Below are 57671 nucleotides of genomic sequence, written 5' to 3'. Positions count from 1 at the left end.
CAGCGAAAAAGCCGAGGGTAGCAAACCGCAAGCGGCACCCGCGGCCCCACCCAAGGAAACCGAATAAATGCTCGCCTATATTCTGCGGCGCTTGCTGCTGATCATTCCCACGCTGTTCGGCATTCTGCTGCTCAACTTCATCATCATCCAGGCCGCGCCGGGCGGCCCGGTTGAGCAGATGATCGCCAAGCTCGAAGGCTTTGAAGGCGCGACCAGCCGCATTTCCGGGGGCGGTGCCGAAGTGTCGGTGGCCGGTTCGAATTATCGCGGCGCCCAGGGCCTGGACCCGGAACTGGTGAAAGAAATCGAGAAGATGTATGGCTTCGACAAATCGGCACCGGAGCGCTTCTGGCTGATGCTGAAAAGCTATGCGCAGCTCGATTTTGGCAGCAGCTTTTTCCGCGACGCCAAGGTGGTGGACCTGATTGTGGAAAAGATGCCGGTGTCGATCTCGCTCGGCTTATGGAGCACCTTGATCATGTACCTGGTGTCCATTCCGCTAGGCATCACCAAGGCCATGCGTAACGGCAGCACGTTTGATGTATGGACCAGCTCGGCGATCATCGTTGGCTATGCAATTCCGGCGTTTCTGTTCGCCATTCTGCTGATCGTGCTGTTTGCCGGTGGCAGCTATTACGACTGGTTTCCCCTGCGCGGGCTGACGTCCAATCACTTCGACCAGATGAGCATGGGCGGCAAGATTCTGGACTATTTCTGGCACCTGGTGCTGCCGGTGACGGCGCTGGTGATCGGCAACTTCGCCACCCTCACCTTCCTGACCAAAAACAGCTTTCTCGATGAGATCAACAAACAGTATGTGGTCACCGCACGGGCCAAGGGGCTGACCAACAACGCCATCCTCTACGGCCATGTGTTTCGCAACGCCATGCTGCTGATCATTGCCGGATTCCCGTCGGCGTTTATCAGTATTTTCTTTACCGGCTCGCTGATGATTGAAGTGATTTTCTCCCTCGACGGCCTGGGCCTGATGAGTTTTGAAGCCGCCATCAGCCGCGACTACCCCGTGGTGTTCGGCACGCTGTTTATCTTCACCTTGGTCGGCCTGGTGGTGAAGTTGATCGGTGATATCACCTACACCCTGGTCGATCCGCGGATCGACTTCGCCAATCGGGAGGGCTGAGCATGGGCACTGCATTGAAAATGTCACCGCTCAACCGCCGCCGCTTCGAGCGCCTGAAGGCGCACAAACGGGGTTGGTGGTCGCTGTGGTTATTCCTGATTCTGTTTGTGCTGAGCCTGGGCGCCGAGCTGATCGCCAATGACAAACCGCTGGTGGTGCACTTCGACGGCGGCTGGTATTTCCCGGTGTTCAAGCGTTACCCGGAAACCACCTTTGGTGGCGAGTTTCCGCTGGAGGCGAACTACAAAAGCCCCTACATCCGCGAGCTGATCGCGCAAAAGGATGGCTGGACCGTGTGGCCGCCGATTCCGTTCAGCTACGCCACGATCAACTACGACCTCAAGGTGCCGGCCCCCGCCCCGCCCTCCGCCGATAACTGGCTGGGCACCGACGACCAGGGCCGCGATGTGCTGGCCCGGGTGATTTATGGCTTCCGCATTTCGGTGCTGTTTGCCCTGACGCTAACGGTGTTCAGCTCGATCATCGGTGTGGTCACCGGCGCACTGCAGGGGTTCTATGGCGGCTGGGTCGACTTGCTGGGGCAGCGCTTTCTCGAGGTGTGGTCGGGCTTGCCGGTGCTGTACCTGCTGATCATCCTCGCCAGCTTTGTGCAGCCCAACTTCTGGTGGCTGCTGGGCATCATGCTGCTGTTTTCCTGGATGAGCCTGGTGGACGTGGTACGCGCCGAGTTTCTGCGCGGGCGCAACCTGGAATACGTGCGTGCCGCTCGCGCGCTGGGCATGGAGAACAGCGGCATCATGTTCCGCCATATTCTGCCCAACGCCATGATCTCGACCATGACGTTTCTGCCGTTCATTCTGACCGGCGCCATCGGCACCCTAACCGCCCTGGACTTCCTCGGCTTCGGCCTGCCCGCCGGCTCGCCGTCGCTGGGTGAATTGGTGGCTCAGGGCAAGGCCAACACCCAGGCGCCGTGGCTGGGTATCAGCGCGTTTGCCGTGCTGGGCCTGATGCTGACCCTGTTGGTGTTTATCGGCGAGGCTGCTCGCGATGCCTTCGACCCGAGGAAATAACATGGCCAAGCCTTCCAACAAAACGGCTGACAACACCGCGCCGGAAAACCTGATTGAAGTGCGCGATCTGGCCGTCGAGTTTGTGACTGGCACCAGCAGCCAATGCGTGGTGCATGACCTCAACTTTGATATCCGCCGGGGCGAAACCCTGGCGCTGGTGGGCGAAAGTGGTTCGGGCAAGTCCGTTACCGCTCACTCGATTCTGCGCCTGCTGCCCTACCCGCTCGCGCGCCACCCGGCCGGCACTATTCGCTACGCCGGGCACGACTTGCTGACGGTCACCGAGAAAAAGCTGCGGCATATCCGTGGCAACCGCATCGCGATGATTTTTCAGGAGCCGATGACCTCGCTGAATCCTCTGCACAACATTGAAAAGCAGATCAATGAAGTCCTCGCCCTGCACAAAGGCCTGACCGGCAAAGCGGCCACCAAGCGCACGCTGGAGCTGTTGGAGCTGGTGGGCATACCCGAGCCGCACAAACGCCTTAAAGCGCTGCCCCACGAGCTCTCTGGCGGCCAACGGCAGCGAGTGATGATTGCCATGGCCCTGGCCAACGAGCCGGAGCTGCTGATTGCCGACGAACCGACCACGGCGTTGGACGTGACGGTGCAGCTGAAAATCCTCGAATTGCTCAAGGATTTGCAGGCCCGCCTGGGCATGGCGCTGCTGCTGATTACTCACGATCTGAACCTGGTTAAACGAATTGCGCACCGCGTATGTGTCATGCAGCGCGGAGTGATCGTCGAACAGGCGTCATGCGATGAGCTGTTCTCCAATCCGCAGCATCCTTATACCCAGGAACTGCTCGGTGCCGAGCCCAGCGGCAAGCCGGTCGCCAACGCAGCCGGCAAGCCAGTGCTCGAAGTCGATGACCTGCGGGTGTGGTTTCCGATCAAGAAAGGCGTGCTGCGCCGTACGGTCGACTATGTGAAAGCGGTGGACGGCATCAACTTCAGCCTGCATCAGGGCCAGACCCTGGGCATTGTGGGCGAGAGTGGTTCCGGCAAGTCGACCCTCGGGTTGGCCATCTTGCGGCTTATTGCCAGCCAAGGTGCCATCTGTTTTCAAGGCCAGGATTTGCACGGCCTGACCCAGCATCAAGTGCGGCCATTACGGCGCCAGATGCAGGTGGTGTTTCAGGACCCGTTCGGCAGTTTGAGCCCGCGGATGTCGGTGTGTCAGATCATCGGCGAAGGGCTGCGCATCCATAAGATGGGCAGTGACGAAGAACAGGAGCAGGCAATAATCGATGCACTCCTGGAGGTAGGTCTGGATCCGGAAACCCGGCACCGCTACCCCCACGAGTTTTCCGGCGGGCAACGGCAGCGAATCGCCATCGCCCGGGCACTTGTGCTCAAACCGGCATTGATTCTGCTGGATGAACCCACCTCGGCGCTGGACCGTACCGTGCAGCGCCAGGTGGTGGAATTACTGCGATCGCTGCAGCGCAAGTACAACCTGACTTACCTGTTCATCAGCCATGACCTGGCGGTGGTCAAGGCGCTGAGTCACCACTTGATGGTGGTCAAGCATGGTCAGGTTGTGGAACAGGGGCCAGCCGAAGCCATCTTCGCCGCCCCGCAACACGTATATACGCAGCAGTTGCTGGAAGCCGCTTTCCTGGCTCCAGCCACTGCCGATTAATCCTTGAAAGCAGGAAGAGGAATAACACCATGGGTTTTCTCGCCGGTAAGCGCGTACTGATCGTCGGTGTCGCTAGCAAACTGTCCATCGCATCCGGCATCGCTGCCGCCATGCACCGCGAGGGTGCTGAACTCGCCTTCACCTACCAGAACGAAAAGCTCAAAGGCCGCGTCGAAGAATTCGCCGCTGGCTGGGGCTCGAGCCCTGAACTGTGCTTCCCGTGCGACGTAGCCAGCGACGAAGAAATCGCCAACGTGTTCGTTGAACTGGGCAAGAAGTGGGACGGCCTGGACGTGATCGTCCACTCAGTAGGCTTCGCCCCGGGCGACCAACTGAACGGCGACTTCACCGAAGTCACCACCCGTGACGGCTTCCGCATCGCCCACGACATCAGCGCCTACAGCTTCGTGGCTCTGGCCAAGGCCGGCCGCGAGATGATGAAAGGCCGCAACGGCAGCCTGCTCACCCTCTCCTACCTCGGTGCCGAGCGCACCATGCCGAACTACAACGTGATGGGCATGGCTAAGGCCAGCCTGGAAGCCGGTGTACGTTACCTGGCCGGCAGCCTGGGCCCTGAAGGCACTCGCGTTAACTGCATCTCGGCAGGTCCTATCCGCACCCTCGCGGCTTCGGGCATCAAGAGCTTCCGCAAGATGCTGGCCGCCAACGAAGCGCAAACGCCGCTACGTCGTAATGTGACGATTGATGAAGTCGGCAACGTGGGCGCCTTCCTGTGCTCCGATTTGGCTTCGGGTATCAGTGGCGAAATCACCTATGTAGATGGGGGTTTCAATACCACAGCGATGGGCAGCATCGAAGATTAAGCGTTCTTGATGTAACCGGAAGGCCGCTCAATGAGCGGCCTTTTTTGTGGGCCCGACTTATCGGGTTTGGCCATTGGCACGCGCGGCCTACGTGCTTTCGTTGAGATTCGCGAGCAAGCTCGCTCCTACGGGCGGCGGTGTGCTCTTGCTCTTACGTTTGCGGCCGTAACTCAGTCGAGGGTTTCGGGGCTAAGGTCAGGACCAACGACCATCGGGAGTAACAGCCGTAGGCTGGCCCGCAGGGCGAGCGCCAGCGAGTCAGGCGAAAGTCGGCTTTAAAGCGCAGCGTACTTGAGTACGTGAGCATTTAAAGTCGGCTTTCAACGCCGCATGGCCGACGACCCGGAAGCCGACAAGTCGATTAACGCCCACAAAAAACCCCGCACTGGGCGGGGTTTTTTGTGGGCGTTAATCGACTATCAGTAACGTTCGATTTTCGCTTTGGATTCCAGCTCGGCGCGGAACGCCGCGAAGTCTTGCTGGCCACTGCGCGAAGCGAGGAAACGACGGTACATCGCCTTGTCTTCTTCGCTCAGCCCTTCTTTCGGCTCGCTGACGCCCTTGAGCTGAATAACCACGTAGTCGCCGTTGGCCAGGGTCACACCGGTGAAGGTGGCCTTGTCAGCAGCTTCTGGCTTGCTCATGCGGAACAGCGCCTGCAGCACGGACGGCTCAATGCCTTCCTGGCTACGGGTAGCCGCTTCAACCACTTTCCAGCCTGGCTCGCCTTTGGCCTGAGCAACCGGCGTTTTGCCGTCGCGCAGATCCGCCAGCAACGCCTTGCCCTTGGCTTCAACGGCTTCAGCGGCACGCAGTTGAATCAGGTGATCGCGGATAGCGGCGGTCACTTTTTCCAGCGGCTGCTGCTCAGGCTTCTTGTGCTCTTTGACGCGCACGATCAGCACGGTGTCCGGATCCAGCTCGATGGCACCGCTGTTCGAGCCTTCTTCCAGCACTTCAGGGCTGAATGCAGCTTGCAGCACTTGGCGGTTAGCGGTCAGACCTTCGCCGCCTTCACGACCGAATGGTGCAGTGGTCTGCACTTGCAAGCCTTGCTCTTGCGCCGGCTGGCTGAGATCGGATGCTTCGAACGCGGAGTCTTCCAGCGCCTTGCTGGCCTCAACGAACTTCTGCTCAACCTGGGCAGTTTTCAGATCGCGAGTGAGTTTTTCTTTCAGGCTGGCGAAGGTCGGAACCTCCGGTGCCTGCACACCCAGCAACTTGATGACATGCCAGCCGAAGCTGCTGCGAACCGGAGCCGATACAGCACCTTTGTCCAAGGCGTACAACGCCTCTTCGAAGGCTGGGTCGTAGACACCCTTGCCCGCATAGCCGAGGTCGCCGCCGTTAGCCTTGGAGCCCGGATCTTCCGAAACTTCCTTGGCCAGCTTGGCAAAGTCTTCGCCTTTATCCAGACGGGCCTTGATCTCATCGATCTTGGCTTTGGCCTGGGCGTCGGTCTGCTTGTCGTTCACTTCGATGAGGATATGCGCGGCTTCACGCTGCTCGGCGAGGTTGGCGATTTCTTTCTGATACGCCGCCTGCAGGTCTTCGTCCTTGACGTCGACCTTGCTGAAGAACGCATCTTTCTTCAGTTCGATGTAGTCGAGCACAACCTGCTCAGGGCTCATGAACTGGCTGGCGTTCTCGTCGTAGTACGCCTTGATTTCATCGTCAGACAGCTTCACCGCTTGCGGATCGGCCTTGAGAGTCAGGGTGGCGAAATCGCGGGTCTGTTTTTCCAGACGGGCAAAGTTCTGCACTTCTTCATCGGTCACGAAGCCGCTGCCGGATACGCCTGCGCGCAGTTGGCCGATAAGCATTTCCTGCTCGAGCATCTGACGGAATTGCAGACGGGTATGGCCCATCTGACGAATAACCTGGTCGAAACGATCGGAGTTGAATTTGCCGTCAACCTGGAACTCGGGGGTGTTCAGAATCAACTGATCCAGAGCCGGCTGGGAGAAAGCGAAGTGGGCATCTTTGGTGCTTTGCAGCAGCAGCTTGCGTTCGATCAAACCTTTCAACGCCGCTTCACGCAGCAGTTTGTCGTCCAGCAAGGAAGCGTCGAAATCTTTACCGAGGCGTTGCATCAACTGGCGGCGCTGGGCTTCCATTGCCTGGCTCAGTTCGTTCTGGCTGACTTCTTCACCGTTGACCTTGGCAGCCTGTTGCTTGGTGCTCTGCGAGGTGAAAATAGCCTCGATGCCTGTGAATGCCATCAAGGCAACAATGACACCGATAATGGTCTTGGCAATCCAGCCTTGTGAATTGTCCCTGATGTTCTGCAGCATGCGTCCCCCAGAAACGACCGTACTGAAATAAGCGGCCGTGGAGCGTGGGTAGAATCCGGATAGAAGAAAGGCGCATCCGAGGATGCGCCTTCTCGTAGCTGGCGGGGCGATTAAGGCTCCGGTGGAGCCTCTCTGAGCGTTGGGTCTGTAAGCTAACCGACCCTGCTCTACCGCCTCGCGACTCGATCAGTGTTGAAGCTGATCGAGGTGGGCAAAACCAAAAGACGCTTAGTTAACGGCGTCTTTCAGAGCTTTACCGGCTTTGAAGCCTGGGATCTTAGCAGCAGCGATGCTGATCGGCTTACCAGTCTGTGGGTTACGGCCAGTACGAGCAGCACGTTCTTTAACAGCGAAAGTACCGAAGCCTACCAGTACAACCGAATCACCAGCCTTGAGAGCGCCAGTTACGGATTCGATTACTGCGTCCAGCGCACGGCCAGCTACAGCTTTCGGGATATCAGCAGATGCGGCGATAGCATCAATCAGTTCCGACTTGTTCACTCTAAGTCCCCTTATTCCTGTTTGAGTTTATTTCTTAATTTTTGGGTGAAAGCAAAAACGGTGCTGGAAGGCCATTTGGCACAAGAAGAGCCGCTTTATAACAAGGGCTCTAAAAATGTGTCAAGGAAGCCCCCCGGCTAATGCGTGCTAATTCGCTCCTTGGAATCAGTCTCGCGTTTGTCATCCTTTGCAACCATCTCCGGAGCCGCATCGGGCAAGGGCTCCGGGGCGTATTGCAGCGCAATTTGCAGGACCTCGTCAATCCATTTAACCGGTTTAATCTGCAGGTCGGCTTTAATATTCTCCGGAATCTCTTTCAGATCACGAACGTTCTCTTCGGGAATAATCACGATCTTGATTCCACCGCGATGCGCTGCCAGAAGTTTTTCCTTCAGGCCGCCGATGGCAAGAACCTGCCCCCGCAAAGTGATTTCACCGGTCATTGCCACATCGGCGCGAACCGGGATCTGAGTGAGGGCTGAAACCAGGGCCGTACACATGCCAACGCCAGCGCTGGGGCCATCTTTAGGGGTCGCCCCTTCCGGCATGTGGATATGGATGTCGCGCTTCTCGTGGAAGTCCAGAGCGACACCCAGGCTCTTGGCCCGACTGCGCACAACAGTCAGTGCCGCAGTGATGGATTCGACCATCACATCGCCCAACGAACCGGTCTTGATAAGTTGCCCTTTACCCGGAACAACAGCCGCTTCGATGGTCAGCAATTCACCGCCCACTTGCGTCCAGGCCAAACCGGTAACCTGACCAATTTGGTCCTGTTGCTCGGCCAGACCGTAGCGATATTTGCTCACACCGAGGAAATGCTCGAGCGAATCAGCCGCTACCTGCACCTTCATGCGCTTCTCGCGGAAGTGTTCTTTCACCGCCTTGCGGCACACTTTGGCGATTTGTCGCTCGAGGCTGCGCACGCCCGCTTCACGGGTGTAGTAACGGATCATGTCGCGAATGGCCGCGTCTTCGAACTCCAACTCGCCCTTCTTCAGACCATTGGCCTGCAGCTGTTTCGATGCGAGGTACTTGACCGCAATGTTGACCTTCTCGTCTTCGGTGTAACCGGGCAGACGGATGACTTCCATACGGTCCAGCAGCGGTGCCGGAATGTTCATGGAGTTCGCGGTGCAGAGGAACATCACGTCTGAAAGGTCGTAATCGACCTCCAGATAGTGGTCGTTGAAGTTGTGGTTCTGCTCAGGATCGAGCACCTCCAGCAACGCCGACGCGGGATCACCGCGCATGTCCTGGCCCATCTTGTCGATTTCATCAAGCAAGAAGAGCGGGTTGCGTACGCCAACCTTGGTCATTTTCTGAATCAGACGACCCGGCATCGAACCGATATAGGTACGACGGTGACCGCGGATTTCCGCTTCATCGCGCACACCACCCAACGCCATCCGCACGAACTTGCGGTTGGTAGCATGGGCGATTGATTCAGCTAACGAGGTTTTACCGACACCAGGCGGGCCTACCAGGCAGAGTACCGGGCCTTTGACTTTTTTAACGCGCTTTTGCACGGCGAGGTACTCAAGGATGCGCTCCTTGACCTCGTCCAGACCGTAGTGATCGGCATCGAGAATATCTTCAGCTTTGGCCAGGTCCAGACGCACCTTGCTCTCGGCTTTCCATGGCACGTTAACCAGCCAATCGATGTAGGAACGCACCACGGTGGCTTCGGCCGACATCGGCGACATCTGCTTGAGCTTGTTCAGCTCAGCCTGCGCTTTTGTGTGGGCTTCTTTGGTGAGGCCGGCGTTCTCGACGCGCTTTTTCAGCTCGTCCAGTTCGTTATGCCCCTCATCGCCATCGCCGAGTTCTTTCTGAATGGCCTTCATCTGCTCATTCAGGTAGTACTCGCGTTGACTGCGCTCCATCTGCTTTTTCACACGGCCGCGAATACGCTTCTCGACCTGGAGCAAATCAATCTCGGCATCCAGCAGCGCCAATACGTGCTCAACACGCTGGGCCAGCTCGGTGATTTCGAGGATTTCCTGCTTCTGCTCGATTTTCAGCGCCATGTGCGCGGCCATGGTGTCCACGAGGCGGCTTGGCTCATCAATGCTGTTGAGCGAAGACAGCACTTCAGCCGGGACTTTTTTGCCCAACTGCACGTACTGTTCGAACTGGCTAAGCAGACTGCGAGTGAAGACTTCGGACTCGCGTTCGGCGGCGTCTACTTCTTCGATCAAGGCCACCTGCGCGCGGCAGTGGCCGTCGACTTCGGTGAAACTCTCGATGGAGCCACGTTGCTCGCCTTCGACCAGCACCTTGACGGTGCCATCGGGGAGTTTCAGCAATTGCAAAACAGTGGCGACGGTGCCGACGCGATAGAGAGCGTCTTCGGCAGGATCATCATCTGCAGGATTCTTCTGAGCAACCAGCAGAATCTGCTTGTCGCCCGTCATCGCAGCTTCTAAAGCCTCGATGGATTTTTCGCGCCCCACGAACAGCGGGATCACCATATGTGGGTAAACCACGACATCACGCAGTGGCAAGAGAGGCAATTCGACTGTTGTCTTCATGATTTTCAGCTCTACGGCGGCCATTCGGCCGTAAACAGGTGGGAAATACCCTTGGACCTAAGATGGGGGCAGCCAAAACAAAAAACAAGCGTTGACGCAGGAAAAGCAAAGGGGCCCGCAGGCCCCTTGCTTTCAACATGTGACAACCGTGTTTTACGCGTCTGGCGCGGCCTTCGCAGGCGGCTCGCTGTTTTCGTAAATCAGCAACGGCTTGGAGGTGCCGGCAATCACGCTTTCATCGATCACCACTTTGCTCACGTCAGATTGCGACGGGATTTCGTACATGGTGTCGAGCAAAACGCCTTCCAGAATGGAACGCAGGCCACGAGCGCCTGTTTTGCGCTCCAGGGCACGGTGAGCGACAGACTTGAGGGCATCCGGACGGAATTCCAGGTCCACGCCTTCCATTTCGAACAGCTTGGCGTATTGCTTGGTCAGCGCGTTTTTGGCTCAGTCAGAATCTGCATCAGCGCAGCTTCGTCCAGCTCGTCCAAGGTTGCGATAACCGGCAAGCGGCCCACAAACTCCGGAATCAAACCGAACTTGACCAAGTCATCAGGCTCAACCTGACGCAACGACTCGCCCACTTTTTTGCCCAGGTCGATACTGCGCACTTCGGCGTTGAAGCCGATGCCGCCTTTGGCCGAACGACCTTGAATCACTTTCTCGAGACCCGAGAACGCACCACCGCAAATAAACAGGATGTTGCGCGTATCGACCTGCAGGAATTCCTGCTGCGGGTGCTTGCGACCGCCTTGGGGCGGAACCGAAGCGACCGTACCTTCGATCAATTTCAGCAAGGCTTGTTGCACGCCCTCACCGGAAACATCGCGAGTAATCGACGGGTTATCGGATTTGCGCGAAATCTTGTCGATTTCGTCGATGTAGACAATACCCATCTGGGCCTTCTCTACGTCGTAATCGCATTTTTGCAGCAACTTCTGAATGATGTTTTCCACGTCCTCACCGACATAGCCGGCTTCGGTCAGTGTGGTGGCGTCAGCGATGGTGAACGGAACGTTCAGCAGGCGTGCCAAAGTCTCGGCGAGCAGGGTTTTACCCGAGCCCGTCGGACCAATCAGCAGAATGTTGCTTTTACCCAGCTCGACATCGTCTTTCTTGTCGCGCTGGTTGAGGCGTTTGTAGTGGTTGTAAACCGCTACCGCCAGAACCTTCTTCGCTCGCTCCTGACCGATCACGTACTGATCGAGGATCGTGCTGATTTCCTTGGGAGCTGGAAGTTTATGAGCGCTGCTTTCCGCCTGAGCTTCCTGCACCTCCTCGCGGATGATGTCATTGCACAGGTCAACGCACTCGTCGCAGATAAAGACCGAGGGGCCGGCAATCAATTTGCGCACTTCATGCTGGCTTTTGCCGCAGAAGGAGCAATAAAGCAGTTTGCCGTTGTCCTCGCCGTTGCGGGTGTCAGTCATTCGTTCAATCCAATCCGATAGGCTTGAAACACAAGATGAGGGCAAATGCAGGCATTTTCAAGCCCGCAAGGCGGCCGTGTATCACTGACCGCCGCCAAAAGGCTTACTGAGCAGCCATTTCCCGCTTGCTCAGGACCTTATCGATCAAACCGTAATTAACCGCCACTTCTCCACTCATGAAGTTGTCGCGATCGGTATCACGGGCGATGACGTCAATCGGTTGACCGGTATGGTGCGCCAGAATCTGGTTCAGGCGGTCGCGGATGGTGAGGATTTCACGGGTGTGAATCTCGATATCCGAAGCCTGACCCTGGAAGCCACCCAGCGGCTGGTGAATCATCATGCGCGAGTGCGGCAGGCAGTAACGCTTGCCCGCAGCGCCGCCAGCCAGCAGCAAGGCGCCCATACTGCAGGCTTGGCCGATGCAGATGGTGGACACGTCAGGCTTGATGAATTGCATGGTGTCGTAAATCGACATACCCGCAGTCACCGAACCGCCTGGCGAGTTGATATAGAGATGAATGTCTTTGTCCGGGTTTTCCGCTTCCAGGAACAGCAACTGCGCCGCCACCAGGTTGGCCATGTAGTCTTCTACTGGGCCGATGAGGAAAATCACGCGCTCTTTGAGCAGACGGGAGTAGATGTCATAAGCACGTTCGCCACGGGCGGACTGCTCGATGACCATAGGCACCAGACCACCAGCGGCCTGGATGTCATGCATTTGCGGCATAAAAGGATTACTGGACATGTATCCGACGCTCCCTAGCTTTTTGTCATGTCTCAAATACACATAAGCCAGCACGAAGGCTGGCTTATGGTTGCTCGTACGACGGTTGGGGTCAGGCTGCTTGTGGAGCTTCTGCCGGCTTGACCGCTTCTTCGTAAGAGACCTGCTTATCGGTCACATTGGCCTTCTGCAGGACAGTATCTACAACTTGTTCTTCCAGTACAACCGAACGAACTTCGTTCAGTTGCTGGTCGTTTTTGTAGTACCAGGACACGACTTGCTCAGGTTCTTGGTAAGCCGAAGCCATTTCCTGAATCATCTCGCGAACGCGGGCTTCGTCAGGCTTGAGTTCGAATTGCTTGACCACTTCAGCCACGATCAGACCCAGCACAACGCGACGCTTGGCTTGCTCTTCGAACAGTTCGGCCGGCAGTTGATCTGGCTTGATGTTGCCACCGAACTGCTGCACAGCTTGTACGCGCAGACGGTCAACTTCGTTGCTCAGCAGTGCTTTTGGCACTTCGATCGGGTTGGCCGACAGCAGGCCTTCCATTACTTGGTTTTTAACTTTGGACTTGATGGCCTGACGCAGTTCGCGCTCCATGTTCTTGCGAACTTCGGCACGGAAGCCTTCCAGACCGCCTTCCTTGATACCGAACAGGGAGAAGAAATCGTCGTTCAGCTCAGGCAGTTTTGGTTCGGCAACGCTGTTCACAGTAACGGTGAACTCGGCTTCTTTGCCGGCCAATTCCAGGTTCTGGTAGTCAGCTGGAAAAGTCAGCTTCAGAACGCGCTCTTCGCCCGCTTTGGCGCCTTCCAGACCGTCTTCGAAGCCAGGGATCATGCGGCCGGAACCGATAACCAGCTGAGTGCCTTTGGCCGAGCCGCCAGCGAATACTTCGCCGTCAACCTTGCCAACGAAGTCGATGTTGACCTGGTCGTCTTTCTGAGCGGCGCGGTCAGCAGTTTCGAAACGGGTGTTTTGCTTACGCAGGATTTCCAGCATGTTGTCGAGGTCGGCATCAGCGACTTCGGCTTCCAGGCGCTCGATGGCGATGCTGTCAAAACCAGCAACCTGGAATTCTGGGAACACTTCGAAGGTGGCGACGTATTCGAGGTCTTTGCCTTTTTCGAAGGTTTTTGGCTCTACGGCAGGAGCGCCAGCCGGGTTCAGCTTCTGCTCAACCACTGCTTCGTAGAAGGTGGCCTGGATCAGATCGCTCAGCGCTTCCTGGCGAGCAGCGTCTTCGTAACGCTGACGGATAACGCTCATTGGCACCTTGCCTGGGCGGAAGCCCGGGACTTTGGCACGGCGTGCAGTCTGCTGCAGACGCTTGTTTACTTCGGTCTCGATGCGTTCAGCAGGAACGCCAATGGTCATACGACGCTCAAGAGCGGAAGTATTTTCAACAGAAACTTGCATGGATATTCCTCGTTGCACAGACGTTAGCCGGCCGTTTCCGACCCCAGAATCAAGGGCATGCATTCTAGTGGCGAAAACTCAAGAAGTCACCACACACTGACTCAGTCTTAAATCGAACAGGTATTTCCTACATAACGAGGTAGATGGGTAATCGCCTTCTTCTATATATAAGGAGGAATTGCACCGCCCCAGACAGAAACACCGAACGCCAGAAAGCAAAAAAGGCAGCCCTTTCGGAGCTGCCTTTTCTGTCGCTGCGCGAACAGCGTTATTTGGTGCGGACGGAGAGACTCGAACTCTCACGCCTTGCGGCGCTGGAACCTAAATCCAGTGTGTCTACCAATTCCACCACGTCCGCGGAGCTTTGAAGCAAAGACGCCAGACTGGTTAAGGTCTGGCGTCTTTTCGAATATGGGGTGGACGAAGGGGATCGAACCCTCGACAACGGGAGTCACAATCCCGTGCTCTACCAACTGAGCTACGCCCACCATCTAGCGTTGTTGCTGTGTTGCGATGTTTTTCAACACCTTTGCCTGTATTGCCAAACAGCCTGATGGCGTGCCCGGCAGGACTCGAACCTGCGACCATCCGCTTAGAAGGCGGATGCTCTATCCAGCTGAGCTACGGGCACTTGGCTGTGCTCGACAAGCGGGGCGAATGTTATAGACGAGCTTTGCACTCGTCAACACTAAAACGTAAAAAATTCAGTGAGATAAAGGAGTTACGGGAAAATGCTGACCGCCAGCCTTTGCCCGCCCGACCGGCCATGCGAGAATGCGCGTCCTTTTTCAATCATTTCCGATGGTTAACCAAGCGTCATGACCGCACAACTTATCGACGGCAAGGCGATCGCCGCTAGCCTGCGCAAGCAGATCGCCCAACGTGTCGCCGAACGCAGCGAGCAAGGTTTTCGTACCCCCGGCCTGGCTGTGATCCTGGTAGGCAGCGATCCCGCATCGCAGGTGTATGTTTCGCACAAGCGTAAAGACTGCGAAGAAGTCGGCTTTCTTTCCCACGCCTACGACCTGCCGGCCAGCACCGGCCAGGACGAACTGCGCGAGCTGATCGACCGCCTCAACGATGACGCCACCATTGATGGCATCCTCCTGCAATTGCCGCTGCCAGAACATCTGGACGCCTCGCAACTGCTCGAACGCATCCGCCCCGACAAAGATGTCGACGGCTTCCACCCCTTCAATATCGGTCGTCTGGCCCAGCGTATCCCGCTGCTGCGCCCGTGCACGCCCAAGGGCATCATGACCCTCCTGGCCAGCACCGGCGTCGATCTGTACGGCCTGGACGCGGTCATCGTCGGCGCCTCCAATATCGTCGGTCGCCCAATGGCCATGGAGCTGCTGCTCGCCGGTTGCACCGTCACCGTGACTCACCGCTTCACCAAAGACCTGGCTGGCCACGTCGGCCGTGCCGATCTGGTCGTGGTCGCCGCCGGCAAGCCGGGCCTGGTTAAAGGTGAGTGGATCAAGCCGGGCGCCATCGTCATCGACGTCGGCATCAACCGCCAGGAAGACGGCAAGTTGGTGGGCGACGTGGTGTACGACACCGCCCTGCCCCGCGCCGGTTGGATCACGCCGGTACCGGGCGGCGTAGGCCCGATGACCCGCGCCTGCCTGCTGGAAAACACCCTGTACGCCGCAGAGCACTTGCACGACTAACCGCCACAGGGTCAAAAAAAAACGGCCCCCCCCGAGGTGCCGTTTTTTATTGCCGCGAGAAAAACTCTACTTACTTACGCGCCGCTTCCCACTGCTTCAACAGCTCGTTGTAGTTAACGGTCTCGCCTTTAGGCTTCTCGTTAGCCAGTTTCGGCTTAGGCGCACCAGGCTGATCGAACCAGTACTGCGCATCCTTTTCCGGGTTCATTTTCGGACCGCAGATCGGCTGCACTTTCGACCGCTCCAGCCGCGTCATGATCGCGTCCTGGTCTTTGGCCAAGCCATCCAGCGCTTCCTGCGGGGTTTTCTCGCCGCTGGCCGCTTCGGAAATATGGCTCCACCACAGCTGCGCCAAGCGCGGATAGTCCGGCACGTTGGTGCCGGTCGGCGTCCATTGCACGCGGGCCGGGCTGCGGTAGAACTCCACCAGGCCGCCCAGTTTCGGTGCCAGGTCGGTCATGGCTTGCGAGTTGATATCCGACTCACGAATCGGCGTCAGGCCCACGATGGTTTTCTTCAGCGATACGGTTTTCGACGTCACGAACTGCGCATACAGCCAGGCCGCCAAACGCTGTTTCTCCGGCGTGGACTTGAGGAAGGTCCAGGAACCCACGTCCTGATACCCCAGCTTCATGCCCTCTTCCCAATATGGGCCGCGCGGCGACGGAGCCATACGCCACTTCGGCGTGCCGTCGGCGTTCATCACCGGCAAGCCTGGTTTGGTCATGTCGGCGGTAAACGCGGTGTACCAGAAGATTTGCTGAGCAATATTGCCCTGCGAGGGCACCGGGCCAGACTCGGAGAACGTCATGCCCGCCGCCTCTGGCGGCGCATAGGCGCGCAGCCAGTCCACGTATTTCTGTGTGGCGAACACGGCCGCCGGGCCGTTGGTGTCGCCGCCGCGGGTGACGCTCGAACCCACCGGATGGCAGTCCTCTACGCGAATGCCCCACTCGTCCACCGGCAAGCCGTTCGGCAGGCCCTTGTCACCGCCGCCGGCCATGGAGAACCAGGCGTCGGTAAAGCGCCAGCCCAGCGACGGATCTTTCTTGCCGTAATCCATATGGCCGTACACGCGTTTGCCGTCGATTTCCTTCACGTCTTCGCTGAAGAACTTGGCGATGTCTTCATAGGCAGACCAGTTCACCGGTACGCCCAGCTCATAGCCGTACTTCTCTTTGAACTTGGCCTTGAGGTCGGCACGCTCGAACCAGTCGGCGCGGAACCAATAGAGGTTGGCGAACTGCTGATCGGGCAATTGATACACCTTGCCGTCCGGCGCGGTGGTGAACGAAATGCCGATAAAGTCTTTGAGATCCAGGGTCGGCGAGGTGAAGTTCTTACCCTCGTTGGCCATCAGGTCGGTGATCGATTCCGTCTTGCCGTAGCGAAAGTGGGTGCCGATCAGATCGGAGTCGTTTACCCAGCCGTCGTAAATATTCTTGTCCGACTGCATCTGGGTTTGCAGTTTTTCCACCACGTCGCCTTCTTGCAGCAGGTCATGGGTCAGCTCGATACCGGTGATTTCGCTAAAGGCCTTGGCCAGTACCTTGGACTCGTATTCGTGGGTGGTGAGGGTTTCCGACACCACATTGATCTTCATCCCACGGAACGGCTCGGCGGCTTTGATAAACCACTTCAGCTCATCCAGTTGCTGCTCGGCCGTCAGGGTGGACGGCTTGAACTCCGCGCCGATCCATTTTTTCGCCGCGTCTTCGTAAGCGTCTGCCCAGGCCGTTGCACTCAAGCCACTCAGGGCGAAAATCGCCGCTAACGTCACGCTATGTCGCAGTTTGTTGTTTTTGTTGAACATAGACACCTCCTGGTAATTATTAGGTGGGACACCAAACGCTCTAGGCCGGCCAACAACGGCAGTTCCGACCCGCCGTCGGCTACCCCCAACGCATCACAGCCAACAGCCACACCAGGGACAGCGCGCTCGCCACCCAGATGCTCCATTCAGTCGCGCCAATCACCAGCAAATGCAGGTAAGCGCTTCCGAGAAGACCAATAAACAGCCGGTCGCCACGGGTGGTGGCAATCGGCAGAAATCCACGGCGCTCCACACACGGCGAGCGCAGCTCCCACACCGTCATGCCAGCCAGTAGCAAGGCAATGGCGCCGAAAAAAGCGGCGGTCGGGGTCGTCCAGGCCATCCATTCCATCGTCAGCTCCTCACACCCGGCCCAGGGCGAAGCCCTTGGCTACATGGTTTCGTACAAACCAGATCACCAGCATGCCCGGCAAAATAGTCAGCACCCCGGCGGCGGCCAGCACGCCCCAATCGATACCCGAGGCCGACACAGTGCGGGTCATTACCGCGGCAATCGGCTTGGCGTTCACAGAGGTCAAGGTGCGCGCCAGCAGCAACTCGACCCACGAAAACATGAAGCAGAAAAACGCCGTCACGCCGATGCCCGAGCCAATCAGCGGGATAAAAATCTTGGCGAAGAATTTGGGGAAGCTGTACCCGTCGATATAGGCCGTTTCATCGATTTCTTTGGGCACGCCAGACATAAACCCTTCAAGAATCCACACCGCCAACGGCACGTTGAACAGGCAGTGCGCCAGCGCCACGGCAATGTGCGTATCGAACAGCCCAATCGAGGAATACAGCTGGAAAAACGGCAGCAAAAACACCGCTGGCGGCGCCATGCGGTTGGTCAGCAGCCAGAAGAACAGGTGCTTATCGCCCAGAAAGCGATAGCGGGAAAACGCGTACGCCGCCGGCAGCGCCACGGTGAGCGAAATCACCGTGTTCAGGCTCACGTAGTACAGCGAGTTGAGGTAGCCGTTGTACCAACTCGGGTCGGTGAAAATCACGTGGTAGTTGGCCAGGGTGAAATTGCTCGGCCACAGGCTCAGGCCGCCGAGAATCTCGTTATTGGTCTTGAACGACATGTTCAGCAGCCAATAGATCGGCACCAGCAAAAACAGGATATAGAGCACCAGCACCACTTTTTTGCGCATCGTCATGGTCGGCCTCAGCGGTTTTTATCGTTGTGGGTCATGGCGGTGTAGAACACCCACGACACCAGCAGAATGATCAGGAAATACACCAGCGAAAACGCCGCCGCCGGGCCCAGGTCGAACTGGCCGATCGCCATTTGCGTCAGGGTTTGGCTCAGGAAAGTGGTCGCATTGCCCGGCCCGCCGCCGGTGAGCACGAATGGCTCGGTGTAAATCATGAAGCTGTCCATAAAGCGCAGCATCACGGCGATCAGCAGCACGCTTTTCAGCTTGGGCAACTGGATATGGCGGAACACCGCCCAGGCCGAAGCGCGGTCGATGCGGGCGGCCTGGTAATACACATCGGGAATGGCGCGCAGGCCCGAGTAGCACAACAGCGCCACCAGCGACGTCCAGTGCCACACATCCATGATCAGCACGGTCGCCCAGGCATCGCCGGTATTGGCCGCGTAGTTGTAGGAAATGCCCAGCTTGTTGAGGGTCCAGCCCATCAAACCGATGTCGGCGCGGCCGAAAATCTGCCAGATGGTGCCAACCACGTTCCACGGAATCAGCAACGGAATGGCCAGCACAATCAGCACCAAGGATGCCATCTTGCCCTTGGTCGGCATGCACAGCGCGATGCCGATCCCCAGGGGAATTTCGATCAGCAGCACGCAGGCCGAATAGATAAATTGACGCAGCAGCGAGTCGTGCAAACGCTCATCGGCCAGCACCTGGCGGTACCAATCGGCGCCGACAAAATAGCGGCTGCTCTGGTCGAAAATATCCTGCAGCGAGTAGTTCACCACCGTCATCATCGGCACGATGGCGCTAAAGGCCACCAGCAAAAACACCGGCAATACCAGAAACCAGGCCTTGTTGTTTTGCACCTTCATGGCGACACCTCCACGTGGGCGTCGACCAGCCCATCAACCAGATAGTCGTCGGCGTACACCATCAACCACTGCGCCGGAAAACTCAGGTACACCTGCTGTTGCGGCACCGGCTGGTCTTCCTGCAAGCGCACTTTCAGCTGCTGGCCATCGAGATTCAGCGTAAGAATTTTGTAAGTGCCCAGGTCTTCGACGTGCTGCACCTCGCCGCACAGAGCATCGTCGTAAGGGCCGTCCCAGATATGGATAAATTCCGGGCGAATGCCCACTTTCAGTTGTGCCTCGGGCAAGGCCGCCAACCGCTGATTAAGCGTCGCGCTTAACGGCAGCGCAGTGCTGCCGAACGTCACCCCGCCCTCGCAGCGAGTCACGTCGATCAGGTTCATGCCGGGGCTGCCAATAAAGTAGCCAACAAAGGTGTGGCTCGGCCGCTCGAACAACTCACGCGGCGTGCCGAACTGCACGATCTGCCCGCCATACATCACCGCAATCTTGTCGGCGAAGGTCGAGGCCTCCAGTTGATCGTGGGTGACGTAGACCATGGTGATATTGAACTGCTCGTGAATCTGCTTGAGCTTGCGCCGCAGCTTCCACTTGAGGTGCGGGTCGATCACGGTCAGCGGCTCGTCGAACAGAATCGCCGACACATCGTCACGCACCAGCCCGCGGCCCATCGACACCTTCTGCTTCTCGTCCGCCGTCAGGTTCTTGGCCTTTTTATGCAGCAACGGGTGCAGGTCGAGCACCTCGGCAATCTCGTTCACCTTGCTCAGTACCTTGGCTTCGTTCAAGCCCTGGTTGCGCAGCGGAAAGGCCAGGTTGTCGAACACCGTCATGGTGTCGTACACCACCGGAAACTGGAAAACCTGGGCGATATTGCGCTCCTCCGGCGCCAGCAAATTCACCACTTTGCCGTCGAACTGCACCTCACCTTCGGAGGGGCTGAGCAAGCCGGAAATAATGTTCAGCAACGTCGACTTGCCGCAACCCGACGGCCCCAGCAACGCATAGGCGCCGCCCTGCTCCCAGATATGGTTCATCTCGCGAATCGCGTAATCGTCCGGGCCGCTCGGGGTTTTGCTGTAGCTGTGGGCCAGATGGTGCAAACGGATCTCGGCCATCAGGCAACCCTCCCGACGCGGCGACTGGGGGCCTGAATCAGGCGGCCATCGGCGGCGAATACAAACAGCTTGTGGGTGGGGATGTAGATGAGGATCGCGGTATCCACGTCGTACTCGTGCACGCCGGGCAAATGCAGCACCAGCACGAATTGCTCGTTGCGCACATGCAGGAAGGTTTCCGAGCCGCTAATTTCCGCCAGCTCCACGGTTACCGCCAACTCCAGGTCATCGTCATTGCTCGGCACCAGGCCGATATGGCTGGGGCGCACGCCAAAGCGGTACTCGCCTTCGCCAATGCTTTGCAGGTCGGGGTTGAGCGGAAAGTGCACGGCCTCGGCAAAACTCACCTCGGTGCCACTGATGCGCCCAGGCATCAGGTTGATCGGCGGCTCGGAAAACAGCTCGGCGGCCAGCACTTGCTGCGGGCGGTGATACACGTCGGCGGTCTTGCCGCTCTGCACTACGCGACCCTCGTGAAGAATCGTGGTTGTGCCGCCTAAGGCCAAGGCTTCGTTGGGTTCGGTGGTGGCATAAATGGCGATGGTGTGGCGCGCGGCAAACAGCTCGCGCATTTCCTGGCGCAGCTCTTCACGCAGCTTGTAATCGAGGTTCACCAGCGGCTCGTCGAACAGAATCAGCGAGGCATCTTTTACCAGCGCGCGGGCCATAGCGGTGCGCTGCTGCTGGCCGCCGGACAGCTCCAGCGGGTAGCGCTTGAGCAACGCGTCGATGCGCAACATCTTCGCCGTGGCGTGCACTTTGTCGTTGATGTCGGCGTCTTTGAACCCGGCCTGGCGCAGCGGCGAGGCGATGTTTTCAAACACCGTAAGGGTCGGGTAGTTGATGAACTGCTGGTACACCATCGACACGTTGCGCTTGCGCACCGGCACGTTGGTCATGTCTGCGCCATTCATCAGAATGCGCCCGCTATTGGGCTTGTCGAGGCCGGCCATCAAGCGCATCAGGCTGGTCTTGCCCGACAGCGTGCGGCCCAGCAACACATTGAACGAACCGGGTTCGAAGCTGAGGCAGGCGTCGTCGATATGGGTAATCCCATCGACAACCCGCGTTACGTGCTCAAGCGTCAGAGACATAGAGCGTCCTTATCTTATTTTTGTTGTCGGCTGCTTGGAGCGACCTTTGCAATCTCCTAGAGCCAGTTCTATGCCAACCTGCGATTAGCAGCGGCAAGTAACTGTTTAGAAAGGAATTGAACAGATCCAGCAGTGCCCAACCAGTCCACCACTGAACAGCCTTGAACACTCAAACGTGAACAGGTGAACAGTGGCCGTTGTTGACTTTGAACAGTCATGGACGACACTGAACCGACCCGGCAAAGACCGGTCGATTGCTGGCTGACAATAAAAATAAAACCACGCGAGACCCTGTCATGGCTGAAGCCGCCCTGCCCCACGACACCATCATTCAGGACTCCTGGACGCGCTGCCGCAGCTTTGGGCTAACCCACCAGAGCACGCCGGTGTTTACCCAGCCGAGCCCCGGCGATGTGTCGGCACTGCTCGAAAGCCAGCAGGCGCTGGTGCAAACCACCCATAAAGAAGTGCTGCCCTACTACGGCAATATTCTGGCGAACTCCAACTGCCTGATCATGCTGGCCGACAACCAGGGCCAGGTGCTGCAGAGCTGGGGCGACCAACGTTTTATCGAGCCCAACCACGCCGCCGGGTTCGTCGCCGGGGCCAGTTGGCTGGAGCGCTACACCGGCACCAACGCCATCGGCACCGCACTCAGTTGCGCGCAGCCGGTGCATATCCAGCACGACGAACACTTTCTGAAAGCCAACCGGTTTATGACCGGCTCGGCCTCACCGATTTTCAATGAACAGCGGCAGATGATTGCCGTGCTCGATGTGTCCAGCGACAGCTATCTGCCGCCCTCGCACACCCTGGGCATGGTGAAAATGATGAGCCAGTCGGTGGAAAACCGGCTGATCCTCAACCTGTTCCAGCAGCGCTATTTTCAGCTCACCTTCAACACCAGCCTGAACAACCTCGACAGCCCCTGGGCCGGGCTGGTGGTGTTTGATGAGCAAGGCCAGGTGGTATCGGCCAACCGCCGGGCCGACAGCTTGTTGGGCATTAGCCTGGCCGCCGTGAATATCGAAAGCCTCTTCGATGTGCCGCTGCAACAGCTGCTCAATCAGCCGCAAAACCTGCCCTTTAACTTGCGCGCTGGCGGCCGTTTCCGCTTCCACGCCCAGCTCAAGCGCCCGCAACAGCCGGTGCCGATTCAGGCCCGCGACTTCCGCCCCGCGCCGGTTGTTGAACCGCCAAGCCCGCCGCCGACCAGCCCGTTTACCCTGGCCGCCATCAACCTCGGCGACCCGCGTGTCGACAAGGCCGTGCGCCAGGCCGAACGCCTGCTGGAAAAAGACATCCCCATTCTGGTGTACGGCGAAACCGGGGTCGGCAAAGAGGTATTCGTCAAAGCCCTGCACCAGGCCAGTTCGCGGGCCCAGCAGAGTTTTATCGCAGTGAACTGCGCGGCCATTCCGGCCGATCTGGTGGAGTCGGAACTGTTCGGCTACGAGAAAGGCGCCTTCACCGGCGCCAACCAGAAAGGCAGCATCGGCCTGATTCGCAAGGCCCATAAAGGCACGCTGTTTCTCGACGAAGTCGGCGATATGCCGCTGCGCGTGCAGGCGCGCTTGCTGCGCGTATTGCAGGAGCGCTGCGTGCAGCCGCTGGGCAGCAGCGAGTTGTACCCGGTGGATATTCGCCTGATCTCCGCCACCAACCGCGCGCTGCGCCAGGACGTAGACGGCGGTTTGTTCCGCCAGGACCTCTACTACCGCATCAGCGGCCTGAACCTGGAGCTGCCGCCGCTGCGCGAGCGCACCGACAAACAAGCCATGATCCAACGCCTGTGGGAACACCACCGCGAGCCCTACCAATGGGCCGGTTTGAGCAGTGAAGTGATGGAGTTGCTATTGCGCCACCCGTGGCCCGGCAATCTGCGCCAACTCAGCAGCGTGCTGCAGATTGCATTGGCGATGGCCGACGACCAGCCGATTCATGCCGAGCATTTGCCCGATGATTTTTTTGCCGATTTGCCGGCGAGTGACAGCCCGAAGGTGGTCGAGTACGCGGCGGTGGGCGATGGGGATTTGAAGAGTCAGTACGAACAATGTGGGGGGAATATTTCGCACCTGGCGCGGCATCTCGGGTTGAGCCGGAATACGTTGTACAAGCGGTTAAGGGAACAGGGCGTAAAAGTCTAAAACCTGTATTCGCCTCACCATTCTGGATTCCCGCCTGCGCGGGAATTACGGGGGTTTTCGTCCCATTCACCGTCGTCCCCGCGCAGGCGGGGACCCAGAATCGCGAAGTGGATCGCCCTACGCCGCCGACACCGCCCGCTCAACCACCCGCGGCGTCAGCCCTAACGCGGGGTCGCGGCGAAAAGTCAGGGTGCCGTCCTCCAACGGCGCGTAGCGCAGGTTGAATAGGTCGAGAATGTAGTTCTGCTTCAACTGCCACGGCGCGCCCGGCCCTTGCTTGGGCAATACATCTGCCGCGCGCAACACGTACCCCGCCGAGATATCCAGCAACGGCCGTTTCTCCACCGAGTTCCCCACCTGACGGGCCACGCACATCTTGTAGCCGTTCTCGTCCATGTAATTCAGCACCCGGCACACATAGGCCGAGGCCAGGTCCGAACGCAGGGTCCACGAGGCATTGGTGTAGCCCACGCACAACGCGAAGTTGGGCACGTTGCTGAGCATCATGCCCTTGTAGGCCAGGGTATCGCCGATATCCACGTGCACGCCGTCCACTTCCAGGTGCATGCCGCCGCAGGCCTGCAACTTGAGGCCGGTGGCGGTGACGATGATATCGGCGGCCAACTCCTCGCCCGACTTCAGGCGAATGCCGGTTTCGGTCAAGGTGTCGATCTGCTCGGTCACCATTTCGGCCTTGCCGCTTTTCAGCGCCTGGAACAGGTCGCCATTGGGCACCGCGCACAGGCGTTGGTCCCACGGCTGGTACTTGGGATTGAAATGGGTATCCACGGCATAGCCCGCCGGCAGCGCGCGTTTTACTCCGAAGCGCAGCAGCTTGCGCGCCATGCCCGGCGCGTGGCGGCAGAACTGGAAAAAGCCGAGGGTCAGCAGCACGTTTTTCCAGCGCACGATGCTGTGGGCACGCTGCTCGGGCAGCACCTTGCGCAGCACATCGGCAATCACATCCTTGGCCGGCAACGAGGCGATATAGCTCGGCGAGCGCTGCAGCATGGTGATCTTGCGGGCCTTCTCGGCCATCGCTGGCACCAGGGTGACCGCCGTGGCGCCGCTGCCGATCACCACCACATTCTTGTCGGTGTAATCGAGGTTCTCCGGCCATTTCTGCGGGTGAATCATCTGCCCTTTGAACTGCTCGCTGCCCGGGAATTCCGGGCTGTAGCCGCCGGCATAGTCGTAGTAGCCGCTGCACACGTACAGGAAGTTGGCGCGGTAGGTGGTCAGCGCACCACTTTCGGGGTGCTGCACCTCCACGGTCCACAAGGCGTCATGGCTCGACCAGGCCGCCGACTTCACCATCTGCTTGAAGCGGATGTGCTGGTCGATGCCAGCATCCGTGGCGGTGTCTTTGATGTAACGCAGAATCGAGTCGCCGTCGGCAATGGCCTTGGCCTCTTGCCACGGGCGGAAGGGGTAACCGAGGGTGAACATATCGGAGTCGGAACGCAGCCCCGGATAGCGGAACAGGTCCCAGGTGCCGCCGATGTCGCCACGGCCTTCAAGAATGGCGTAGCGCTTGGTCGGGCAAAGGGTTTGCAGTCGGTAAGCAGCGCCGATACCGGACAGACCGGCGCCAATAATCAATACATCGAACTGTTCGGTAGCCATAGCGCACTCCGTTTTGCCTGCTCGCTCACTCGGTGGCGGCATGGCTTTCTTGTTCTAAACCCCGTTGGCAACGCACACCGCCAGGGCCCGATAGTGTTCAGCTTCACTTTTTACGTGTTCAGGGAAGAGCATAGCCAGACTAAAGCGGTCGGCTACAACGAAAGTATGGAAAAAGGCGGAAATGGCGTATCGGAGTTTAGAAAAAAACCACTGTCGTCCCAGCGCAGGCTGGGATCCAGAATCGTGCAAGGGACGGAATCTGTCGTACGACACGCAAGTCTGGGTCCCAGCCTGCGCTGGGACGACGGTGTGAGGGCTTACGCCAGCTCAGCCACAACAGCCGCCAACGCCTGCGCCGGACTCGCCGCCTGACTGATCGGCCGCCCAATCACCAGATAATCCGAGCCCGCATCCAACGCCTGACGCGGCGTCAAAATGCGGCGCTGGTCATCTTGCGCACTGCCCGCCGGGCGAATGCCAGGGGTGACCAATTGCAGATTCGGATGCGCCGCCTTCAGCGCCTGGGCTTCCTGCGCCGAGCACACCAGGCCGTCCATACCGGCTTGCGAAGCCAAGCCCGCCAAGCGCAACACCTGCTCCTGCGGCTCGATATCCAGACCAATCCCGGCCAGGTCTTCACGCTCCATGCTGGTCAGCACGGTCACGCCAATCAGCAGCGGTTTGGGGCCATTGAATTTATCCAGCACATCGCGGCAGGCCGCCATCATGCGCAGGCCGCCGGAGCAGTGCACGTTCACCATCCACACGCCCATTTCCGCTGCGGCTTTAACCGCCATGGCAGTGGTGTTGGGGATGTCGTGGAATTTGAGGTCGAGGAATACTTCAAAACCCTTGTCACGCAGGGTGGTGACGATGTCCGACGCGCAGCTGGTGAACAACTCCTTGCCCACTTTCACCCGGCACAGCTTCGGGTCGAGCTGGTCGGCCAGCTGCAACGCGGCTTCGCGGGTGGGGTAATCCAGGGCGACGATGATAGGAGTCTGGCAGGCGGACATGGGCAATGGGTCTCGGTGGTCAGAAGTCGGTGGTCGAAAGCGGCGCGCATTGTAGCGCAAGCCACCTTGGCTGCGGCAGGCCCGGCGATCAGCAGGTTTCGGGCACCGGCGCGAAACGGCATACTTGCCCCGCTCCCACCGAACTAGCGGCCCCGTATGCGTATTCACGTCAGTTTTATCGACCGCGTTGGTATCACCCAGGAAGTGCTCGCCCTTCTCGGCGGGCGAAATCTCAACCTGGACGCCGTGGAGATGATCCCGCCCAACGTCTATATCGACGCCCCTACCTTGAGCCCCCAGGTGCTCGAGGAACTGCGCGACGCGTTGCTGCAAATAAAGGGCGTGCAGAGCATGCATGTGGTCGACATCCTGCCGGGCCAGCGCCGCCGCCTGCAGCTCGACGCCTTGCTCGCCGCGATGACCGATCCGGTGCTGGCGGTGGACGACTCCGGCCACGTGCTGCTGGCCAATCCCGCGCTCACCGCCCTGTGCGGCCACGACGCCGCCGGCGAACCGCTCACCGCCCTGTTCGATGACGAAGGCCTGCAACAAGCGCTGATCGAACACGGCTTTCGGCTGCCCATGCGCGAGGTATCGCTCAAGGGCCAAGCGCTGCTGCTTGATGCCATGCCGATCACCGACGACACCGCGCACTTGGCCGGTGGCCTGCTGACCCTGTACCTGCCCAACCGCATCGGCGAGCGCTTGTCCGCGCTGCACCACGACCATGCCGAAGGCTTCGACTCGCTACTCGGCGACTCGCAGCCGGTGCGCAACCTGAAAGCCCGCGCCCAACGCATTGCCACCCTGGACGCACCGCTGCTGATTCGTGGCGAAACCGGCACCGGCAAAGAACTGGTCGCCCGCGCCTGCCACGCCCTGAGCCCGCGTAGCAACGCGCCGTTCCTGGCCCTCAACTGCGCCGCACTGCCGGAAAACCTCGCCGAGAGCGAACTGTTCGGCTACGCCCCCGGCGCCTTTACCGGCGCGCAACGGGGCGGCAAACCGGGGCTGCTGGAATTGGCCCACCTGGGCACCGTGTTTCTCGATGAAATCGGCGAAATGTCGCCCTACCTGCAAGCCAAGCTGCTGCGCTTTCTTAGCGACGGCAGCTTTCGCCGCGTGGGTGGCGACCGCGAAATGAAAGTGGACGTGCGCATTCTCAGCGCCACCCACCGCGATCTGGAAAAAATGGTGAGCCAGGGCAGCTTTCGTGAAGACCTGTTCTACCGCCTGAACGTGCTGACGTTAGAAGTGCCGCCGCTACGTGAGCGCGGCCACGACATTCTGGTTTGGCCCGGCACTTTATGCAGCAAGCCTGTGCGCAGATTCAGCGGCCCATCTGCCGCCTTACGCCCGGCACCTATCCCGCGCTGCTCAGCAACCCATGGCCGGGCAATGTGCGGCAACTGCAGAACGTAATCTTCCGCGCCGCCGCCGTGTGCGACAGCCCGTTGGTGGACGTGGGGGATCTGGATATCGCCAGCACCGCCATGGCGCCGCAAAACGAAGGGGATGTGCGCAGTCTGGAGGAAGCGGTGGATGGGTTTGAGAAGGGGTTGTTGGAGAAGCTGTACGGAAGTTATCCGTCGAGTCGGCAATTGGCGGCGCGGTTAATGACGTCGCATACGGCGATTGCCAAGCGGTTGAAGAAGTACGGAATTTCCAAGTAGCACGCCTAATCCAAAATTCTGGATTCCCGCCTTCGCGGGAATGACGGCGGGTTGGGTTAAGTCCACCGTCGTCCCCGCGAAGGCGGGGACCCAGAATCTCGGAGGGGACACCAAGCGAAGAGTGCGCGCCCCTTACTTAATCACCCCACACGCAAATCTAGCCCCGCCACCACCGAGTGGCGCCGGATGATCCGAGTGATTATCCCCACCCGCATGCACCATCAACGCATGCCCGCTCAACTCCGACAGCTTCTTCAACCGCGGCGCCAACACCGGCTGAGCGGCCTTGCCATCGGCGGTCACCAACAACGCCGGCAAATCCCCTAAGTGGTTGCCGTCTTCCCACGGAAAGCCGTGCTTGCCGGTCTTTTCCGGGTCCCAATGGCCACCCGCCGCACCAGCCGGCGTCACTTTGCCGTCAATGGTCGCCACATCGCAGCTACCGTTCATATGCACGTGAAAGCCGTGAATGCCAGGCTGCAAACCACTGAGCATCGGGGTAAACACCAAGCCGTATTTCGACTCAGTGACCACCACATTCCCCACCGGCTTACCGGCACCGTTCTCCGTGGCCTGGTTCAATTGCACCGTGAGCGATTCAGCGGCCTGGGCGGCCGTGGCAGCGCCGAGCAGCACGGCGGCGGCGAGCAAATGACGAGAAATCTTTTGCATAACGAGCATCCTTTTCCATGGGCAGGTGGGTAAAGGACTGTAGTAGACCGCTCGGGTTCCCGGCGCAAATGTAACCGTATCGAATTCAATACACCGTAACGTTATCGCTCCAAAAGACACTAAACCCACGTTGCCAGCCGCTCTAGCGCAATAAAAATCTCGACCGGCGCGTCACTGTATCGTTTTCATTCCAGATCACTTCTCGCGGAAATCCCTTACACCGCGCAAAGCCGCGGATTACCTACCTCCGTCGAACCTGGCACCGCCCTTGCTAACAGCCTTGGGCATTACTCCGGCAACGCCCGCCAGCAGAGCGGGCCGCCCTCGACTAGGAAGCGACATGAGCGAATTGCGATTCACCAGCGAACATGAATGGCTGCGTCTGGACAGTGATGGCCTGGTTACCGTCGGCATTACCCCCTACGCTCAAGAAGCCCTTGGTGATGTGGTGTTCGTGCAATTGCCCGAGCTCGGCGCCCATGCCGCCGGCGCTGAAGTGGCCGTGCTGGAGTCGGTGAAAGCCGCCAGCACCATCGCCATGCCGGTAGACGGCGAGGTGGTGGAAGTGAACGCCGCCCTGGAAAACGCACCGGAAACCGTTAACGAAGATTCCCTCGGTGCAGGCTGGTTCTTCCGTATGCAATTGGCCGACAACAGCGTGCTCGCCACCCTGCTCGACCAAGCCGCCTACGACCGCCTGCTCAAAGCCAACGACGACGCCTGAGGCCCCGACGATGACCATTTCCCTCGACACCCGTAACGAATTTATCGCCCGTCATATCGGTCCGCGTGAGCGCGATATCGTCGCCATGCTCCAGCAGTTGGGTTACGACTCCCTGGAAGCCATGAGCGCCAGCGTGATCCCCGACAGCATCAAGGGCACCAGCGTGCTCAACCTGCCGAAGGCCTGAGCGAAACGGCGGCCCTGGCCGAAATCAAAGCCATCGCCGACAAGAACAAACAGTTCAAAACCTATATCGGCCAGGGCTACTACGGCACCCTGACCCCGGCGCCTATCCTGCGCAACCTGCTGGAAAACCCGGCCTGGTACACCGCTTACACCCCCTACCAGCCAGAAATTTCCCAAGGCCGTCTGGAAGCTCTGCTCAACTTCCAGACCATGATCTGCGACCTGACCGGCCTGCAAATCGCCAACGCCTCGTTGCTCGACGAAGCCACCGCCGCTGCCGAAGCCATGACCTTCTGCAAACGCCTGGCAAAAACAAAGCCAGCCAGACCTTCTTCGCCTCCAAGCACTGCCACCCGCAACCCTCGACGTGCTGCGCACCCGTGCCGAGCCGCTGGGCATTGACGTGGAAGTGGGCGACGAAAGTGCCATCGAAGACTTCTCCGCCTATTTCGGCGCGCTGCTGCAATACCCAGCCAGCAATGGCGACATTTTTGACTACCGCGCCCTGGTCGAGCAGTTCCACGCCGCCGGCGCCCTGGTGGCCGTGGCCGCCGACCTGCTGGCCTTGACCCTGCTCACCCCGCCCGGCGAATTCAACGCCGACGTGGCCCTGGGCAGCGCGCAACGCTTTGGTGTGCCGCTGGGCTTTGGCGGCCCGCACGCCGCTTACTTCGCCACCCGCGATGCATTCAAACGCGATATGCCGGGCCGCTTGGTCGGCGTGTCCATCGACCGTCACGGCAAGCCGGCCTACCGCCTGGCCATGCAAACCCGCGAGCAACATATCCGCCGCGAGAAGGCCACCAGCAACATCTGCACCGCGCAGGTTCTGCTGGCCAATATCGCCGGCATGTACGCCGTGTACCACGGCCCGCAAGGCCTGACCCAGATCGCCAAGCGGGTGCATGTGCTCACCGTTATCGCCGCGCAAGGTCTGGCCCAGCTGGGTCTGCCGGTTGAACAAGCCAGCTTCTTCGACACCGTCACCCTGAACACCGGCGCGCGCACCGCCGAGCTGCACGCCAAAGCGTGGGCTGCCGAAATCAACCTGCGCCAGATCGGCGCTGGTCAACTGGGCCTGTCCATCGACGAAACCACCACTCAAGCTGATATCGAAGCGCTGTGGGCGTTGTTCGTTGCCGACGGTCAGACCGTTCCAGACTTCACCGCCCTGACCGCCAAGGCCGGGCTGCAACTGCCCGAAGCCCTGCTGCGCACCAGCACCTTCCTGCAGCACCCGTCGTTCAACCGCTATCACTCGGAAACCGAGCTGATGCGCTACCTGCGTCGCCTCGCCGACAAAGACCTGGCCCTGGACCGCACCATGATCCCGCTGGGCTCGTGCACCATGAAGCTCAACGCCGCCAGCGAAATGCAGCCCATCACCTGGAGCGCCTTCGGCGGCCTGCACCCGTTCGTGCCGGCAGACCAAGCCCAAGGCTACCAACAGCTCACCGACGAACTCGAAGCCATGCTCTGCGCGGCCACCGGTTACGACGCCGTGTCGCTGCAGCCCAACGCCGGTTCGCAAGGTGAATACGCCGGCCTCCTGGCCATTCGCGCCTACCACGCCAGCCGTGGCGAAGGTGAACGCGACATCTGCCTGATCCCCTCCTCCGCCCACGGCACCAACCCCGCTACCGCCAACATGGCCGGCATGCGCGTGGTGGTTACCGCGTGCGATACGCGCGGCAACGTAGACGTCGAAGACCTGCGCGCCAAGGCCCTGGAACACAAAGACCGCCTGGCCGCGCTGATGATCACCTACCCGTCCACCCACGGCGTGTTCGAAGAAGAAATCCGCGATATCTGCGCGATCATTCACGACAACGGCGGCCAGGTGTACATCGACGGCGCCAACATGAACGCCATGGTCGGCCTGTGCGCCCCGGGCAAATTCGGCGGCGACGTCTCGCACCTGAACCTGCACAAAACCTTCTGCATCCCCCACGGCGGTGGCGGCCCGGGCGTTGGCCCGATTGGCGTTAAATCGCACCTCGCGCCGTTCCTGCCCGGCCACGGCCATATGGCCCGTAAAGAAGGCGCCGTGAGCGCCGCGCCGTTCGGCAGCGCGAGCATTCTGCCGATCTCGTGGATGTACATGAAAATGATGGGCGGCGAAGGCCTGAAACGCGCCTCGCAGCTGGCCATTCTCAGCGCCAACTACATTGCCAACCGCCTCGAAGAGCACTTCCCCGTGCTGTACGCCGGTAGCAATGGCCTGGTGGCGCACGAATGCATTCTGGATGTGCGCCCGCTGAAAGAAACCAGCGGCATCAGCGTGGACGACGTGGCCAAGCGCCTGATCGACTACGGCTTCCACGCGCCGACCATGTCGTTCCCGGTGGCCAACACCCTGATGATCGAGCCGACCGAAAGCGAATCCAAGGAAGAGCTGGACCGCTTCTGCGACGCCATGATCAGCATCCGTAACGAAATCCGCGCCATTGAACGCGGCGAGTCGGACGCCCAGGACAACCCCCTGAAAAACGCCCCGCACACCGCCCAGGAACTGCTCGGCGAATGGCCGCACGTATACACCCGCGAGCAAGCCGCCTACCCGTTGGCCAGTCTGGTCGAGGCCAAGTACTGGCCGCCGGTGGCACGTATCGACAACGTGTACGGCGACCGCAACCTGGTGTGCTCCTGCCCGTCTATCAGCGAATACGCTGACGCCTGAGTCTGCTGAAAAAGCATCGAGGCTGAAGCCTCTCCCACACGTTTGCATGTCCTTGTGGGAGAGGCTTAAGCCTCGATAAGCCCGCCGTCTAATCCGAGGTCTTTATGGCACTTAGCGTGTTCGACCTGTTCAAGATCGGTATTGGCCCCTCCAGTTCCCACACGGTCGGGCCCATGCGCGCGGCCGCCCGTTTCGTTGAAGGGCTGCGCCGCGACGATTTGCTTAGCCCCACCCACAGCGTAAAAGTCGAGCTCTACGGCTCGCTCGGCGCCACCGGCAAAGGCCACGGCAGCGACAAAGCCGTACTACTCGGCCTCGAAGGCGAGCACCCCGACACCGTAGACACCGCCACCGTCGACGCCCGCCTGGCCGCCATCCGCAAAAGCGGTTTACTTAACTTGCTCGGTGAAAAGTCCATCGTATTCGTGGAAAAACAGCACCTGGCGATGATCCGCAAGCCGCTGCCGCAACACCCCAACGGCATGATCTTCCGCGCCTTCGATGAAGCGGGCCTGCAACTGCGCAGCCGCGAGTACTACTCGGTGGGCGGCGGGTTTGTGGTGGACGAAGACGCCGCCGGCGCCGATCGCATCGTAGAAGACGCCACCGTGCAGCCCTACCCGTTCCACAGCGGCGACGAGCTGATGGCCCACTGCGTCGAGCACGGCCTTTCCATCAGCCAACTGATGCTCGCCAACGAAAGCGTGTGGCGCCCGGAAGCCGAAACCCGCGCCGGCCTGCTGCGTATCTGGCAAGTAATGCAAGACTGCGTCGAAGCCGGTTGCCGCAACGAAGGCATCATGCCCGGCGGCTTGAAAGTGAAGCGCCGCGCCGCCGCGCTGCACCGGCAACTGTGCAAAAACCCGGAAGCGGCGCTGCGTGATGCGTTGTCGGTGCTCGACTGGGTCAACCTCTACGCCCTGGCCGTGAACGAAGAAAACGCCAGCGGCGGCCGCGTGGTCACCGCACCCACTAACGGCGCGGCGGGTATTGTGCCGGCGGTGCTGCACTACTACGTGCGGTTTATCCCCGGCGCCAACGACGACGGCGTGGTGCGCTTTTTACTGACCGCCGCCGCCATCGGCATCCTCTACAAAGAAAACGCCTCCATCTCCGGCGCCGAAGTCGGCTGCCAAGGCGAAGTGGGCGTGGCCTGTTCGATGGCCGCCGGGGCGCTGTGTGAAGTGTTGGGCGGCACCGTGCAGCAAGTGGAAAACGCCGCTGAAATCGGTATGGAACATAACCTCGGGCTCACCTGCGACCCCATTGGCGGGTTGGTGCAGGTGCCGTGCATTGAACGCAATGCCATGGGCTCGGTGAAAGCCATCAATGCCGTGCGCATGGCGCTGCGCGGGGATGGGCAGCATTTTGTGTCGTTGGACAAAGTGATCCGCACCATGCGCCAGACCGGGGCGGATATGAACAACAAGTACAAAGAGACGGCGCGCGGTGGGTTGGCCGTCAACATTATCGAATGTTGACCGAGTCGCCTGCTGCCCTCTCCCCCAGCCCCTCTCCCGCTAGCGGGCGAGGGGAGCAGATTAACGATGCCCCATCTAACTTCGATCAGTCCCCTCTCCCGCGTGCGGGAGAGGGCTAGGGTGAGGGGCCCTTCCCCGCCAGAACACCATTTTCAAGGAGCACACCATGACCACAGAAAACCTGGCCAAAACCCCACTCCACGCCCTGCACCTGGAACTCGGCGCGCGCATGGTGCCGTTCGCCGGCTACGACATGCCCGTGCAATACCCCCTCGGCGTGCTCAAAGAACACCAACACACCCGTGACCAGGCCGGTCTTTTTGATGTGTCGCACATGGGCCAGATTCTGCTCAAAGGCGCCAACGCAGCCGCCGCCCTGGAAACCCTGGTGCCGGTCGACATCATCGACCTGCCCGTCGGCATGCAGCGCTATGCCATGTTCACCGACGAAAACGGCGGCATCCTCGACGACTTGATGGTCGCCAACCTCGGCAACGACACCCTCTTTTTAGTGGTCAACGCCGCCTGCAAAAACGAAGACCTGGCCCACCTGCAACAGCACTTGAGCGGCCAGTGCGAAGTCGTCGCCCAATTCGACCGCGCCCTGCTCGCCCTGCAAGGCCCGGCCGCCGTCACCGTGCTCGCCCGCCTGGCGCCGGAAGTCGCGAAGATGACCTTTATGAACTTCCAGCCCGTGACGTTGCTGGGTGTGGACTGCTTCGTCAGCCGCTCCGGCTACACCGGTGAAGACGGCTACGAGATTTCCATTCCAGCGGACGCCGCCGAAAAAATCGCCCGCGCCCTGCTGGCCGAACCGGAAGTACACGCCATCGGCCTAGGCGCCCGCGACTCGCTGCGCCTGGAAGCCGGCCTGTGCCTGTACGGCCACGACATGAGCACCGCCACCACGCCGATTGAAGCCGGCTTGCTGTGGGCCATCTCCAAAGCCCGTCGTGCCGATGGCGCGCGTGCCGGTGGTTTCCCCGGCGCCGCCCGCGTATTCGCCCAACAACAGGAAGGCGTAGCGAGCAAACGCGTCGGCCTGCTGCCGCAAGAGCGCACGCCGGTGCGTGAAGGCTGCGAGATTGTGGATGCCGATGGCATCGTGATTGGCAGCATCTGCAGCGGCGGCTTCGGCCCGACCCTCGGCGCGCCGCTGGCGATGGGCTATGTGAACGCCGGGCATAACGCGTTGGAAAACACCGTATGGGCCTTGGTGCGCGGCAAGCGTGTGCCGATGAAAGTGGCTAAAACCCCGTTCGTACCGCAGCGGTACTACCGCGGGTGATTCAGAGGTCGCGCACGGCTAGATTCTGGATTCCCGCCTGCGCGGGAATGACGGTGGAGGATGCAAAAACCTCCGTCGTCCCAGCGCAGGCTGGGGCCCAGAATTTCGAGCCGTGCGCGATACGCAAAAAAGTCCTCATCGCGCTCTAGCCGTTGCCATAGCACAGACTTTCAATCCCCCACCGCCCCCAACCCGGATACTCCAGCTTTCGCCATTGGAGCTCCCCCATGCGGGCCACCCTGTTGTTTTGCGCGCCCTTGCTGGCGACCACTTGGGTTACGGCCGCACACGCCGACGCCCCGCCGCTGTTAAGCGATGCCACGTTCAACGTGCTCAGCCGCAATTTCTTTCTGAACAACGACACCCGCACCGGCCATAGCGGCGACAGCTATAACCGCGAATGGGCGCAGGGGTTTATTGGCCGTTTCGAGTCGGGCTACACGCCCGGCGTGCTCGGCGTGGGCGTGGACGCCCACGGCTTTGTCGGCCTGCGCCTGGACTCGGGCGGCGGCCGTGCCGGCACCGGTTTGCTGCCCGTGGGTGATTCCGGCAAGGCAGCGGGCGAGTATTCCAGCGCCGGCGGCGCCCTCAAGCTGCAACTCGGCGACGCCCGCCTCAAGCTCGGCGAAATGGAAGTGGAAACCCCGGTATTCGACACCGCCGACAAACGCCTGCAACCCGAATACGCCACCGGCGCCCTGCTGCAAGGCAAGGCCGGCAGCGAACTGAGTTGGACGGCCGGCCATTTCAACGCTTTCAAAAATCAGGATGAAAGCTCGTCTGGCAGCGACTTCGACGGCTACGGCGCCTCCACCCGCCACGAAAGCATCAGCCTGCTCGGCCTGCAAAGCGACACCGCCGCCGCACTCAGTGGTGCCGTGTACATGGGCGAACTCAGCGACACCTGGCGCCAGTACTACGCCAATCTGCACCTCAACCAACCCCTGAGTGCCGGCACCCGCCTGGCCTGGGACGCCAACCTGTACCGCACCCTGGGCACCGGCGCGCAAAAGGCCGGCGCCATCAACACCACGGCCGCCAGCCTGCTGGCCAAGCTGAGCGTCGACGAGCAGGCATTCAGCCTCGGTTATCAGAAAATCAGTGGCGACACGCCGTTCGACTTTGTCGGCGGCGACTCCATTTACCTGGCCAACTCCATCAAATACGCCGACTTCAACGGCGCCAACGAGCAGTCATGGCAAGTGCGCTACGACCTCGACCTCAGTCAGCTGTTCACGCCGGGCCTGACCTTTATGACCCGCTACGTACGCGGCAGCGATATCGACGGCACCCACGCGCCCAAAGGCGGCGCCTATAACCCCTACGACGACGCACTGGGCAGCTACGTACCGAACCAGGGCGACGGCGGCAAACATTGGGAACGGGATATCGAAGGTAAATACCGCGTGCAATCTGGCGCCGCAAAAGACCTGGCCCTGAGCCTGTCGCTGGTGACCCATCGCGGCAACGACGCCCAGGCCGGGCGCGATATCGACCGTTTGTACGTGGTGGTGGAATACCCGCTGGATGTGCTCAGCGGGCGGTAACGCCTACTCGATATCCAGTCGCAGGCCGGTATTGGCACCGGCCGCCATTTCATTGCGAATCGACGCGATGATTTCCCGTGGCAGCACCAACTTCTGCTGCCCCGGCGCCGGCCTTGCGCCGCGCATCGGCACAGCCTCAAGGCCCATGCAGGCCACTAACGTGCTGGTCACCGAGTTGCTGTTACGGCCCAGGCCGAGAAAGGGATAGGCCTGGGCCAGGTCGTTGATGGCCTCTGTGCCGCGCACTGCCGCTTGCCAACGTCTTTCCACCTGCACCCGGCAACCGCTGTACAGCACAGCTTTGGGTTGCTGGTGGCGGTACAGGTAGGCGCCAGTGAATTGGTAAGCCTTGAGCCGGTCGGACGGCAAATACCCAATCGGCTTGATCGCGCCCTTTTTGCTGGTGGCAAGCCCGTCCAACTCGGCGATCACCGTGCCGGCTTCGTCCACCAACACCAGCAGGTTATGGCCGCACACCTGTAGCAGCGGAAACTGCGACATCAGGATGTGGCACTGTTTTTTGTCGTTATCACTCATGATGGCCTTACCTTGGAAAGCGGCCCACGACCGTAACCACCGCCCATTGTTTTCTCCGCCAGATCCGTCTGAAGTAATGAATGGCGTTAACCCACAGCTCCGCAGGAAACACACACCCTACGCCGAAAACGAACAGCACCCGCATCGCATCGCGCGGTCTGACCCACAAACCGCTCCCGCACAGGTCACCCATGCAAGCCCACTCCTACCTGCTACGCCACCCCTCCGCCGGCCTGCTGTTCATACAACTTCTCGGCGTGCTGCTCTACCCCTGGATGGAAGACACCCCCATGGGCCGCGCCCTGTTCGGCGCCTTTGGGTTGGTGGTACTGGGCCTGGCCCTGCACGTGGTAAAGCGCAGCTCAGCGCAAACCTGGGTTGCCGTGGTGCTGGCTGCGATGGTGCTCGGCCTGTCGGTGCTCGACCAACTGATGCCCACCGTCAGCCTGGAAGCGCTGATCTCGCTGCTCGAGGCGCTGTTCTACCTGTACGCCGCCGTCAGCCTGATCATCTATATGAACGCCGACCACCGCGCCACCACCGACGAACTCTTCGCCGCCGGCGCCACCTTCACCCTACTGGCATGGGCCTTCGCCCACCTCTACACCTTCTGCCAACTGCTGCTGCCAGGCAGCTTTGGCGCGCTGATAGATCCCCAGGCGGCGCGCAGCTGGATGGAGTTGCTGTTTTTGAGCTTTACCACCCTGTCCGGTGTGGGCCTGGGCGACATCATTCCGCTCACGCCTATGGCGCGGTCGCTGGTGATGATTGAGGAGTTTGTCGGCGTGATGTACTTGGCGCTGGTGGTGTCGCGCTTGATAGCCCTGACGGTGATCAAGCGCTGAGGGCTTACTGCTCTTGATGAAAAACCACTTCGTGGGAATCGAGATTTTCGATCTGCGAGTTGATGCGCACAAAGGTCGCCTGCCCCTCGAATGCCTTGGCGTTACGCCAGCTCACCAGGTAGCGCTGGCCAGCCTTGAACTCGACATTGTCGGCCTTGAAGCCACAGCGCTCGCCGCCCGGCCCCATGGCGTTTTTCGACAGCCAGCACCATTGCAGCGAATGCTTACCCGCCGGCACCTTCAACGCCTGAAAACCGCGTATCGGCGCGCTCGTAGTGGCGCCGGCCAGCAGGCGGCCGTCCAGGTGGGTGGCGAGTAACAGACGGTGCACGGACAGGCCGGCTTCCCGCTCGGCGGCGGTGCTGAAATAAATCACCGACGTGGCGGAGGCGTTCTGCGCTAAATCGGTAGGCTGCACAGCGACCATATCCGTCTGGTAACCGTTGTAATTGAAGCTGCTGCAGGCGGTCAGGGTCAGAAACCCAAAGGCGGTAAAAAGACGGAGCATGGGCAAGGCCTTGGCAGGTGCGTAAAGGCCGGCATTATCGGTGAAGTGCGGGGTTAAATACATCAGCACGCGTGGCGGGTGAACGAGCGGCGGCTGGCTCTGAAAAATGTGGCCTGTCCCTTATTCGAAAAAACTGTCGACTCCCCTTCGACACTGGAACTGGAACAGGCACGGCGCAAGCACCGCACCATGGATCAATAAAAACGTTCTTCAGCCGTATGCTTCATCAACTTTCGCAGATTCCAGAAGGAAAACAGCACACAGAGAAACATCAAGCCTAAACAGGTGATGAAGATATAAAACCCAATAGTGCTCCGCTCAAACACCTCCTCAATTGCGTCGGCGCTGTCGAACCAGCGAGAGTACACAATCGACACCGGCTGTCCTGGGGAATACACCGTCTTGTGGTTGAAAGTGTCCTGCGCGTAGCCGCTCTCAATCTCGCGGCCATCGGCCGTGACAAACCGATAGTGAACCAAGCTGTATTCCCTGAAGTTCGGATCCGGCTCCACCTGCTCTATCACACCTTGCGCCGTGTCCGTGGCCATCACCACCTTGAGATGCGGAATGCCCTCACCTTTGGACAACAGCATCATTAGCGCCAAGGGGATCAGCAACAGAAGGGATACAAAGGAATTGGTGTAGAGGTGATCTTTGCTAGCTTCACGAGGGGAGTACATGGGGGCTCCTGAAATTTTCAGATTAAAAATAGAAATCGCAAAAAATGGAAACGAGAAAACCAACGTTATTGTTCATGTGCTTTGTTAAAAATATAACCTACGATTTTGGTTGATCAGAGGAGCATCCCAGCGCTTTTGCCTGAAGGGGACAGATTTATTGTTCAACTCTAAGTTCATAAATCGGGGACAGACAACGTTTTCTAGAACATTTTGCTACTTTTCCTATCCTTATATTTCAATATCAAAAAACGTGGTCTGCCCCTTATTCTCCTCTACTCCTCACAATAAATCTTTCCCCTCTCTCCTCTAATGTATTTTCACCTTCAACTCCGAACCAAAACAAACTCCAAAAATATTTCGCAATCTGAAATCGAGTCAATAAAATTCCTAGCCGCCTTTCTTGACAATTCAGGAAACGCTTCACCGGCAACCATCGCCAAAGTAGAGAAATCCGCAATACAATCTAATTCAGGAATTCTCTTATCTCCTAGGATTTTAAAGCCTTCAATCCCTAGCACAGCTGCATCGTGAGAATCACAGTAACTCAGCAACTCATGACTATCGCTCAAGCTAAATAACGGCGTCTCGCCCCAAACCTTGGTAGGTTTAGGACCAAAATCTAAAAAAACTCTTTCATTTTTTCTACTCCCACCGTGCAACCCAATTTTTATCATTTTTATCTGATACTTGTACGATTGCTCCAGTCCGGTCATTTCGGACTATGTACCCACCATCTTTGGCTATCTTCATATTCATAACCGAAAAAATGGTCCACCCCCTCTTTTAAATTTAATGACCTCATTCAACCCAAGCCGCAAGCAACGATAAATTCGAGTATCGGCATATCAAGAAAACTACCCTCTTCTGAAGATAGGACATATTGCAACCTGACAATGTCTTTTTCGAAATCCAGAGCCACGTCAAAACAATTAAACTCAAACTCACGCACCGACACACTCTCTGATCGAATACGTTCTTCAAGGGCGTCTTTCAAAATAGCTCTAACATTGTCGTCTAATTCCTGACAAACAAATAACTCCATCAACTTCTTACCACTATTCATAACCACTCCTAATTAATATGGAAATGCGGTCTGAATAACACCATTCCGAATATTTATTTTGATTACTGACGTCGGAGCACCTGAGACGCTTACTCCTATCACCTTGCCCGCGTTGTACTCAACAATTTGGCCATTTGGACCATTGGGAATTACCTTTCCATATTTCATTGCGTTATCCACATAAGTAGACACGTCTTTAACGGACGTTCCTTGTGAAAATTTACTAACGTTCGAAAATCCTGAGTCAGGCCCATGACGATAGAAAACGTGCTCAATACCAGTCATCAGCCCACCTTTGTTGTAAGTGCTCGCGCTCCACGATGCATCTATTTGTCTTGGAGCTGGTAATGCCTTGATCGTGTCATCCGCACCAGCGTTAGATGCTTTGGTGCCGGCAGGTCCTCTCGCACTAAAGACAGCCCCGAGCAATGTACTTCCAAGCTGAACAAAAAACCTTTCGCTGTCGCCGCCTTTGAGCGCCGCTAACTCGGTGGCGATCTGGCTCTGGGCCTCTTGGTTACTCGACTCTGACACGAAAAGGATAAAGGCCGAAGCACCTAAATTGTCTTTTCCGGCCTCTTTTGCCAACTCAAGAAGTTGCGGTCTTTCTGCGAGTAGTTTTGCTGAAATCGCCTCACAATCAGTCGGTGAGGCTTGGCAGACTGCAGCAAGGCCTTGGTTGCGACTTTCATTTAGCTCGGCGTCGGCTTCCCTTATTTCGTTCTTACAGTCGTCGGTTTTGCACTGGGCCTGTTTGTCTAACGAGTCCTGGATCTCTTTATGAGTCAGGTAGTTATAGTTCGTCGCATCCTTCGCAATCGTCGCTCCCTGCTGCAGGTCGCCATCCACTGCAGCGGCGGCTGCAACCCCGACCAATTGCGACGACATCAAGAGCAAGTTCTGGTCGTTCTGTACCAGTTGATCAAGCTGTCTACATGGTCGCTGGCGGCAATGGCCAGGTCGCCCAGGCTGTAAACGTCACCGAGGCGATTGGTGACGCTGTCGACCTTCAGCACCATGTTCTGGCCGCTGAAAATCAGGCCGCCCTGGTTAACCAGCTCGGGCATTTCCAACCGCACAGAACCTGCGCCGCCTAGGGTGCCGTGGTTGGTCAGGCTGGCGGATTTAACCGACACATCAGAAGCGCTAGTCAGACTCCGGACAACGTCTACCGAGCCGCTCGCTTCGATACGAACGTGACCATCGGCATGCACCTTGTCCGCAAACACAATCTCCTGGGCCTTCGCCCGCAACTCACCCGCCGAGACCGCGCGTTTAACCGTGAGCTTGCCGTTTACATCGATCTCAAAGTCGCCGTTGCCGGCGGCCATATCGCCGGCCATATGCACGCCGACGCCCTTCTCGGTGCCGATCAGGCGAATGGCGCCGGCGTACATGCCGCCGATGGCGGAGCTGTCCAAGGCCAGCAAGGGCTTCTCGGAACCATCGTCCAACTTGGCGATGGCGGCCAGCGTGTCGGCGTCGACCTCGTTGCGGCCAAGGATGATGTTCAGGCGTTCCGCGTAGAGGGCGGCATTGAGTTCTGCGGCGCGAGTGATGATGTCGACCTGGCTGACATTGACGGCATTCATCCCCGCGCCATCAATCACAATCTGCCCACCATCCACGGCGAACTGGCGCAGTTGCCCGTCTGCGATAACCGGCACACCGGTGCTCAGCGTCACGCGCGGTGTGTTGATAAACCCGCAGCCGTCGCAGCTGATGCCGTGGGGGTTGGCTACCACCACATGGGCGCCCTGCCCGGCCACTTCGGTGTAGCCCTTGAGCTGGCTTTGGTTGCCGCCGGTGACTTCGTTGAGGATCAGCGTGGCGGCGCGACCGTTGAGGTTACTGTTGCCCAGAATCACCCCGCCGAGCTGGGTTTCGTTGAACGCTGCCGTGCCGTTGTTGAGGATCAGCCCCTGCTGGCCGACGTTGTAGTCGGTGAATTTGTTGTGCGACAGGCCGCTGCCGTTTGGCGTGGCGATATTCACCACGGGCACGCCGTTCTGCGCGCTGCCCAGTTGCGTGTTGCCGCCTGCGGCGGCGTCGACGGTCAGCTCGGCGGCGGTGCTGACAATGGGGTTGAGGAACAGCACACCCATCAGGATGCAGGCGATGTTTTGGAACAGCGGGCTACGAACGTCCATACAAAAACTCCAGCCGGGGCAGCGACACTAAATCGTTGAAAAAGGGCTTAGAAAAACAGGTCGAAACGGAAGTACACGGGGTGCTCCTGACGCTCGACGGCGTCGGGGCGCTCCAGTGAGCGGGCGAAGGTCACACTGGCGGCAACGTTGCGCCCGCGCGTGCTGAACTCGACGGCGTTACCGGATAGGCGCCCGTGCTGGTCACCGTTGTGGCGGTTGCCCGAAATCACGCCCATGTCGTAGGCAAAGGCCACGGCGTATTCCTGCAGAAACGGGCGCAGCGGCTCCCAGGCCACCGCACGGCGCCAGCGCAGTTGGTTGCGCCAATACGCGCCGCTGTCGCCGGACAAGGATTGGTCTTTGAAACCGCGTACCGAGCTCAGGCCGCCGAGGCTGATGCGTTGCGGGCTGAACAGCACGTCTTCGCTGCGCTGGCCGTTAACCAGGCTGTCGACGCTGAAGCTTTCGTTCCACAGGGTGAAGGGCTGCAGGTAGCTGGCGGTGAGGCTGTACTTGTTGTAACGGGCCACGGGCTGGTTGTGGTGCGGTCGCCGTCGCCTTGCGCGTCGAAGGCGCCGGTGCCTTGTTGCCAACCGAGGTCGAGGTTGACGAAGGCGTTGCCGATGCGCCGCCCGTGGTTGAAGCCGACCTGGCTTTCGGTCAGGCGTTGGCTGGAGACGTCGATCAGGTTTTGTTCAGGTAGTTGCGGGTTTGCAGGTGGCTCATGCCGAAGTTGGCGGCGGTCTTGCTGACGTCGTCGCGGTAAAGCACCCGTTCGGCGCGCAAGCTGTGGGTTTTGCTATCGCCGTCGGAGCCGAAGGTGAAACCGGCGCCTTCGCTGCGGGTGCGGTAGTAGCTCTGGCTGTAGCTGTAGTTCAGCGACCACCAGCCATACGGCACGTTGTAGCCGACGCTCTGGTTGGCCGAGTGTCTCCAGTGGTCGCTCACGGTGTCGCCACCGCTGCGCAGGCTGAGTTGGTCGGCCAGGCCTAGCGGGCTGTCCCACACCAGACCCGCGCCCCACTGCTGTTCGCCGGTGGAGGTTTGCCCGTCGTTATGGCGGTTGAGGTTGGCTTGCCAGGGTTTGCCGGGCTCGCCTTGCAAGTGCACGCGACTGCCGCCGACCTGGCTGCCGGGCACCAATTCCATTTGTGCGGGGCGCGATTGCAGGCGGTTGAGCTGGTCGACCATTTGCTCCAGCTCGCGCAGGTCCAACACCTCGCCTTCGTGGCCGGGAAATGCCATGGCCATCTCCCGCGGGCTGGCGATGGCGGAGGCGTCCAGACCTTCCAGACGCCCTTCCTCCACCAGCACTTGCAGCTCGCCGCTGGCCAGGTCTTGCTGCGACAGGTAGGCGCGGGAGGTGACGTAGCCGCGATCGATATAGAACTGGGAGATGCTTATCACCAGCTCGTTCAACTGGCTGGTGTCCAGGCATTGGCCTTCATAGGGACGCAGCAGATCGGCCTGGCGGTCGGCGGCCATCAGCGTGGCGCCTTGCAGGGTGATATGGCGGATGGGGAAGCACGGCGCGTCGGGGTTGGCGGCCGGGGCCAGTTGTACGGCGGGCTTGCCGGGCAACTGCTGGAGGTCTTCGAGGCGCTTTTGCTGCTCTTGCAGCACGCGCTCCTGGCGGTCGCGGATAAGGTCGCGGTCGGCGGGCAACTCGGCAAAGACGGTGGGCGTAACAGCTAACAAGGCACACAGCTGTGCCCTAGGGCGTAGAGCAGGCATAACCTTCAATCCCTTGAGGTGAGGGGGAAACACAGGACGGCGCGGATTAAACCGGCTGAACAAAAATCTGGCGACCGTTTTGTGACTCGCCGGCCACTATTGCGACATCACCTACAGAGGCGCGAGTAAACGTCCTGCACGCTTAGGCGCTGGGCCTTATAGGAACGCGGTAAGGTTGGGCTGAACGCGTACCCGTTTGATCGGTCACACTGCTCTCCCCTCGCTGGCGCTTTTGTTTAAGGAAATTGCATGTCTGTTGCTGAAACTTCCCTGGCCATTCCCACCCACGCGCAGCAGAAAAGCTCGACGCGCTGGGCGTTTTTTATCGCCGGGTTTGCCATGGCCGCCTGGGCTCCGTTGGTGCCGTTCGCCAAGGCGCGGGCCGGGTTGTCGGAAGGCTCGTTGGGCTTGCTGTTGCTGTGCCTGGGGGTGGGCTCGTTGCTGACCATGCCGCTGGCCGGCGCGCTGGCGTCGCGCTTTGGCTGCCGGCGGGTGATTGTCGCCGCTGCCGCCGTGGTGTGCGTGGCCTTGCGTTGCTGGCGGTGGCGGATTCCTGGCCGCTCCTGGCCATCACCCTGGCGGTGTTTGGCGGCGCGTTGGGCTGCATGGATTGCACCATCAACCTGCAGGCGGTGCTGGTGGAGAAGAACAGCGACCGGCCGTTGATGTCGGGCTTTCATGGGTTGTTCAGCGTGGGCTGTATCGCCGGCGCGGCGGGCGTGAGCCTGTTACTGGCTTTGGGCAGCGGGCCGCTGCTGGCGACTGTGGCGGTGGTGGCCACGGTGATTGCCGTGCTGCTGCATTCGGCGCGTGATCTGCTGCCCTTTGGCAGCGCCAGCACTGGCCCGGCCTTTGCCATTCCCCATGGTGTGGTGCTGTTGATTGGCGCGGTGTGCTTCATCCTGTTTTTGGCCGAAGGCGCGATGCTGGATTGGAGCGCGGTGTTTTTGGTGGAGGCCAAGCAGTTGGCTTCGGCGCATTCCGGTATTGGCTATGTGGCGTTCTCGTGCGCGATGACGGCGGGCCGTTTGACTGGCGACCGCGTGGTGCATCGCGTGGGCCGCCAGCGCGTGGTGTTGCTGGGCTCCTTGATGGCGGCGCTGGGGCTGGTGGTGGTGACGTTGAGCCCGAACTGGGAATTGGCGTTGCTGGGCTTTGTGCTGGTCGGCGCCGGGTGTTCGAACGTGGTGCCGGTGATGTTCAGCCTGATCGGCAAGCAGAAGGTGATGGCCGAGAATGTGGCCATTCCGGCGGTTTCTACCTTGGGTTATGGCGGCATTTTGCTGGGGCCGGCGTTTATCGGCTTTATTGCCCATGGCAGCAGTTTGGCGGTGGCGCTGTTGGTGCTGGCGGGGTTATTGGTGGGGGCTGGGGTGTTGAGTTTGTTGCTGCGATTGGGGGACTAAAAGCATCGCGGCTGAAGCCGCTCCCACACTCGTTGTGGGAGCGGCTTCAGCCGCGATTGGCCGTACCTGAAAACGGCATTGCTGAATCAGGCCGACAACCTTTCCCGCAACCGCCCCAACATCCCAAACAAACTCCCCACCTTGTCCCGCTCGCTATCGTCTTTAGGCTGCTCGGCTACCCGATTGATCTGCTGCGCCGGCGCCGCGCGCCAGATGGCTGCTTGTTCTGCCGCCGCTTTCAAACCTTTTTCAAACAACCCGCGACGAATCGGTTTTGGCAGGTAGCGGAATATCTGCGCTTCGTTAATCAGCTTGAGCAGCGCCTGGGTATCGCAAAACGGCGTGACCACCAGGCTCAGTAAACCGGGGTGCGCCTGGGCCAGGCTTTTCAACAGCGGCGCAGTATCTTCACCGGCCAGTCTCAAGTCGCTGACCACCAGGTGCACGGGCTCGCTATTCAGCACGGCGACTGCCTCGGCGACCGTACGCGCACGCAGCAGGCGGTGGCCGCCGGCGCTGCAGAAGTCGCCGACGCAGGCCAGGGTGTCGGCGTCTTCGTCCAGCAACAGCACGCTCAGCGGCGCATCGCTCATGCTGGGCAACACCAGCACCGGCGTTTGCCGCGCGGCGATTTCGGCGGCCTGGCGCAGGGTAAAGGCCATCTCTTGCTGGTCCCACGGCTTGCTCAGGTAGCGGAAGATGCCGCCGCTGTTCAGGGCCGCCATGGCGGCGTCCATGTCGCTGTAACCGGTGAGCAGAATGCGCAGGGTGTTGGGGGCGATTTCCCGCGCTTGTTCCAGCAACTGCGCGCCGGTCATCTGTGGCATGCGCTGGTCGCAGACGATGATGTGCACGTGCTCGGTTTTCAGCCGCTCCAGGGCGCGCAGCGGGTCGCTCTCGGTGAGCACTTCGTACTGCCGGCGAAATTGCAGCGCCAGGCTGCGCAGAATGCGTTCTTCATCGTCGATAAACAGAATTCGCGTGGTCATCTCAAGCACTCCGCTGCATAGGGGTGAGGGAAGGTGCCGGCTCACTGGCCGCCGTTTGGCGCGGCAGGCGCAACAGAAAGCGGGTGCCGCGCCCCAGCTCGGAAGCCACCCGAATCAGGCCGCCGTGGTCTTGCATGATTTTGAAGCTGATGGACAAACCCAGCCCCGTGCCCTGCCCTACCGGTTTGGTGGTGAAGAAGGGGTCGAAAATCCGTTCCAGTACTGCCGCCGGCATGCCTTTGCCGTTGTCTTGCACGGAGATAAACACCGCCGCCTCGTCGCTCCAGCTTTTCACCTGAATGTGCCCGTAGCCGTCGATGGCCTGGGCCGCGTTGGTGAGCAGGTTGAGCAGCACCTGATTGATTTGCGACGGCGCGCAGGCGATGCGTGGCAGCTCGCCAAGTTGGGTGATGACTTCGGCTTTGTCTTTGGTGGCGTTGCGGGCGATGACCAGGGCGCTGCGGATGCATTCGTTGAGGTCCACTTCCTCACTCATGGCGCGGTCCAGGCGGGCGAAGTTTTTCAGCCCGACCACCAGCTCGGCGATCTGACCGAGGCCGTAAAGGGTGTCGTTAAACAGCTGGTTGAGGTCCTCGACCAGCAGCTCCGGCGCGGCGTCCTCGCGGGCCTGGGCGGCGGTGGCAAACGCCGCTGCCAATTGGGCTTCGTCGCAACTGTCGTCGGCCAGGCAATCGGCCAAGGCGGCTTGCGCGGTGGCCAGGGTGAACAGCGGCGCGGTCAAATCGCGTAGCAGTTCGACGTTGTTTTTCACGTAGCCCAGCGGGGTGTTCAGCTCGTGGGCGACGCCGGCAACCATCTGCCCCAGCGAGGCCATTTTTTCCGACTGCACCAGTTGGGTCTGCGATTCCTTGAGGTCAACCAGCGCTTTGCGCAGCACGGTGTTGCGCTGGGCGATGCGCGCCTCCATGGCTTTGAGCAGGTCGAGCACGGTGCCGATGCCTTGGTAGCGGCCTTCGCCGTCCACCAGAATAAAGTCTTCGGTGATGGGGTATTGCAGTTGGCCGGTGATCTGCTTGGCGGCGTCGTCGAGGCTGGCGTCGAGGCGCACCACCAGCGGCGCGGGGTTCATCACCTCGTGCACGGGGTGGCGGCCGCGCAGGTCGCGGCCGAAGCGTTGCATGAAGATGTCTTGCAGCACGGTGCGACTGACCAGGCCGCTGGGGCGGCGGTCGCCGTCGACCACGGGCAGGGACAGAAAGGCTTTGTGTTCGGGAGTCAGCAGACGGTCGGCGACGTCGCTGATGGTCATGCTCGGCAACAGCGGCTCGACGGGCTTGAGCAAACGACTGAGGGCACTGGCGGTGGTCATTGGCGAATGCATCCTTGAGGAAACGCGTTCGCCATTCAACCAGCGCCAAGTTGCCGACATGTGACAGCGTTCACAATGGGCTGTGTGTAGGTAGCCTGAACGCAATGTGGGCGCAGATGATCCAAACTGCAGTGCGGGGGAATTCCTCTGCTTCGCTTATGGGGTTAAGGAGACTGTTATGCCTTGGTATGCCTGGTTGATTCTGGTGCTGGCGATTGGCTCGATTGTGGGGGGGTTGATGATGTTGCGGGATACGGCGACTAAGTTGCCGCTTACTGATGAGCAGTTGAAGAAGGTGCATGAGAGGAATGCTGAGGCGGATTCGCAGGATGCTCAGGATCGGTGAGTGCTTAGTTGTTTTTCGGTGGTATTCGTTACCGCGTGGGCTGGGCGTTTTTGTTTCGCGCCTTACGCGCGAGTCACTTTGTCATTGCGACAAAAGTAACCAAAAACGCTTGCCCCTACCTGGGGTTTTCACTGCGTGAAAACTACCCTCGCTACGTCGCCGCTCCAGGGGCCGGGCTGAGGGCCATCCATGGCCCCATCCCTCTCCGCGGCTCCCGGCCGCTACGACCCCTTACGCAACGACTACGCTCGGCCTGGCGCTAAAGGGGCGGGTAGATCTAAAGCTAGATCAAGATCAAAAAATCGAGGCTGAAGCCTCTCCCACAAACACCTCGGTCCCTGTGGGAGAGGCTTCAGCCTCGATCTTTTGACCTGGCTTGTGATCTGGCCCCTCCTGAGCGTGTTGGTGAAGGTGGCCCTCAGGGCTGGTTAGCGCTTTAGGCCAACCGCAACACCACCGCCCCCGCCACAATCACGCACGCTCCCACAATTCGTGCGGTGCTCAACCGTTCTTTGAGAAACACCCCAGCGATCAACATGCCAAACAGAATCGCGGTTTCGCGCAGTGCGGCCACAACCGCAACCGGCGCCTGGGTCATGGCCCATAGCACCAAGCTGTAAGAAGCCACGGTGCCAAACGCGCTCAGCACGCCCATGCGCCAGTAGGTTTTGGCGTAGGCCACAAACGCTGCACGGCGGGCCAGCAGTGCCCAGCCCAGCATCGCCACGCCGGTCAGCATAAACAGCCACAAGGTGTAGGCCGCCGCCGCGCCGGCGTGCCGCACGCCTACGCCATCAACCAGCGTGTACGCGGCAATCACCACGGCGTTGAGCAGGGCCATCAAGAGGCCCAGGCGCAGGTTGGCGGAGCGTTTGCCGGGGTGGCGGGCCAGGGCCATGGTCAGGATGCCCAGGCAGATCAGCACGATGCCTAACAGCGCGCCCATACCCAATACGTCGTCCAGCCAAACCAGACTGGCCAGCGCCACCAGCAAGGGCGCGGTGCCGCGCATGATCGGGTACGTCTGGCTCATATCGGCCAGGTCGTAGGCGCGCGCCACCAGGCCGAAGTAGACGACGTGCAGCAGCACGGACGCGGCTAGAAAGGGCCAACTGGCGGGGGCTGGCTGGGGGAGCCAGGGTAGAAGCACGGCGGCCATCAGCGCGGCGCAGCTGGTGAGCAGCACGGTGCTCAATAGCTTGTTGGGCCCGCCTTTGACGATGGCATTCCAGCTGGCGTGCAGCAGCGCTGCGAAGAGTACGACGAGGTAGACCGACACACGCGCTCCTTAGGCGGCAGTGGGCAAGGGGCGGAGTGTATAGGGCAACGATCAACCTACGGAATACGCGTCGCCGCTCTGGCTAAGCAATTGCGGTTGCAACAAACGCATGTCCGATTCGATCTCGTCGATGATTCGCGCAATGTCGTCACGGTGCAGGCTGGCGCTGCAAGCGATGCCGGCAATGGACAGCAGTGTGGCGCCGGTGTCGGGCTGAAAGATGCGGACCAGCATCGAGTGTGGGCTATCCATGCTCGCCTCTACCCCGAGCGGGGCGAAGTGTTCCTGCAGTAGTAAACAGGCAGCGGGAAAGGAGCGTCTCACGGTTAAACCTCGTGGGCGGTTTACCAGAAGGTGGTTCCAAGCCTAGGCCAGTCGCCATCATTTCGCCGCCGCAGTTGGTCAGGTTACGGCGCTGGCCGCGAATGACCGTCGGACAGAATCCCTGAACCTTCCGCGTGGTACCCGTCTCGATAAACCATAGGGCCCACCGTGGAGGCTCGAGGCTAGCGAGCCAGAATTAGATGAAAAACCGCTCGTTCGCCTGTTCACCTGCCTTCTTGCCCTTTGAGACCGCAGCAACCTGACCAGGAGATTGATACTGATGGCTACGCCGAAAAAACCTGCACCTGCCAAAACCAAAGACTCCACCGGCACCCCGCCACCGGCCACCGCCGGACTTCCTTACAGCGCCACTGCCGACCAGAAAGCCCAGGCCGAAGCTGCGCACACAGCCGTCAGCGGCTGCCCGTTCAATGCCAACAAGGCCAAGGAATATGGCGCGGCGTCTGCCGTACCGACCCCGGGCGAGACCGTGGACGCGCCGCCGATTGCCGGCGCCAGCACCTTGAGCGAAACCAACGCCAGCGACAAAACCGGCGTGGCGCAACCCGGCGTAAATGCCAACAGCGGTGAACTGCCCCGCGTACAGGCCGACAGCGCCGCGCAAGGGCTGACCACCAACCAGGGCGTGCCCGTTGCCGATAACCAGAACTCGCTGAAAGCCGGGTTGCGCGGGCCGGCGCTGCTCAAAGACTTTATCCTGCGCGAGAAAATCACCCACTTCGACCACGAGCGCATTCCAGAGCGCATCGTGCATGCCCGCGGTTCGGCGGCCCATGGTTTCTTCGAAGCCTATGAAGACTTGAGCGAGCTGACCCGCGCGGCACCGTTTGCCGCCAAGGGCAAGCAAACGCCGGTGTTCGTGCGTTTCTCTACCGTGGCCGGCGAACGCGGCTCGAAAGACACCGCACGCGATGCCCGTGGCTTTGCCGTGAAGTTCTATAGCGACCAAGGCAACTGGGATTTGGTGGGCAATAACATTCCGGTGTTTTTCATTCAGGACGCGATGAAATTTCCCGACCTGATTCACGCCGTCAAACCCGAACCGCACAACGGCATGCCGCAAGCGGCGTCGGCGCATGACACGTTCTGGGATTTCATTTCGCTGTCGCCCGAGTCGGCGCACATGATCATGTGGGCCATGTCCGACCGTGGCATTCCGCGCAGCTACCGAATGATGCAGGGCTTCGGCGTACACGCCTTCCGCTTTGTGAACGCGCGCGGTGAGTCGAGCTTTGTGAAGTTTCACTGGAACCCGAAACTGGGTACCCACTCCCAAGTGTGGGATGAAGCCGTGAAAGTCTCGGGCGCCGACCCGGACTACCACCGCCGCGACCTGTGGGACGCCATCGAAGCCGGCGCCTACCCCGAGTGGGAACTGGGCGTGCAGGTGGTCAGTGAGGAAGAGGCGGAGAAATTCAGCTTCGACATCCTCGACCCAACCAAGCTGATTCCCGAAGAACTGGTGCCGGTGCGCCCGATTGGTCGCATGGTGCTGAACCGCAACCCCGACAACTTCTTCGCCGAAACCGAGCAGGTGGCGTTCTGCGCGGCCCATGTGATTCCCGGCATCGACTTTACCAACGACCCACTGCTGGCCGGGCGCATTCACTCGTATGTGGATACCCAGATCAGCCGACTGGGCGGCGCCAACTTCCACGAGATTCCGATCAACGCCCCGCTGGCGCCGGTGCACAACAACCAACGCGACGGCATGCATCGCCAGACCATTAACCGTGGCCGGGTGTCGTATGAGCCGAACTCCCTGGCGGGTGGTTGCCCGTTCCAGACCGGCGAGATCGGGTTCGTGCCGTTCCCCGAACCGCTGGAAGTGGGCGATGAAGTGCGCGGCAAGCCGGAGAAATTTGCCGAGCACTACAACCAGGCCACATTGTTCTTCAACAGCCAGGCGCCGTTTGAGCAGCAGCACATCATTGATGCGCTGCGCTTTGAGCTGAGCAAGGTGCAGGTGCCGGCTGTGCGCACGCGCGTGTTGGCGATGTTGCGCAATATCTCCGACGTGTTGGCTCAGGAAGTGGCCAACGGTTTGGGCGCGCCACTGCCTGATCCGCTGCCGAAAGCGGCGCCTAATCCGATCAAGCCGGAAGTGGATCTGTCGCCCGCTCTATCGCTGTTGGCGCGTCCGGGTGATGGCAGCATCGCCACGCGGATGGTGGCCGTGATTGTCGGCACGGGTATCGACGGGGCTGGTGTGAAGGCCACGGCCGATACCTTGACCGCGCAGGGTGCCATCGTGCGTCTGGTGGGGCACCGCGTAGGGCCGTTTGTGGCGGCTGACGGGCCGGAGGTGATTGCAGACGCGTCCTTGAATAACCAGCCTTCGCCGACCTTTGACGCCGTGGTGGTGCCGGATGGGCAAACCGCTATCGATGCATTGAAAGTCGACGGCCGTGCGCTGGAGTTTTTGCGCGACGCGTTCCGCCATGGCAAAGCCATTCTGGCGGTGGGTGCGGGCAAGGAGCTGCTGGCGGCGGCGGATATTCCGTTGGGCGATAACCCACCGGGTATCTTCGTTGGCGATAAGGCGGATAAAGGCGTGCTGGGTGATTTTATTCAGGGCATTGCCAAGCACCGGTTCCCTGAGCGGGAGACCCATCCGCCGGTGGTTTAACCCTCTGAAGAAAGGCCCGGCGATGCCGGGCTTTTTTATTGGACCATCCAAAGCATCGAGGCTGAAGCCTCTCCCACAGGAGGAACGCGGTTCCTTGTGGGAGAGGCTTCAGCCTCGATGATTCGTTCAGAAGATGGTTGAACGAACCGGCCAACGCCCTACGTCAGCTCTATCAGCGCCTGCACCAGCTCATTCTGATTAAACGGCTTACCAATATGCGGCAACGCCAACTCGGTTTCATCGAGCTTGTCGGCATACCCGCTGGCCAACAACACCGGCAAGGTTGGCCAGCGTTGCTTGATCTGCTGCGCCAACTCCAGCCCAGTCATCAGCGGCATGGCCAGATCGGTTACCACTACATCAATCCGCCGACTGCTACCCAATACCTCCAGCGCTTCAGCCCCAGACGCCGCCTGCACAGCGGTGTAGCCAAGGTCGTCGAGCATCGCGGCAGTGCTGAGCAGCACCAGCGGATCATCGTCCACCACCAGCACCGTAAGCGCATGCACCACGGTTGAAGCAGCAAACACCGGAATATCTTCGATAACCTCCGGCACCACCGGTTGTTCCGCCACTGGCAGCCACATTTCGGCCGTCGTGCCCTGCCCTTTTACGCTGCTGAGCATCAGCCGTCCGCCGGACTGCTGGGCAAACCCATGCACCATCGACAAGCCGAGGCCAGTGCCTTTGCCCACGCCCTTGGTGGTGAAGAACGGTTCGCGGGCGCGGTTTAGCGTTTCGGCATCCATGCCCTCGCCGCTATCGGTCACCGACAGGCAGATATACCGCCCGGCCACCAGTTCGGCATCGTCTGCTTCAAGGGTTTCTTCGCGGGCGGCAATCACGATCTGGCCGCCACTGGCCATGGCATCACGGGCATTTACGGCCAGGTTAAGCAGGGCCATTTCCAATTGGTTGCTGTCTGCCAGGAGCGGGCTCAGGCGCAATGGAAAGCGCACTTCAATACGGGTTTGCGGGCCGAGGGCGCGTTGCAGCATGTCGGACATGCCGCGCACCAGCGCCGGGGCATCCAGCGCTTCCACCACCAGTTTCTGGCTGCGGGCAAAGGCCAGCATGCGTTGGGTGAGCGTGGCGCCGCGCTGGGCGCCCTGAATGGCGTTGTCGAGCAGGTTGAGAATTTTCGGGTCGGGCGGCAAGCGGCGGCGCACCACTTCCAGGCTGCCCAGCACGACCATCAACAGGTTGTTGAAGTCGTGGGCGATGCCGCCGGTAAGCCGGCCGAGCGATTCCATTTTCTGCGACTGGAACAGCGATTCACGGGCTTTTTCCAGGGCCTTCTGGGCTTCCATGGTGTCGGTGATATCGCGGGTGATCTTGGCAAAACCGATCAGGTCGCCCAGGTCGTTGCGGATGGGATCGAGCACCACGCTGGCCCAGAACTGCGTGCCGTTCTTGCGAATGCGCCAGCCTTGGCTTTCGAAACGGCCTTCGGCAATTGCCCGGTCCAGACCGCGCTGCGGTTCGCCTTTGAGCTGATCATCGGGCTGAAAAATACCGAGTAGTGTTGGCCGATGATTTCCTGCGGCGTGTAGCCCTTGATGCGTTGGGCGCCGGTGTTCCAGTTGGTGATCACGCCGGTAGGGTCGAGCATATAAAGGGCGTAGTCGGTAACCCCGTCGACCAGCAGGCGAAATTGCTGCTCGCTTTGCTTCAGGCTTTCTTCCGCTTTTTTGCGCTCGGTCAAATCGCGGGTGACCTTGGCGTAGCCAACGACGGCGCCGCCGGATGCGCGAATCGGGTCGATCACGACATGGCACCAAAAACGTTCGCCGTTTTTGCGCTGGCGCCAGCCCTCGCCTTCAAAGCGGCCTTCTACGTCTGCGGTGTGCAAGGCGCGTTGCGGCATGCCCTTGGCGCGGTCTTCTTCGGTGTAGAAACGGGAGAAATGCTGGCCGAGAATTTCGGCTTCTTCATAGCCCTTGAAGCGCTTGGCGCCGGCGTTCCAGCTGCTGACCAACCCTTGCGGGTCGAGCATATAGATGGCGTAGTCCGTGACGGCGTCGAGCAACATCCGATAGCGGTCGTCACTCATCAACGGGTCGGCTTTGCGCTTTACCTGGGGCATGCAGGCTCCGGGGAGCAGTAAGAATTTATATGGCGGGTGGCAGATCATAACGGCCCTGTCGACGACGGGTCTATTGGCCGCACGCCACGCGGCCCTCGGTAATCCAGGGGCCTCTTGTGCTGTAGAGCACCGGGTGGTGCATTCGTTCTGTGTATTTGCACGGAAAAACTGCCGCCGCTGCGCTTCTGCAACGGCGTTCACGCTACCGCGATGCACCACTCTGTTACTTAACGCCCCGGTGGGCAGCACCACTGTGGTGCATTTCAAATTTTTCGTTACTTGACAGTGTTTTACCGGCCTGGCAAATAGCCAAAAGCGCCGGGATTCTGATGCAATATGTCGTCATTTTTACAATGGTTCGAAAATTGCTGGCATACACTCGCTCGGGGCTGTTTCCCGTCGAACTTCCCCGTTATCTCACGTGATCAACACAATAAGGACACACTCAATGAAGAAAGCATGGCTGACTCTTTCTGCTCTGGCCCTTTGCATTGGCGCCGGCTCGCTGCAAGCCAAAGAATTCAAAGAATCCGCTTCGGGGTTGATCCTTCCTACGCTCCTTTCGAGTCCAAGCCGCTGACGGCAGCCTGGTCGGCTTCGATATCGACCTGGGCACGCCATCTGCGCTGAGCTGAAGGTCAAGTGCAATGGGTCGAAAGCGATTTCGACGGCATGATCCCTGGCTTTGAAGCACGCAATTCGACGGTCGTGATCTCTCCATGACCGTTCCCCCGGCCCGCGAAAAAGTCATCGACTTCTCGGACGAGCTTGTTCTCCGGCCCAACCTCGCTGGTGTTCAAGAAAGGCGCAGGCCTGACCGCCGACGTTGCCAGCCTGAAAGGTAAACCGTTGGCTACGAGCAAGGCACCATTCAGGAAGCCTACGCCAAGCCGTTCTGGACAAAGCCGGCGTGAAAACCCAGGCCTACCAGAACCAGGACCAGGTTTACGCCGACCTCACCAGCGGCCGTCTGGATGCCTCCATCCAGGACATGCTGCAACCGAGCTGGGCTTCCTGAAATCGCCCCAAGGCGCTGACTACGAAGTGAGCGAAGCCATCGACAGCGAACTGCTGCCAGCCAAAACCGCTATCGGCATCTCCAAAGGCAACACCGAGCTGAAAGCGCTGCTGAACAAAGCATCAAAGCCCTGCACGATGACGGCAAATACGCTGAAATCCAGAAGAAGCACTTCGGTGATCTGAATCTGTACCTGGGCAATAAGTAAGTTCTGCCGAGCGAGGCGGCGCTAACCCCGCCCCGCTCTATCGCCCACCTCTCGAGGTGGGCGTTTATTGGAAGCACGATTGATGTTTGAAACTCTGCTGAATTTTCTGGGGCTGTCCGCCTTCAGCTTGAAGGGCTTTGGCCCGCTGCTGCTGCTCGGCACCTGGATGACCATCAAATTATCGGTGTTGTCGCTGCTGGTGGCCGTGGTTCTCGGCCTGCTGGGCGCCAGTGCCAAACTGTCGAGCGTGCGCGCCTTGCGCATTCCGGCGCAGCTCTACACCACCCTGATTCGCGGCGTGCCGATCTGGTGCTGATGCTGCTGATTTTCTACAGCCTGCAAACCTGGCTGTCGTCGTTCACCGACGCAATGGAATGGGATTACATCGAGATCGATCCCTTCGCTGCCGGGGTTATCACCCTGGGCTTTATCTACGGCGCGTACTTCACCGAGACTTTTCGCGGCGCGATTCTCGCGGTTCCGCGCGGGCAGGTGGAAGCGGCCACGGCGTATGGCCTGAAACGCGGCCACGCTTTCGTTAGTGTTTCCCGCAAATGATGCGCTTCGCTCTGCCGGGCATCGGCAATAACTGGATGGTGATGCTCAAGGCCACCGCGCTGGTGTCCATCATCGGTCTGGCCGACGTGGTGAAAGCCGCGCAAGACGCCGGCAAAAGCTCGTACCAGCTGTTTTATTTCCTCGTACTGGCGGCGTTGATTTACCTGGCCATTACCAGTGCTTCGAACTTTGTATTGCGACGCCTCGAACGGCGCTATGCGGCCGGCGCGCGGGAGGCAGTGCGATGATCGAGTTGCTGCAGGAATACTGGAAACCCTTTCTCTACACCGACGGCGTCAATATCACCGGCCTGGCCATGACCATGTGGCTGCTGAGTGCGTCGATCTTCTTCGGTTTTCTCGTCTCCATTCCGCTGTCCATTGCCCGTGTTTCGCCGTCGCGCTGGGTGCGTTGGCCGGTGCAGTTCTACACCTACCTGTTCCGTGGCACGCCGCTGTATATCCAGTTGCTGATTTGCTACACCGGCATCTACAGCATTGCCGCGGTGCGTGAAGTGCCGATGCTGGACTCGTTTTTCCGCGATGCCATGAACTGCACCATCCTCGCCTTCTCGCTGAACACCTGCGCCTACACCACCGAGATTTTGCTGGTGCCATTCGCAGCATGAACCACGGTGAAGTAGAAGCGGCCAAGGCTTATGGCCTGAACGGCTGGAAGCTGTATGCCTACGTGATCATGCCGTCAGCGCTGCGCCGCTCGATTCCGTACTACAGCAACGAAGTGATCCTGATGCTGCACTCCACCACCGTGGCCTTCACCGCCACCGTGCCGGACATTCTGAAAGTGGCGCGCGATGCCAACTCGGCGACCTTCCTGACCTTCCAGTCGTTCGGCATTGCGGCGGTCATTTATCTCGCCATCACCTTTACCCTGGTGGGCCTGTTCCCGCCTGGCGGAAAAACGCTGGCTGGCCTTCCTCGGCCCCGCGCACTAAGGCAGTTATTTATGCGCCATCTTCAACACGACCTGCTCGCCCCGGTGCCTGGCACTGCCCGGCAGATTCACAGCTTTCATTTCGGGCCGCAGCAGTCGGCAAAAAGTGCCTACATCCAGGCCTCGCTGCATGCGGATGAATTGCCCGGCATGCTGGTGGCCTGGCATCTGAAAACAACGCCTGACCGAACTGGAAAACGCCGGCCCATTGCTCGGCCAAATCACCTGGTGCCGATGGCCAACCCGATTGGTCAGGCGCAGGTGGTGATGGATATGCCGCTGGGCCGCTACGAACTGGAAACCCGCGAAAACTTCAACCGCGCCTTTATCAACGTCAGCCAGCAAGTGGGCGACGAAGTGGAAGCGCTGCTGAACGACGACGCGGCGCACAACCTGCAACTGATTCGCGCCAGCCTGCAGCAAGCACTGCTCAACCACACGCCGAAAACCCAGTTTGCAGTCGCAGCGCGTCACCCTGCGCGCCTGGCCTGCCAGGCCGACGTGGTGCTGGATTTGCACTGCGACTTCGAAGCCGCCGCGCACCTCTACCACGCCGGAAGCCTGGCCGCAGGTTGAGGCGCCGCGCTATATCGGCGCCGACGCCAGCCTGTTGGCCAGCGATCCGGCGGGCATCGTTCGATGAAAGCTTCAGCATCTTCTGGCTGCAATTGCAGCAA

Annotated in this window: 43 protein-coding genes, 3 tRNA genes and 10 pseudogenes (1 of these 56 running past the window's edge); 23 read left to right on the top strand and 33 right to left on the bottom strand. The window is 59.8% G+C overall.

The window, feature by feature from the left end; genetic code table 11:
• The 5 genes in view from AC0V2S_RS22290 to fabI are tightly spaced (at most 29 nt apart) and all read left to right on the top strand, a layout consistent with a single transcriptional unit that may run on beyond the window.
• Positions 1 to 67, top strand: the end of a protein-coding gene (locus tag AC0V2S_RS22290; RefSeq protein WP_475511610.1) for an extracellular solute-binding protein. The gene continues 1787 nt to the left of window position 1, outside the view; only the last 67 of its 1854 coding nucleotides appear in the window; its start codon lies off the left edge, out of view; the stop codon is at positions 65 to 67.
• On the top strand, positions 68 to 1141 hold the full coding sequence (locus tag AC0V2S_RS22285; protein ID WP_475511609.1) for a microcin C ABC transporter permease YejB: 1074 nt from the start codon (positions 68 to 70) through the stop codon (positions 1139 to 1141).
• Positions 1142 to 1155: 14 nt separating this feature from the next.
• Entirely contained in the window at positions 1156 to 2175 is a 1020-nt protein-coding gene (locus AC0V2S_RS22280; protein ID WP_475511634.1) for an ABC transporter permease, read from the top strand.
• A gap of 1 nt (position 2176) precedes the next feature.
• On the top strand, positions 2177 to 3820 hold the full coding sequence (locus tag AC0V2S_RS22275; protein ID WP_475511608.1) for an ABC transporter ATP-binding protein: 1644 nt from the start codon (positions 2177 to 2179) through the stop codon (positions 3818 to 3820).
• 29 nt (positions 3821 to 3849) lie between these two features.
• Positions 3850 to 4644, top strand: coding sequence for an enoyl-ACP reductase FabI (gene fabI / locus AC0V2S_RS22270; RefSeq protein ID WP_475511607.1), 795 nt, complete (start codon positions 3850 to 3852; stop codon positions 4642 to 4644).
• A 419-nt stretch (positions 4645 to 5063) separates the two neighbouring features.
• On the opposite strand, the gene AC0V2S_RS22265 is transcribed toward fabI, so the two are convergent.
• The 9 genes and pseudogenes from AC0V2S_RS22265 to AC0V2S_RS22225 all read right to left on the bottom strand — a co-directional run bounded on the left by AC0V2S_RS22265 (position 5064) and on the right by AC0V2S_RS22225 (position 14187).
• Entirely contained in the window at positions 5064 to 6938 is a 1875-nt protein-coding gene (locus AC0V2S_RS22265; RefSeq protein WP_475511606.1) for a SurA N-terminal domain-containing protein, read from the bottom strand.
• 228 nt (positions 6939 to 7166) lie between these two features.
• Positions 7167 to 7439, bottom strand: coding sequence for a nucleoid-associated protein HU-beta (gene hupB, locus AC0V2S_RS22260; RefSeq protein WP_003239952.1), 273 nt, complete (start codon positions 7437 to 7439; stop codon positions 7167 to 7169).
• Positions 7440 to 7576: 137 nt separating this feature from the next.
• The gene (lon, locus tag AC0V2S_RS22255) at positions 7577 to 9973 is read right to left on the bottom strand and encodes an endopeptidase La (protein WP_475511633.1); all 2397 of its coding nucleotides are present in this window, start codon (positions 9971 to 9973) and stop codon (positions 7577 to 7579) included.
• 153 nt (positions 9974 to 10126) lie between these two features.
• Positions 10127 to 11406, bottom strand: a pseudogene (gene clpX, locus AC0V2S_RS22250) (ATP-dependent Clp protease ATP-binding subunit ClpX).
• Positions 11407 to 11509: 103 nt separating this feature from the next.
• Complete coding sequence (gene clpP / locus AC0V2S_RS22245) at positions 11510 to 12154, bottom strand: ATP-dependent Clp endopeptidase proteolytic subunit ClpP (protein ID WP_475511605.1); 645 nt, start codon at positions 12152 to 12154, stop codon at positions 11510 to 11512.
• 91 nt (positions 12155 to 12245) lie between these two features.
• A complete protein-coding gene (gene tig / locus AC0V2S_RS22240) occupies positions 12246 to 13556 on the bottom strand; it encodes a trigger factor (RefSeq protein ID WP_475511604.1) in 1311 nt (436 codons plus the stop codon).
• Between the two features lie 273 nt (positions 13557 to 13829).
• Positions 13830 to 13914: transfer RNA gene (locus AC0V2S_RS22235), tRNA-Leu, on the bottom strand.
• Between the two features lie 54 nt (positions 13915 to 13968).
• Positions 13969 to 14044, bottom strand: a tRNA-His gene (locus tag AC0V2S_RS22230).
• A 66-nt stretch (positions 14045 to 14110) separates the two neighbouring features.
• Positions 14111 to 14187: transfer RNA gene (locus AC0V2S_RS22225), tRNA-Arg, on the bottom strand.
• A gap of 187 nt (positions 14188 to 14374) precedes the next feature.
• On the opposite strand from AC0V2S_RS22225, the gene folD reads away from it, so the two are divergent.
• Entirely contained in the window at positions 14375 to 15229 is an 855-nt protein-coding gene (folD, locus tag AC0V2S_RS22220) for a bifunctional methylenetetrahydrofolate dehydrogenase/methenyltetrahydrofolate cyclohydrolase FolD (protein WP_475511603.1), read from the top strand.
• Between the two features lie 70 nt (positions 15230 to 15299).
• Here the strand turns inward: folD and AC0V2S_RS22215 are convergent, their stop codons facing one another.
• The 6 genes from AC0V2S_RS22215 to AC0V2S_RS22190 all read right to left on the bottom strand — a co-directional run bounded on the left by AC0V2S_RS22215 (position 15300) and on the right by AC0V2S_RS22190 (position 21289).
• Positions 15300 to 17042 (bottom strand): ABC transporter substrate-binding protein, encoded by a 1743-nt coding sequence (locus AC0V2S_RS22215; RefSeq protein WP_475511602.1) that lies wholly within the window; start codon positions 17040 to 17042, stop codon positions 15300 to 15302.
• Between the two features lie 79 nt (positions 17043 to 17121).
• Positions 17122 to 17394 carry a DUF2160 domain-containing protein gene (locus AC0V2S_RS22210; protein ID WP_110614852.1) on the bottom strand — a complete coding sequence of 91 codons (273 nt, stop codon included), beginning with the start codon at positions 17392 to 17394 and terminating at the stop codon, positions 17122 to 17124.
• A gap of 10 nt (positions 17395 to 17404) precedes the next feature.
• On the bottom strand, positions 17405 to 18205 hold the full coding sequence (locus tag AC0V2S_RS22205; RefSeq protein WP_475511601.1) for a carbohydrate ABC transporter permease: 801 nt from the start codon (positions 18203 to 18205) through the stop codon (positions 17405 to 17407).
• An 8-nt stretch (positions 18206 to 18213) separates the two neighbouring features.
• On the bottom strand, positions 18214 to 19077 hold the full coding sequence (locus AC0V2S_RS22200; RefSeq protein ID WP_475511600.1) for a carbohydrate ABC transporter permease: 864 nt from the start codon (positions 19075 to 19077) through the stop codon (positions 18214 to 18216).
• Positions 19074 to 20195: an ABC transporter ATP-binding protein gene (locus AC0V2S_RS22195; RefSeq protein ID WP_475511599.1), complete on the bottom strand. Its 1122-nt coding sequence runs from the start codon at positions 20193 to 20195 to the stop codon at positions 19074 to 19076. Before AC0V2S_RS22195 ends, AC0V2S_RS22200 begins: the two co-directional genes overlap by 4 nt.
• A complete protein-coding gene (locus AC0V2S_RS22190; protein ID WP_475511598.1) occupies positions 20195 to 21289 on the bottom strand; it encodes an ABC transporter ATP-binding protein in 1095 nt (364 codons plus the stop codon). Before AC0V2S_RS22190 ends, AC0V2S_RS22195 begins: the two co-directional genes overlap by 1 nt.
• A gap of 296 nt (positions 21290 to 21585) precedes the next feature.
• On the opposite strand from AC0V2S_RS22190, the gene AC0V2S_RS22185 reads away from it, so the two are divergent.
• Positions 21586 to 23436: a sigma-54-dependent Fis family transcriptional regulator gene (locus tag AC0V2S_RS22185; RefSeq protein WP_475511597.1), complete on the top strand. Its 1851-nt coding sequence runs from the start codon at positions 21586 to 21588 to the stop codon at positions 23434 to 23436.
• Between the two features lie 117 nt (positions 23437 to 23553).
• On the opposite strand, the gene AC0V2S_RS22180 is transcribed toward AC0V2S_RS22185, so the two are convergent.
• Both AC0V2S_RS22180 and pyrF read right to left on the bottom strand, forming a co-directional pair.
• Positions 23554 to 25062: a flavin-containing monooxygenase gene (locus tag AC0V2S_RS22180; RefSeq protein WP_475511596.1), complete on the bottom strand. Its 1509-nt coding sequence runs from the start codon at positions 25060 to 25062 to the stop codon at positions 23554 to 23556.
• A gap of 317 nt (positions 25063 to 25379) precedes the next feature.
• Positions 25380 to 26078, bottom strand: coding sequence for an orotidine-5'-phosphate decarboxylase (gene pyrF / locus AC0V2S_RS22175; protein WP_475511595.1), 699 nt, complete (start codon positions 26076 to 26078; stop codon positions 25380 to 25382).
• A gap of 156 nt (positions 26079 to 26234) precedes the next feature.
• Here pyrF and AC0V2S_RS22170 point away from each other — a divergent pair.
• A pseudogene (locus tag AC0V2S_RS22170) lies at positions 26235 to 27751 on the top strand (sigma-54-dependent transcriptional regulator).
• 132 nt (positions 27752 to 27883) lie between these two features.
• Here the strand turns inward: AC0V2S_RS22170 and sodC are convergent.
• A complete protein-coding gene (sodC, locus tag AC0V2S_RS22165) occupies positions 27884 to 28423 on the bottom strand; it encodes a superoxide dismutase [Cu-Zn] SodC (protein ID WP_475511594.1) in 540 nt (179 codons plus the stop codon).
• 340 nt (positions 28424 to 28763) lie between these two features.
• On the opposite strand from sodC, the gene gcvH reads away from it, so the two are divergent.
• From gcvH to AC0V2S_RS22130, 7 genes and pseudogenes are all read left to right on the top strand, one after another.
• Positions 28764 to 29147 carry a glycine cleavage system protein GcvH gene (gene gcvH, locus AC0V2S_RS22160; RefSeq protein WP_110614862.1) on the top strand — a complete coding sequence of 128 codons (384 nt, stop codon included), beginning with the start codon at positions 28764 to 28766 and terminating at the stop codon, positions 29145 to 29147.
• 10 nt (positions 29148 to 29157) lie between these two features.
• Entirely contained in the window at positions 29158 to 29334 is a 177-nt protein-coding gene (locus AC0V2S_RS22155; protein ID WP_475511593.1) for a hypothetical protein, read from the top strand.
• Entirely contained in the window at positions 29331 to 29735 is a 405-nt protein-coding gene (locus tag AC0V2S_RS22150; RefSeq protein WP_475511632.1) for a hypothetical protein, read from the top strand. The genes AC0V2S_RS22155 and AC0V2S_RS22150 overlap by 4 nt, the downstream gene beginning before the upstream one ends.
• Positions 29674 to 32013 (top strand): annotated as a pseudogene (gene gcvP, locus AC0V2S_RS22145) (aminomethyl-transferring glycine dehydrogenase); the annotation flags it as partial. The gene AC0V2S_RS22150 and the pseudogene gcvP, both read left to right, overlap by 62 nt.
• A 104-nt stretch (positions 32014 to 32117) precedes the next feature.
• Positions 32118 to 33494, top strand: a complete 1377-nt coding sequence (locus tag AC0V2S_RS22140; protein WP_475511592.1) for an L-serine ammonia-lyase — start codon at positions 32118 to 32120, stop codon at positions 33492 to 33494.
• A 166-nt stretch (positions 33495 to 33660) separates the two neighbouring features.
• Positions 33661 to 34782 (top strand): glycine cleavage system aminomethyltransferase GcvT, encoded by a 1122-nt coding sequence (gene gcvT / locus AC0V2S_RS22135; RefSeq protein WP_475511591.1) that lies wholly within the window; start codon positions 33661 to 33663, stop codon positions 34780 to 34782.
• Between the two features lie 227 nt (positions 34783 to 35009).
• The gene (locus tag AC0V2S_RS22130) at positions 35010 to 36329 is read left to right on the top strand and encodes an OprD family outer membrane porin (RefSeq protein WP_475511590.1); all 1320 of its coding nucleotides are present in this window, start codon (positions 35010 to 35012) and stop codon (positions 36327 to 36329) included.
• Positions 36330 to 36332: 3 nt separating this feature from the next.
• Here the strand turns inward: AC0V2S_RS22130 and AC0V2S_RS22125 are convergent, their stop codons facing one another.
• Complete coding sequence (locus AC0V2S_RS22125) at positions 36333 to 36866, bottom strand: hypothetical protein (RefSeq protein ID WP_475511589.1); 534 nt, start codon at positions 36864 to 36866, stop codon at positions 36333 to 36335.
• A gap of 191 nt (positions 36867 to 37057) precedes the next feature.
• Between AC0V2S_RS22125 and AC0V2S_RS22120 the strand changes: the two genes are divergently transcribed.
• Positions 37058 to 37711, top strand: coding sequence for a potassium channel family protein (locus AC0V2S_RS22120; protein WP_475511588.1), 654 nt, complete (start codon positions 37058 to 37060; stop codon positions 37709 to 37711).
• A 4-nt stretch (positions 37712 to 37715) separates the two neighbouring features.
• Here AC0V2S_RS22120 and AC0V2S_RS22115 read toward each other — a convergent pair whose 3' ends face one another.
• The 9 genes and pseudogenes from AC0V2S_RS22115 to AC0V2S_RS22075 form a co-directional block, all read right to left on the bottom strand.
• Positions 37716 to 38282: a hypothetical protein gene (locus AC0V2S_RS22115; protein WP_475511587.1), complete on the bottom strand. Its 567-nt coding sequence runs from the start codon at positions 38280 to 38282 to the stop codon at positions 37716 to 37718.
• Positions 38283 to 38413: 131 nt separating this feature from the next.
• Entirely contained in the window at positions 38414 to 38899 is a 486-nt protein-coding gene (locus tag AC0V2S_RS22110) for a hypothetical protein (RefSeq protein ID WP_475511586.1), read from the bottom strand.
• Between the two features lie 323 nt (positions 38900 to 39222).
• Positions 39223 to 39573, bottom strand: a complete 351-nt coding sequence (locus AC0V2S_RS22105) for a hypothetical protein (RefSeq protein ID WP_475511585.1) — start codon at positions 39571 to 39573, stop codon at positions 39223 to 39225.
• Positions 39542 to 39649 carry a colicin E5-related ribonuclease gene (locus tag AC0V2S_RS22100; RefSeq protein ID WP_475511584.1) on the bottom strand — a complete coding sequence of 36 codons (108 nt, stop codon included), beginning with the start codon at positions 39647 to 39649 and terminating at the stop codon, positions 39542 to 39544. Before AC0V2S_RS22100 ends, AC0V2S_RS22105 begins: the two co-directional genes overlap by 32 nt.
• Before the next feature lie 52 nt (positions 39650 to 39701).
• Positions 39702 to 39962 carry a hypothetical protein gene (locus tag AC0V2S_RS22095; RefSeq protein ID WP_475511583.1) on the bottom strand — a complete coding sequence of 87 codons (261 nt, stop codon included), beginning with the start codon at positions 39960 to 39962 and terminating at the stop codon, positions 39702 to 39704.
• A 12-nt stretch (positions 39963 to 39974) separates the two neighbouring features.
• Positions 39975 to 40850, bottom strand: a complete 876-nt coding sequence (locus tag AC0V2S_RS22090) for a hypothetical protein (protein WP_475511582.1) — start codon at positions 40848 to 40850, stop codon at positions 39975 to 39977.
• On the bottom strand, positions 40850 to 41098 hold the full coding sequence (locus tag AC0V2S_RS22085) for a hypothetical protein (protein ID WP_475511631.1): 249 nt from the start codon (positions 41096 to 41098) through the stop codon (positions 40850 to 40852). The genes AC0V2S_RS22090 and AC0V2S_RS22085 overlap by 1 nt, the downstream gene beginning before the upstream one ends.
• A gap of 93 nt (positions 41099 to 41191) precedes the next feature.
• Positions 41192 to 42112: pseudogene (locus AC0V2S_RS22080) on the bottom strand (filamentous hemagglutinin N-terminal domain-containing protein); the annotation flags it as partial.
• Positions 42113 to 42159: 47 nt separating this feature from the next.
• Positions 42160 to 43846, bottom strand: a pseudogene (locus AC0V2S_RS22075) (ShlB/FhaC/HecB family hemolysin secretion/activation protein).
• A 249-nt stretch (positions 43847 to 44095) separates the two neighbouring features.
• Between AC0V2S_RS22075 and AC0V2S_RS22070 the strand changes: the two are divergent.
• Positions 44096 to 45252, top strand: a pseudogene (locus AC0V2S_RS22070) (MFS transporter).
• 86 nt (positions 45253 to 45338) lie between these two features.
• On the opposite strand, the gene AC0V2S_RS22065 reads toward AC0V2S_RS22070, so the two are convergent.
• Together AC0V2S_RS22065 and AC0V2S_RS22060 are read right to left on the bottom strand one after the other, a co-directional pair.
• A complete protein-coding gene (locus AC0V2S_RS22065; protein WP_475511581.1) occupies positions 45339 to 46241 on the bottom strand; it encodes a response regulator in 903 nt (300 codons plus the stop codon).
• Between the two features lies 1 nt (position 46242).
• Positions 46243 to 47571, bottom strand: coding sequence for an ATP-binding protein (locus AC0V2S_RS22060; protein WP_475511580.1), 1329 nt, complete (start codon positions 47569 to 47571; stop codon positions 46243 to 46245).
• A 178-nt stretch (positions 47572 to 47749) separates the two neighbouring features.
• Here AC0V2S_RS22060 and AC0V2S_RS22055 point away from each other — a divergent pair, with 178 nt between their 5' ends.
• Entirely contained in the window at positions 47750 to 47917 is a 168-nt protein-coding gene (locus tag AC0V2S_RS22055; RefSeq protein ID WP_475511579.1) for a DUF2897 family protein, read from the top strand.
• 436 nt (positions 47918 to 48353) lie between these two features.
• Here AC0V2S_RS22055 and AC0V2S_RS22050 read toward each other — a convergent pair whose 3' ends face one another.
• Together AC0V2S_RS22050 and AC0V2S_RS22045 are read right to left on the bottom strand one after the other, a co-directional pair.
• Positions 48354 to 49196 (bottom strand): EamA family transporter, encoded by an 843-nt coding sequence (locus tag AC0V2S_RS22050; RefSeq protein ID WP_475511578.1) that lies wholly within the window; start codon positions 49194 to 49196, stop codon positions 48354 to 48356.
• Positions 49197 to 49247: 51 nt separating this feature from the next.
• Positions 49248 to 49520 carry a DUF1652 domain-containing protein gene (locus tag AC0V2S_RS22045; protein WP_475511577.1) on the bottom strand — a complete coding sequence of 91 codons (273 nt, stop codon included), beginning with the start codon at positions 49518 to 49520 and terminating at the stop codon, positions 49248 to 49250.
• A 280-nt stretch (positions 49521 to 49800) separates the two neighbouring features.
• On the opposite strand from AC0V2S_RS22045, the gene AC0V2S_RS22040 reads away from it, so the two are divergent.
• The gene (locus AC0V2S_RS22040) at positions 49801 to 52170 is read left to right on the top strand and encodes a catalase (protein ID WP_475511576.1); all 2370 of its coding nucleotides are present in this window, start codon (positions 49801 to 49803) and stop codon (positions 52168 to 52170) included.
• Positions 52171 to 52328: 158 nt separating this feature from the next.
• Here the strand turns inward: AC0V2S_RS22040 and AC0V2S_RS22035 are convergent.
• Positions 52329 to 54256, bottom strand: a pseudogene (locus tag AC0V2S_RS22035) (hybrid sensor histidine kinase/response regulator).
• Positions 54257 to 54704: 448 nt separating this feature from the next.
• Between AC0V2S_RS22035 and AC0V2S_RS22030 the strand changes: the two are divergent.
• The 4 genes and pseudogenes from AC0V2S_RS22030 (at position 54705) to AC0V2S_RS22015 (ending at position 57570) form a co-directional block, all read left to right on the top strand.
• Positions 54705 to 55482 (top strand): annotated as a pseudogene (locus tag AC0V2S_RS22030) (transporter substrate-binding domain-containing protein).
• Positions 55483 to 55564: 82 nt separating this feature from the next.
• Positions 55565 to 56288: pseudogene (locus AC0V2S_RS22025) on the top strand (ABC transporter permease).
• Positions 56285 to 56995: pseudogene (locus AC0V2S_RS22020) on the top strand (ABC transporter permease). The pseudogenes AC0V2S_RS22025 and AC0V2S_RS22020 overlap by 4 nt, the downstream one beginning before the upstream one ends.
• An 11-nt stretch (positions 56996 to 57006) precedes the next feature.
• The gene (locus tag AC0V2S_RS22015) at positions 57007 to 57570 is read left to right on the top strand and encodes a M14 family metallopeptidase (RefSeq protein ID WP_475511575.1); all 564 of its coding nucleotides are present in this window, start codon (positions 57007 to 57009) and stop codon (positions 57568 to 57570) included.
• Positions 57571 to 57671 lie beyond the last annotated feature (101 nt).

It is taken from the genome of Pseudomonas sp. CC11G, from assembly GCF_056174845.1.
The sequence above is the reverse complement of the archived record's forward strand: the minus strand, read 5'-3'. Positions and strand labels throughout refer to the sequence as shown.

Coding starts and splice junctions, on each gene's coding strand:
- AC0V2S_RS22285 (WP_475511609.1), top strand. CDS start 68: ATGCTCGCCTATATTCTGCGGCGCTTGCTGCTGATCATTCCCACGCTG.
- AC0V2S_RS22275 (WP_475511608.1), top strand. CDS start 2,177: ATGGCCAAGCCTTCCAACAAAACGGCTGACAACACCGCGCCGGAAAAC.
- fabI (WP_475511607.1), top strand. CDS start 3,850: ATGGGTTTTCTCGCCGGTAAGCGCGTACTGATCGTCGGTGTCGCTAGC.
- AC0V2S_RS22265 (WP_475511606.1), bottom strand. CDS start 6,938: ATGCTGCAGAACATCAGGGACAATTCACAAGGCTGGATTGCCAAGACC.
- lon (WP_475511633.1), bottom strand. CDS start 9,973: ATGAAGACAACAGTCGAATTGCCTCTCTTGCCACTGCGTGATGTCGTG.
- clpP (WP_475511605.1), bottom strand. CDS start 12,154: ATGTCCAGTAATCCTTTTATGCCGCAAATGCATGACATCCAGGCCGCT.
- tig (WP_475511604.1), bottom strand. CDS start 13,556: ATGCAAGTTTCTGTTGAAAATACTTCCGCTCTTGAGCGTCGTATGACC.
- folD (WP_475511603.1), top strand. CDS start 14,375: ATGACCGCACAACTTATCGACGGCAAGGCGATCGCCGCTAGCCTGCGC.
- AC0V2S_RS22215 (WP_475511602.1), bottom strand. CDS start 17,042: ATGTTCAACAAAAACAACAAACTGCGACATAGCGTGACGTTAGCGGCG.
- AC0V2S_RS22210 (WP_110614852.1), bottom strand. CDS start 17,394: ATGGAATGGATGGCCTGGACGACCCCGACCGCCGCTTTTTTCGGCGCC.
- AC0V2S_RS22205 (WP_475511601.1), bottom strand. CDS start 18,205: ATGACGATGCGCAAAAAAGTGGTGCTGGTGCTCTATATCCTGTTTTTG.
- AC0V2S_RS22200 (WP_475511600.1), bottom strand. CDS start 19,077: ATGAAGGTGCAAAACAACAAGGCCTGGTTTCTGGTATTGCCGGTGTTT.
- AC0V2S_RS22195 (WP_475511599.1), bottom strand. CDS start 20,195: ATGGCCGAGATCCGTTTGCACCATCTGGCCCACAGCTACAGCAAAACC.
- AC0V2S_RS22190 (WP_475511598.1), bottom strand. CDS start 21,289: ATGTCTCTGACGCTTGAGCACGTAACGCGGGTTGTCGATGGGATTACC.
- AC0V2S_RS22185 (WP_475511597.1), top strand. CDS start 21,586: ATGGCTGAAGCCGCCCTGCCCCACGACACCATCATTCAGGACTCCTGG.
- AC0V2S_RS22180 (WP_475511596.1), bottom strand. CDS start 25,062: ATGGCTACCGAACAGTTCGATGTATTGATTATTGGCGCCGGTCTGTCC.
- pyrF (WP_475511595.1), bottom strand. CDS start 26,078: ATGTCCGCCTGCCAGACTCCTATCATCGTCGCCCTGGATTACCCCACC.
- sodC (WP_475511594.1), bottom strand. CDS start 28,423: ATGCAAAAGATTTCTCGTCATTTGCTCGCCGCCGCCGTGCTGCTCGGC.
- gcvH (WP_110614862.1), top strand. CDS start 28,764: ATGAGCGAATTGCGATTCACCAGCGAACATGAATGGCTGCGTCTGGAC.
- AC0V2S_RS22155 (WP_475511593.1), top strand. CDS start 29,158: ATGACCATTTCCCTCGACACCCGTAACGAATTTATCGCCCGTCATATC.
- AC0V2S_RS22140 (WP_475511592.1), top strand. CDS start 32,118: ATGGCACTTAGCGTGTTCGACCTGTTCAAGATCGGTATTGGCCCCTCC.
- gcvT (WP_475511591.1), top strand. CDS start 33,661: ATGACCACAGAAAACCTGGCCAAAACCCCACTCCACGCCCTGCACCTG.
- AC0V2S_RS22130 (WP_475511590.1), top strand. CDS start 35,010: ATGCGGGCCACCCTGTTGTTTTGCGCGCCCTTGCTGGCGACCACTTGG.
- AC0V2S_RS22125 (WP_475511589.1), bottom strand. CDS start 36,866: ATGAGTGATAACGACAAAAAACAGTGCCACATCCTGATGTCGCAGTTT.
- AC0V2S_RS22120 (WP_475511588.1), top strand. CDS start 37,058: ATGCAAGCCCACTCCTACCTGCTACGCCACCCCTCCGCCGGCCTGCTG.
- AC0V2S_RS22115 (WP_475511587.1), bottom strand. CDS start 38,282: ATGTATTTAACCCCGCACTTCACCGATAATGCCGGCCTTTACGCACCT.
- AC0V2S_RS22110 (WP_475511586.1), bottom strand. CDS start 38,899: ATGTACTCCCCTCGTGAAGCTAGCAAAGATCACCTCTACACCAATTCC.
- AC0V2S_RS22105 (WP_475511585.1), bottom strand. CDS start 39,573: ATGATAAAAATTGGGTTGCACGGTGGGAGTAGAAAAAATGAAAGAGTT.
- AC0V2S_RS22100 (WP_475511584.1), bottom strand. CDS start 39,649: ATGAAGATAGCCAAAGATGGTGGGTACATAGTCCGAAATGACCGGACT.
- AC0V2S_RS22095 (WP_475511583.1), bottom strand. CDS start 39,962: ATGAATAGTGGTAAGAAGTTGATGGAGTTATTTGTTTGTCAGGAATTA.
- AC0V2S_RS22090 (WP_475511582.1), bottom strand. CDS start 40,850: ATGTCGTCGCAATTGGTCGGGGTTGCAGCCGCCGCTGCAGTGGATGGC.
- AC0V2S_RS22065 (WP_475511581.1), bottom strand. CDS start 46,241: ATGACCACGCGAATTCTGTTTATCGACGATGAAGAACGCATTCTGCGC.
- AC0V2S_RS22060 (WP_475511580.1), bottom strand. CDS start 47,571: ATGACCACCGCCAGTGCCCTCAGTCGTTTGCTCAAGCCCGTCGAGCCG.
- AC0V2S_RS22055 (WP_475511579.1), top strand. CDS start 47,750: ATGCCTTGGTATGCCTGGTTGATTCTGGTGCTGGCGATTGGCTCGATT.
- AC0V2S_RS22040 (WP_475511576.1), top strand. CDS start 49,801: ATGGCTACGCCGAAAAAACCTGCACCTGCCAAAACCAAAGACTCCACC.
- AC0V2S_RS22015 (WP_475511575.1), top strand. CDS start 57,007: ATGCGCCATCTTCAACACGACCTGCTCGCCCCGGTGCCTGGCACTGCC.